Annotated in this window: 59 protein-coding genes (1 of these 59 cut by a window edge); 11 read left to right on the forward strand and 48 right to left on the reverse strand. The window is 62.0% G+C overall.

The features are described 5' to 3' along the window. Positions 1-26: 26 nt before the first annotated feature. From zwf to edd, 3 genes are all read left to right on the forward strand, one after another. The gene (zwf, locus tag H4I97_RS13950; RefSeq protein WP_182305256.1) at positions 27-1499 is read left to right on the forward strand and encodes a glucose-6-phosphate dehydrogenase; all 1473 of its coding nucleotides are present in this window, start codon (positions 27-29) and stop codon (positions 1497-1499) included. 5 nt (positions 1500-1504) lie between these two features. After that, positions 1505-2203 carry a 6-phosphogluconolactonase gene (gene pgl / locus H4I97_RS13955; protein WP_182305257.1) on the forward strand — a complete coding sequence of 233 codons (699 nt, stop codon included), beginning with the start codon at positions 1505-1507 and terminating at the stop codon, positions 2201-2203. A gap of 127 nt (positions 2204-2330) precedes the next feature. Next, positions 2331-4148, forward strand: coding sequence for a phosphogluconate dehydratase (gene edd / locus H4I97_RS13960; RefSeq protein WP_182305258.1), 1818 nt, complete (start codon positions 2331-2333; stop codon positions 4146-4148). Between the two features lie 78 nt (positions 4149-4226). Here edd and H4I97_RS13965 read toward each other — a convergent pair whose 3' ends face one another. Next, on the reverse strand, positions 4227-5432 hold the full coding sequence (locus tag H4I97_RS13965) for an MFS transporter (RefSeq protein ID WP_182305259.1): 1206 nt from the start codon (positions 5430-5432) through the stop codon (positions 4227-4229). Between the two features lie 85 nt (positions 5433-5517). On the opposite strand from H4I97_RS13965, the gene H4I97_RS13970 reads away from it, so the two are divergent. Next, positions 5518-6531 (forward strand): AraC family transcriptional regulator, encoded by a 1014-nt coding sequence (locus H4I97_RS13970; protein WP_182305260.1) that lies wholly within the window; start codon positions 5518-5520, stop codon positions 6529-6531. Between the two features lie 4 nt (positions 6532-6535). On the opposite strand, the gene H4I97_RS13975 is transcribed toward H4I97_RS13970, so the two are convergent. The 7 genes from H4I97_RS13975 to H4I97_RS14005 form a co-directional block, all read right to left on the reverse strand. After that, the gene (locus H4I97_RS13975) at positions 6536-7858 is read right to left on the reverse strand and encodes a DUF2778 domain-containing protein (protein WP_182305261.1); all 1323 of its coding nucleotides are present in this window, start codon (positions 7856-7858) and stop codon (positions 6536-6538) included. A gap of 270 nt (positions 7859-8128) precedes the next feature. Further along, a complete protein-coding gene (locus H4I97_RS13980) occupies positions 8129-8536 on the reverse strand; it encodes a hypothetical protein (RefSeq protein ID WP_182305262.1) in 408 nt (135 codons plus the stop codon). 132 nt (positions 8537-8668) lie between these two features. Beyond that, positions 8669-9760, reverse strand: a complete 1092-nt coding sequence (locus H4I97_RS13985; RefSeq protein ID WP_182305263.1) for an ABC transporter ATP-binding protein — start codon at positions 9758-9760, stop codon at positions 8669-8671. A gap of 18 nt (positions 9761-9778) precedes the next feature. Further along, positions 9779-11434, reverse strand: coding sequence for a beta-galactosidase BglA (gene bglA / locus H4I97_RS13990; protein ID WP_182305264.1), 1656 nt, complete (start codon positions 11432-11434; stop codon positions 9779-9781). Positions 11435-11473: 39 nt separating this feature from the next. Beyond that, the gene (locus tag H4I97_RS13995) at positions 11474-12637 is read right to left on the reverse strand and encodes a carbohydrate ABC transporter permease (protein WP_182305265.1); all 1164 of its coding nucleotides are present in this window, start codon (positions 12635-12637) and stop codon (positions 11474-11476) included. 15 nt (positions 12638-12652) lie between these two features. Continuing rightward, on the reverse strand, positions 12653-13894 hold the full coding sequence (locus tag H4I97_RS14000; protein ID WP_182305266.1) for a carbohydrate ABC transporter permease: 1242 nt from the start codon (positions 13892-13894) through the stop codon (positions 12653-12655). Positions 13895-13989: 95 nt separating this feature from the next. Next, entirely contained in the window at positions 13990-15342 is a 1353-nt protein-coding gene (locus H4I97_RS14005; RefSeq protein ID WP_182305267.1) for an ABC transporter substrate-binding protein, read from the reverse strand. Positions 15343-15641: 299 nt separating this feature from the next. Between H4I97_RS14005 and H4I97_RS14010 the strand changes: the two genes are divergently transcribed. Continuing rightward, positions 15642-16667, forward strand: a complete 1026-nt coding sequence (locus tag H4I97_RS14010) for a LacI family DNA-binding transcriptional regulator (protein WP_182305268.1) — start codon at positions 15642-15644, stop codon at positions 16665-16667. Between the two features lie 26 nt (positions 16668-16693). Here the strand turns inward: H4I97_RS14010 and folD are convergent, their stop codons facing one another. From folD to H4I97_RS14205, 39 genes are all read right to left on the reverse strand, one after another. Beyond that, positions 16694-17593 carry a bifunctional methylenetetrahydrofolate dehydrogenase/methenyltetrahydrofolate cyclohydrolase FolD gene (gene folD, locus H4I97_RS14015; protein ID WP_182305269.1) on the reverse strand — a complete coding sequence of 300 codons (900 nt, stop codon included), beginning with the start codon at positions 17591-17593 and terminating at the stop codon, positions 16694-16696. A gap of 140 nt (positions 17594-17733) precedes the next feature. Beyond that, positions 17734-18462, reverse strand: a complete 729-nt coding sequence (locus H4I97_RS14020) for a WecB/TagA/CpsF family glycosyltransferase (protein ID WP_244658655.1) — start codon at positions 18460-18462, stop codon at positions 17734-17736. Positions 18463-18791: 329 nt separating this feature from the next. Further along, positions 18792-19322, reverse strand: a complete 531-nt coding sequence (locus H4I97_RS14025; RefSeq protein WP_182305271.1) for a flagellar basal body-associated FliL family protein — start codon at positions 19320-19322, stop codon at positions 18792-18794. Then, positions 19322-19687, reverse strand: a complete 366-nt coding sequence (locus H4I97_RS14030; RefSeq protein WP_182305272.1) for a hypothetical protein — start codon at positions 19685-19687, stop codon at positions 19322-19324. Before H4I97_RS14030 ends, H4I97_RS14025 begins: the two co-directional genes overlap by 1 nt. A 22-nt stretch (positions 19688-19709) precedes the next feature. Continuing rightward, a complete protein-coding gene (locus H4I97_RS14035; protein ID WP_182305273.1) occupies positions 19710-20264 on the reverse strand; it encodes a rod-binding protein in 555 nt (184 codons plus the stop codon). A gap of 32 nt (positions 20265-20296) precedes the next feature. Further along, positions 20297-20707, reverse strand: coding sequence for a hypothetical protein (locus tag H4I97_RS14040; RefSeq protein WP_182305274.1), 411 nt, complete (start codon positions 20705-20707; stop codon positions 20297-20299). 9 nt (positions 20708-20716) lie between these two features. After that, the gene (gene fliR / locus H4I97_RS14045; RefSeq protein ID WP_182305275.1) at positions 20717-21466 is read right to left on the reverse strand and encodes a flagellar biosynthetic protein FliR; all 750 of its coding nucleotides are present in this window, start codon (positions 21464-21466) and stop codon (positions 20717-20719) included. Further along, a complete protein-coding gene (gene flhA / locus H4I97_RS14050) occupies positions 21463-23550 on the reverse strand; it encodes a flagellar biosynthesis protein FlhA (RefSeq protein ID WP_182305276.1) in 2088 nt (695 codons plus the stop codon). The genes fliR and flhA overlap by 4 nt, the downstream gene beginning before the upstream one ends. A gap of 118 nt (positions 23551-23668) precedes the next feature. Then, positions 23669-23935 (reverse strand): flagellar biosynthesis protein FliQ, encoded by a 267-nt coding sequence (gene fliQ / locus H4I97_RS14055; RefSeq protein WP_182305277.1) that lies wholly within the window; start codon positions 23933-23935, stop codon positions 23669-23671. A gap of 48 nt (positions 23936-23983) precedes the next feature. Then, complete coding sequence (flgD, locus tag H4I97_RS14060) at positions 23984-24460, reverse strand: flagellar hook assembly protein FlgD (protein ID WP_182305278.1); 477 nt, start codon at positions 24458-24460, stop codon at positions 23984-23986. Further along, the gene (gene flbT / locus H4I97_RS14065) at positions 24451-24900 is read right to left on the reverse strand and encodes a flagellar biosynthesis repressor FlbT (RefSeq protein ID WP_182305279.1); all 450 of its coding nucleotides are present in this window, start codon (positions 24898-24900) and stop codon (positions 24451-24453) included. The genes flgD and flbT overlap by 10 nt, the downstream gene beginning before the upstream one ends. Further along, positions 24897-25244: a flagellar biosynthesis regulator FlaF gene (gene flaF / locus H4I97_RS14070; protein ID WP_129333647.1), complete on the reverse strand. Its 348-nt coding sequence runs from the start codon at positions 25242-25244 to the stop codon at positions 24897-24899. Before flaF ends, flbT begins: the two co-directional genes overlap by 4 nt. Positions 25245-25281: 37 nt before the next feature. Continuing rightward, complete coding sequence (locus H4I97_RS14075; RefSeq protein WP_182305280.1) at positions 25282-26310, reverse strand: flagellar hook-associated family protein; 1029 nt, start codon at positions 26308-26310, stop codon at positions 25282-25284. 4 nt (positions 26311-26314) lie between these two features. Then, the gene (flgK, locus tag H4I97_RS14080; protein WP_182305281.1) at positions 26315-27769 is read right to left on the reverse strand and encodes a flagellar hook-associated protein FlgK; all 1455 of its coding nucleotides are present in this window, start codon (positions 27767-27769) and stop codon (positions 26315-26317) included. Positions 27770-27788: 19 nt separating this feature from the next. Next, positions 27789-28994, reverse strand: coding sequence for a flagellar hook protein FlgE (locus H4I97_RS14085; protein WP_182305282.1), 1206 nt, complete (start codon positions 28992-28994; stop codon positions 27789-27791). A gap of 129 nt (positions 28995-29123) precedes the next feature. Then, positions 29124-29795: a transcriptional activator Rem gene (gene rem, locus H4I97_RS14090; RefSeq protein WP_182305283.1), complete on the reverse strand. Its 672-nt coding sequence runs from the start codon at positions 29793-29795 to the stop codon at positions 29124-29126. 280 nt (positions 29796-30075) lie between these two features. Then, entirely contained in the window at positions 30076-30639 is a 564-nt protein-coding gene (locus H4I97_RS14095) for a transglycosylase SLT domain-containing protein (protein ID WP_378143245.1), read from the reverse strand. After that, positions 30581-32038, reverse strand: coding sequence for a flagellar hook-length control protein FliK (gene fliK / locus H4I97_RS14100; protein ID WP_182305284.1), 1458 nt, complete (start codon positions 32036-32038; stop codon positions 30581-30583). The genes H4I97_RS14095 and fliK overlap by 59 nt, the downstream gene beginning before the upstream one ends. Position 32039: 1 nt before the next feature. After that, positions 32040-33338: a chemotaxis protein MotC gene (gene motC, locus H4I97_RS14105; RefSeq protein WP_182305285.1), complete on the reverse strand. Its 1299-nt coding sequence runs from the start codon at positions 33336-33338 to the stop codon at positions 32040-32042. 4 nt (positions 33339-33342) lie between these two features. Beyond that, on the reverse strand, positions 33343-34572 hold the full coding sequence (locus tag H4I97_RS14110; protein ID WP_182305286.1) for a MotB family protein: 1230 nt from the start codon (positions 34570-34572) through the stop codon (positions 33343-33345). Next, positions 34569-35216 carry a GTPase gene (locus tag H4I97_RS14115; protein WP_182305287.1) on the reverse strand — a complete coding sequence of 216 codons (648 nt, stop codon included), beginning with the start codon at positions 35214-35216 and terminating at the stop codon, positions 34569-34571. The genes H4I97_RS14110 and H4I97_RS14115 overlap by 4 nt, the downstream gene beginning before the upstream one ends. A gap of 230 nt (positions 35217-35446) precedes the next feature. Continuing rightward, a complete protein-coding gene (locus tag H4I97_RS14120; RefSeq protein ID WP_182305288.1) occupies positions 35447-36412 on the reverse strand; it encodes a flagellin N-terminal helical domain-containing protein in 966 nt (321 codons plus the stop codon). Positions 36413-36683: 271 nt separating this feature from the next. Continuing rightward, positions 36684-37904, reverse strand: coding sequence for a flagellin N-terminal helical domain-containing protein (locus H4I97_RS14125; RefSeq protein WP_182305289.1), 1221 nt, complete (start codon positions 37902-37904; stop codon positions 36684-36686). Positions 37905-38230: 326 nt separating this feature from the next. After that, positions 38231-39451 (reverse strand): flagellin N-terminal helical domain-containing protein, encoded by a 1221-nt coding sequence (locus H4I97_RS14130; RefSeq protein ID WP_182305290.1) that lies wholly within the window; start codon positions 39449-39451, stop codon positions 38231-38233. A 245-nt stretch (positions 39452-39696) separates the two neighbouring features. Beyond that, positions 39697-40917: a flagellin N-terminal helical domain-containing protein gene (locus H4I97_RS14135; protein WP_182305291.1), complete on the reverse strand. Its 1221-nt coding sequence runs from the start codon at positions 40915-40917 to the stop codon at positions 39697-39699. 325 nt (positions 40918-41242) lie between these two features. Beyond that, complete coding sequence (gene fliP, locus H4I97_RS14140; RefSeq protein WP_182305292.1) at positions 41243-41980, reverse strand: flagellar type III secretion system pore protein FliP; 738 nt, start codon at positions 41978-41980, stop codon at positions 41243-41245. Further along, positions 41977-42438: a flagellar basal body-associated FliL family protein gene (locus H4I97_RS14145; protein ID WP_378143455.1), complete on the reverse strand. Its 462-nt coding sequence runs from the start codon at positions 42436-42438 to the stop codon at positions 41977-41979. Before H4I97_RS14145 ends, fliP begins: the two co-directional genes overlap by 4 nt. A gap of 89 nt (positions 42439-42527) precedes the next feature. After that, positions 42528-43241 carry a flagellar basal body L-ring protein FlgH gene (gene flgH / locus H4I97_RS14150; RefSeq protein WP_182305294.1) on the reverse strand — a complete coding sequence of 238 codons (714 nt, stop codon included), beginning with the start codon at positions 43239-43241 and terminating at the stop codon, positions 42528-42530. Continuing rightward, positions 43238-43783, reverse strand: a complete 546-nt coding sequence (locus H4I97_RS14155; RefSeq protein ID WP_182305295.1) for a MotE family protein — start codon at positions 43781-43783, stop codon at positions 43238-43240. The genes flgH and H4I97_RS14155 overlap by 4 nt, the downstream gene beginning before the upstream one ends. Beyond that, the gene (locus tag H4I97_RS14160; protein WP_182305296.1) at positions 43780-44904 is read right to left on the reverse strand and encodes a flagellar basal body P-ring protein FlgI; all 1125 of its coding nucleotides are present in this window, start codon (positions 44902-44904) and stop codon (positions 43780-43782) included. The genes H4I97_RS14155 and H4I97_RS14160 overlap by 4 nt, the downstream gene beginning before the upstream one ends. Then, entirely contained in the window at positions 44901-45386 is a 486-nt protein-coding gene (gene flgA / locus H4I97_RS14165; RefSeq protein WP_182305297.1) for a flagellar basal body P-ring formation chaperone FlgA, read from the reverse strand. The genes H4I97_RS14160 and flgA overlap by 4 nt, the downstream gene beginning before the upstream one ends. A gap of 17 nt (positions 45387-45403) precedes the next feature. Beyond that, the gene (flgG, locus tag H4I97_RS14170) at positions 45404-46192 is read right to left on the reverse strand and encodes a flagellar basal-body rod protein FlgG (protein WP_182305298.1); all 789 of its coding nucleotides are present in this window, start codon (positions 46190-46192) and stop codon (positions 45404-45406) included. 18 nt (positions 46193-46210) lie between these two features. After that, positions 46211-46552, reverse strand: a complete 342-nt coding sequence (gene fliE / locus H4I97_RS14175) for a flagellar hook-basal body complex protein FliE (RefSeq protein ID WP_182305299.1) — start codon at positions 46550-46552, stop codon at positions 46211-46213. After that, positions 46549-46968, reverse strand: coding sequence for a flagellar basal body rod protein FlgC (gene flgC, locus H4I97_RS14180; protein WP_129333626.1), 420 nt, complete (start codon positions 46966-46968; stop codon positions 46549-46551). The genes fliE and flgC overlap by 4 nt, the downstream gene beginning before the upstream one ends. Before the next feature lie 3 nt (positions 46969-46971). Then, entirely contained in the window at positions 46972-47358 is a 387-nt protein-coding gene (flgB, locus tag H4I97_RS14185) for a flagellar basal body rod protein FlgB (protein WP_182305300.1), read from the reverse strand. 74 nt (positions 47359-47432) lie between these two features. Beyond that, a complete protein-coding gene (locus tag H4I97_RS14190; RefSeq protein WP_182305301.1) occupies positions 47433-47993 on the reverse strand; it encodes a flagellar protein in 561 nt (186 codons plus the stop codon). Positions 47994-47995: 2 nt separating this feature from the next. Then, positions 47996-49396 (reverse strand): flagellar protein export ATPase FliI, encoded by a 1401-nt coding sequence (gene fliI / locus H4I97_RS14195; RefSeq protein ID WP_182305302.1) that lies wholly within the window; start codon positions 49394-49396, stop codon positions 47996-47998. A gap of 12 nt (positions 49397-49408) precedes the next feature. Continuing rightward, complete coding sequence (gene flgF / locus H4I97_RS14200; RefSeq protein WP_182305303.1) at positions 49409-50143, reverse strand: flagellar basal-body rod protein FlgF; 735 nt, start codon at positions 50141-50143, stop codon at positions 49409-49411. After that, entirely contained in the window at positions 50144-50923 is a 780-nt protein-coding gene (locus H4I97_RS14205; protein WP_182305304.1) for a DUF1217 domain-containing protein, read from the reverse strand. 179 nt (positions 50924-51102) lie between these two features. Here H4I97_RS14205 and motA point away from each other — a divergent pair, with 179 nt between their 5' ends. The 6 genes from motA to H4I97_RS14235 all read left to right on the forward strand — a co-directional run bounded on the left by motA (position 51103) and on the right by H4I97_RS14235 (position 56313). After that, complete coding sequence (gene motA, locus H4I97_RS14210; protein ID WP_182305305.1) at positions 51103-51978, forward strand: flagellar motor stator protein MotA; 876 nt, start codon at positions 51103-51105, stop codon at positions 51976-51978. Between the two features lie 2 nt (positions 51979-51980). Next, complete coding sequence (locus H4I97_RS14215; RefSeq protein ID WP_182305306.1) at positions 51981-52928, forward strand: FliM/FliN family flagellar motor switch protein; 948 nt, start codon at positions 51981-51983, stop codon at positions 52926-52928. Positions 52929-52985: 57 nt separating this feature from the next. After that, the gene (gene fliN / locus H4I97_RS14220) at positions 52986-53567 is read left to right on the forward strand and encodes a flagellar motor switch protein FliN (RefSeq protein WP_182305307.1); all 582 of its coding nucleotides are present in this window, start codon (positions 52986-52988) and stop codon (positions 53565-53567) included. 29 nt (positions 53568-53596) lie between these two features. Continuing rightward, positions 53597-54637, forward strand: coding sequence for a flagellar motor switch protein FliG (gene fliG, locus H4I97_RS14225; RefSeq protein ID WP_182305308.1), 1041 nt, complete (start codon positions 53597-53599; stop codon positions 54635-54637). 147 nt (positions 54638-54784) lie between these two features. After that, the gene (gene flhB, locus H4I97_RS14230; protein ID WP_182305309.1) at positions 54785-55867 is read left to right on the forward strand and encodes a flagellar biosynthesis protein FlhB; all 1083 of its coding nucleotides are present in this window, start codon (positions 54785-54787) and stop codon (positions 55865-55867) included. Between the two features lie 5 nt (positions 55868-55872). Next, positions 55873-56313, forward strand: a complete 441-nt coding sequence (locus H4I97_RS14235) for a hypothetical protein (RefSeq protein ID WP_182305310.1) — start codon at positions 55873-55875, stop codon at positions 56311-56313. Between the two features lie 29 nt (positions 56314-56342). Here the strand turns inward: H4I97_RS14235 and visR are convergent, their stop codons facing one another. Further along, positions 56343-56761 carry the 3' portion of a transcriptional regulator VisR gene (gene visR, locus H4I97_RS14240; protein WP_182305311.1) on the reverse strand. It continues 325 nt past the right edge of the window, so 419 of the gene's 744 nt are visible here — the last part of the coding sequence; its start codon lies off the right edge, out of view; the stop codon is at positions 56343-56345.

Consider the following 56761-nt stretch of genomic DNA (forward strand, 5'->3'; position numbering starts at 1 on the left):
ACGTTTCCGACTGAGAGATGCCGCGCATGAGCAGCCAGATTATCCCCGTTGAGCCCTTTGACTACGTCGTCTTCGGCGGCACCGGCGACCTTGCCGAACGCAAACTTCTGCCGGCACTCTATCACCGGCAGCTCGCCGGCCAATTGACCGAGCCGACCCGCATCATCGGCGCGTCGCGCACGCCGCTTTCGGACGACGACTACCGCAAGTTCGCCGAAAACGCGCTGAAGGAGCATCTCCGCCAGGGCGAATACGACGATGCCGAGGTCGCGAAGTTCTGTGCACGCATCTTCTACGTCCCGGTCGACGCGAAGTCGCCGGAGGGGTGGGACCGGCTGAAGACGCTGCTCGACGATGGCAAGGACATCGTGCGTGCCTTCTATCTCGCCGTCTCGCCTTCGATCTTCGGCGACATTGCCGACAAGATCCGCGATTTCGACCTCATCACCAAGTCCACCCGCATCGTCGTCGAGAAGCCGATTGGCCGCGACCTCGCCTCCGCGCAGGTGCTGAACGACACGATCGGCAAGGTCTTCAAGGAAGAACAGATCTTCCGCATCGACCACTATCTCGGCAAGGAGACGGTGCAGAACCTGATGGCGCTCCGGTTCGCCAACGCGCTTTACGAGCCGCTGTGGAATTCGGCTCATATCGACCACGTCCAGATCACTGTCGCCGAATCGGTCGGCCTCGAGGGCCGCGTCAGCTACTACGACAAGGCCGGCGCGCTGCGCGACATGGTGCAGAACCACATGCTGCAGCTTCTCTGCCTCGTCGCCATGGAAGCGCCGAACTCGATGGATGCGGAAGCCGTCCGCGACGAGAAGCTCAAGGTGCTCCGTTCGCTAAAACCGATCGACCCCTCGAACGTCGAGCGCCTGACGGTGCGTGGCCAGTACAAGGCCGGCGCCTCCGCCGGTGGTCCGGTCAAGGGCTATACCGAGGAACTCGAAGGCCCCTCCGACACGGAAACCTTCGTCGCCATCAAGGCCGAGATCGGCAACTGGCGCTGGGCGGGTGTTCCCTTCTACCTGCGCACCGGCAAGCGGCTCGCAACCCGTATGTCGGAAATCGTCATTACCTTCAAGCCGATCCCGCATTCGATCTTCGGTGATGCCGCCGGCCGCATCGAGGCGAACAAGCTCGTCATCCGCCTGCAGCCGGACGAAGGCGTCAAGCAGTGGCTGATGATCAAGGACCCGGGTCCGGGCGGCATGCGGCTCCGCCATGTGTCGCTCGACATGAGCTTCGCGCAGGCCTTCGACGTGCGCAATCCAGACGCCTACGAGCGCCTGCTGATGGATGTCATCCGTTCGAACCAGACGCTGTTCATGCGCCGCGACGAGGTTGAGGCCGCGTGGCGCTGGGTCGATCCGATCCTGACCGCCTGGGAAGAAACCGGGCAGAAGACACAGGGCTATACCGCCGGCACCTGGGGCCCGAGCCAGGCAATCGCGCTCATCGAGCGTGACGGCCGTACCTGGCACGAGATCGAGTAAGCGCCATGACGAGCAAGGAAAACACATTCGAAAACGGCGCAGCACTCGCGACAACGCTTGCCGCCACGGTCGCAGCCGCCCTTTCGGCGGCGGTTGCCGCGCGCGGCGAAGCCTCGATCGCCGTCTCCGGCGGATCGACGCCCAAGGCCTTCTTCGACGCCCTCTCGCGCGAGGCGCTCGATTGGGAGAAGGTCACGGTCACGCTCGTCGACGAGCGCTTCGTGCCCGCCGACAATCCGCGCTCCAACCATCTCCTGGTCGCGACCCATCTTTTGAAGAACGCCGCGGCAAAGGCCCGCTTCCTGCCGCTCTTCAGCGCGGCGGACTCGGCGGAAGAGGCAGCGGAACGTGCGACGGAAGCGGCGGCGGCACTCGCGCAGCCCTTCGACGTCGTCGTGCTCGGCATGGGCAATGACGGCCACACCGCCTCCTTCTTCCCCGGCGGCAACCATCTGGCGGAGGCGCTCGACCTTTCCCTGCCGCGGCGGGTGATGACGATGGAGGCCGAAGGTGCCGGCGAAACCCGCCTCACCTTCTCCTTCTCCGGCCTTCAGGATGCCCGGCTTCTGGTGCTTCATATCGAAGGCGCGGAGAAGAAGGCCGTGCTCGACAAGGCGCTCGCCGGCAAAGACGAGGCTGAAATGCCGGTCCGCGCGGTTCTCAATCGCGCCGCCTCGCCCGTCGAGATATACTGGGCGCCCTGACGCCCTTCTTGTCGCGTCCGCACCGCCGGCAGCCCGACTGCCGGCCGGGCCGGCGCCGAGATGAGCCCGAACGGGCGTGCGATCCTCCCTTCGCGGTCCGTTCACCCGAACAGACAGGATGATATCCATGACCGCCGACAAACGCATTGAAGCCATCACCAAGCGCATCGTCGAACGCTCTAAGGCGAGCCGCGAGCGCTATCTCGACCGCGTCCGCAGCCAGATCGCCAAGGGCGTGCATCGCTCCGTGCTCTCCTGCGGCAATCTCGCCCACGGCTTTGCGGCCTGCGCGCCGTCGGAGAAGGCGGATCTTGCCGGCGACGCCGTGCCCAATCTCGGGATCATCACCTCCTACAACGACATGCTCTCGGCGCATCAGCCGTTCGAGACCTTCCCCGCGATCATCCGCGAGGCGGCGCGCGAGGCCGGCGGCGTGGCGCAGGTGGCCGGCGGCGTTCCGGCCATGTGTGACGGCGTGACCCAGGGTCAGCCCGGCATGGAGCTCTCGCTCTTTTCCCGCGACCTGATCGCCATGGCCGCCGCCGTCGGCCTTTCGCACAACATGTTCGATGCGGCGGTCTATCTCGGCATTTGCGACAAGATCGTCCCCGGTCTGGCGATCGCAGCGCTGACCTTCGGTCACCTTCCGGCGGTCTTCATTCCGGCCGGACCGATGACCAGCGGCCTGCCGAACGACGAGAAGTCCCGCATCCGCCAGCTTTATGCCGAAGGCAAGGTCGGCCGTGCCGAACTGCTGGAAGCGGAATCGAAATCCTATCACGGTCCCGGCACCTGCACCTTCTACGGCACGGCGAACTCCAACCAGATGCTGATGGAGATCATGGGCCTGCACATGCCGGGCGCCTCCTTCGTCAACCCGAACACGCCGCTCCGCGAAGCGCTGACGCGTGAAGCCGCCAAGCGGGCGCTCGCCATCACCGCGCTCGGCAACGAGTTCACGCCGGTCGGCGAGATGATCGACGAACGCTCGATCGTCAACGGCGTCGTGGGGCTGCATGCGACCGGCGGCTCCACCAACCACACCATGCACCTCGTCGCGATGGCGCGCGCCGCAGGCATCGAACTGAGCTGGCAGGACATCTCCGATCTTTCCGACATCGTGCCGCTTCTCGCCCGGGTCTATCCGAACGGCCTCGCCGACGTGAACCATTTCCATGCCGCCGGCGGCATGGGCTTCCTCATCAAGGAGCTCCTGAAGGGCGGTCTCCTGCATGAGGATGTCCGCACCGTCTACGGCCACGGGCTTGCCGCCTACACGGTCGAACCGAGGCTTGCGGAAGACGGAACCGTTCAACGCGAGGCAGCTCCCGAAAAGAGCGCCGATCCGAAGGTGCTCGCCGCAATTGAGACGCCGTTCCAGCCGACCGGCGGGCTCAAGATGCTCACCGGCAATCTCGGCAAGTCGGTGATCAAGATCTCCGCGGTCAAGCCCGAGCGGCACGTGATCGTGGCGCCGGCGATCGTCTTCCACGACCAGCAGGAACTGCAGGACGCCTTCAAGGCGGGCAAGCTCGACCGCGACTTCGTCGCCGTCGTCCGGTTCCAGGGCCCGCGTGCGAACGGCATGCCGGAACTGCATCGCCTCACTCCTCCGCTCGGCGTGCTGCAGGACCGCGGCCACAAGGTGGCGCTCGTCACCGACGGCCGCATGTCCGGTGCGTCGGGCAAGGTGCCGGCGGCGATCCATGTGACGCCGGAGGCGAGCAACGGCGGGCCGATCGCCAGGATCCGCAACGGCGACATGATCCGTCTGGACGCTGTCGCTGGCACGCTCGAAGTGATGGTCGACGCGGCCGAGTTCGACGCCCGCCCGGCGGTCACCGTCGATCTCTCCGAGAACGAATTCGGTCTCGGACGCGAACTCTTCGCCACCTTCCGCCGCACCGCCGGCCCCGCCGACCAGGGCGCCAGCGTTCTTTACTGAGCGTCAACGCGACGCGCTGAACGCATGAGGAAGGGCGGGTCACACGGACCCGCCCTTCACCTTCTTCCAAACCTGATCTCAGACTGCCACAGGCACCGGCGCCCGTGAGCGTACTCCGACAAGGATACTGAAGGCGGCGAGGATCAGCACGATCCCGCTCATGGCGGTCGTCGCCATGCCACCGCCGAAGTCGAAGACCACGCCGCCCAATCCGGCGCCGAGGCCGATCGCGAAATTGATCGAGGCGACGAAGAGGCCCCCCGCACTTTCGGCCTCGTCCGGCACGGTGCGCGCAATCCAGCTCGACCAGGCCACCGGCACACCGCCGAAGAACAGACCCCAGAGCACGACCGCAAGAACGTCGAAGACCGGATTCGTACCGATCGCGACGATCGCCACCGCCAGCGTGCCCATGAGAAGCGGCGCCATGACCAGCGTCAGGCGCAGGCTCTTCTGCACGAGCCTGCCGGCCAGAAGCGTGCCGAGAAAATTGGCGACGCCGAAGCCGAGCAGAATCGTCGAGATAGAGGCGATCGAAAATCCGCTGCCGCTCTCCAGATAGGCGCGGAGATAGGTAAAGAAGACGAAGTGGCCGCCGAAGACGAGGAGCACGGCCAGCATGCCGAGACCGATACCCGGTCGGCGGAGCACCTCGACCAGTGTGCCGAGTTTTGCCGTACCGGTCGGACGCAGGCTCGGCAGGGTCAGCCACTGCGCCAGCAGGGCCGCGAGCCCCAGCGCGGCGGCGAGCAGGAAGACGTCGCGCCAGCCGATGAGGTCGCCGAGATAGCTACCCACCGGCGCCGCGAGCACGGTCGCGACCGACACCCCGCTCATGAGGATGGCGAGCGCCCTCGGCACGAGGACCGGCGGCACCAACCGCATCGTGACGGCGGTCGACATGGCCCAGAATCCGCCGAGCGCCACTCCGAGAAGCACACGGCCGAAGAGCAGCAACGGCAGGCCCGGCGCGAAGGCGACGAAGAGGTTGGAGGTGACCAGCAGCGCGGAAAAGAACATCAGCAGTTTGCGACGATCGGCACTGCGCGCGGCAGCGGTAATCAGCAGACTGGTGACGAAACCGAAGAGCGCGGTGGTCGTCACCGCCTGCCCGGCCGAACCCTCGCTGATCGCGAGATCTGCCGCGATGGGAGTGAGGAGGCTCGCCGGCAGGAATTCGGCGGTCACCAGGCTGAAAACACCGATCGTCATGGAAGCGACCGCCGACCAGGCCGGCACTTGCCGCCCGCCTGCACCGCGGTCGTGATTGGTCGTGGAAGTCATCGGTTTGTCCTTTCGCGATGGGAGGAGTTACACCGCAAGAAAGCTAGGCTGGACTCTCCGGACTTTCTATGTCACATAGTCCGCTATGCTTGATCGAAAGTCCGACAATTCAGCTCCGTCCGGCTTACTCGACACGGACCTCGTCAGCGAGCTGCTGCTCGGCATGCGGCTCGTGGGCGTCGACTACCGCCGCATCGAGCTCTCGCCACCATTTGCCTATGCCTTCGGCGACGGCGACAGTCGCGCCAAATTCCTGTTCGTGGCGCGTGGGTCGATCGCGTTGCGAGCGCCGAGCGGCGTGCTGCACGAAATGAAGGCCGGTGATGCGGCGCTTCTGCCGCGTGGCGGCCTTCACGTGATCGGTTCATCACCGGACGTTTCCCAACCCTGCACCGAGCTCGCCTCGCTACGGCGGGAGCCTCTCTGCTCGATGGTGAGCGACATCAGGGCTTGCGATGAAAGTGCCTGCAGCGAGAAGGAGCCCGTGCTGATCTTCTCCGCCTGCATGGATTTCGATCTCGGCGGCATGCACCCTCTCGTGGCGCTGATGCCCGAGGTCATGCGTGTGGGCACGATCATGGTGCGCTATCCGGAGATCCTGCCGATGCTCGAGGCGATGGCACGGGAAGTCAGCCAGGGCCGCGCCGGCTATGCGGGCATTCTCGCCCGCCTCGCAGATGTGGTCGCAGCCTCCATCGTCCGAGCATGGGTGGAATGCGGATGCGGCGACGCGACCGGCTGGATCGCCGCGCTGCGCGATCCGCGTCTCGGGCGCGTGCTGGTCGCACTCCATCGCGAGCCCGGTCGCGACTGGACGCTTGCGGAACTGGCGAAGCTCATGGGCGCATCACGCTCCGTCTTCGCCGAACGTTTCCTTGCGGTCACCGGCATGACGCCGGTGCGCTATCTCACCGAGCTGCGTATGCGGCTTGCCGCACAATGGATCAGCCGCGACCGCATGCCGATCGAAACCGCCGCCCATCGGCTGGGCTACGGTTCGCAGGCGGCCTTCTCACGGGCCTTCAAACGGGTGACCGGGCGTTCGCCCGGTGCGATCGCCGGCGAGGCGAGACAGGAGCGGACCCGCATCGCGGTGTAGTCCCTCAGAGCATCGCCATGTAGCGATTGAGGTCGGCCATCCTTGGTACGACGATCAGGGTCTTGACCTCGCCGCGCTTGAAGGCCTTCAGGAAGCGATTGTAGTCGTTGAAGACGACGCAGCCGGAGGAGTCGCCGCGCACCCTCAGGAGGTAGGTGTGGGTGAGAAAGCCGTCACGGCCGAACATCTTGGCGTCGCCGACCGGCGTCATACGGATCGCCTCGACCCCGTGAAAGCGGGACTCGCGCATGCGCAGGCTATAGACATTCGGCGGCGTAGAGCCACGGTTCTTCACGTGCACGTATTTCGGATTGTCGCGATAGGAACCGCGGCCGGAATGAGCCTCGAGCCTCTCGCCGTTCGGCATATGGACCACGCCGGCGGAGATGTCATAGACGGCAATACGGTTGCCACGGCCGGGGAGCTGCGCCTTGCGGCCGAAGATCGACGGGCGATCCTCGTCCTCCTCGATGATCGACTTCGAAGGCTTGGCATAGGTGAGGAGCGGCGACTTCGCCGGTTTGGTGTCTTGTTCGACTTCGGCCTTGGCGGCGGGCGCCGCGATCCGTGGGCGCGCAGCGGGCAGAGGCCCGTCTTCCGGCAAGCCATTGTCGATTTCCTCGCCGCCGGCAAGCACATCGCCGAAGGCATCCTCGACCAGCGCGCTATCGACCGTCTCGTGTGCCGAGGTGGGTGCGGCATAGGCGAGCGCGGTTGCCGTACCGTTTGCGGCAGGGATCGAGCCCGTGGTGAGTTCGTCATTGGTCGCGGCGGCGGAGGCCGTCATCTGCGCCTTGGCGAGTATTGCCTGCTCCTTTTCGAGCTCGGCCGCAAGCGCAAGTCTCGCCACCCGCTCACCGTCGGCGCGAGCGAGAGCCTTCTTCAGCACGGCCAGCGCCTGCTCGTCCGGGGATACGCCGACCCGCGACCAGTCGAGACGATCGGACTTGTCGACGGAGGCAAGGCTCATCGCATCGGGAAGGACGGCGAACTCGACATCATCGGTGCCAGCAACAGCGGCAGCGATCCGCATCTTCGCCGCCTCGATGGCGGCCGGAGGCGCCGGCGGACGGGAGGTCTTGGAAGGTGTGGCAGCGGCGAGCGCGGGATCGTGGAGCATGAGGGCGAGCCCCGCTCCGGTGCCGCGCCGATATCCGGCTTCATCGGAGCCGCCCATGGTGTGGACCGTCGCAATGACCGCCGTGGTCCAGAGCGTCGCCACCACACCGGCGCTCAGGAGTCCGGCGACGATGAGAGACTTGCGCGACAGGCCGCCGCTTCGAAGGGCACTGTTCTGATGGCGACGCAACTTACTCGACGACGACATACTCTTACTCGCTACCGGACACAAAACTCATCCGCCGCTCCTGCCCAGCAACTTTGCCGAATTGATGATCCGGTTGTGGCCAAAGGGGGGCAGCGCCTTTCGGACAAGCTAAACTATGAAGAAAGTTGGTAACCAAGAGGTTTACGCGCCGAGAAGAAGTGTGTCGCAGCTCAGAAACCGGGCTCGGGCGTGCCAAGCCCAGAAAGCGGAAGGCCGTGCACAGGCACGGCCTTCCAATTGTTTACGATCACATCGAAGCGACCTGGAACTTTACCAGGAACGTATGTCGAGCACCTTGTCTCGATGGGCCGGATGAGTCGAGAAGACGAAGATCCGGTCGAGCTCCTTCTCTGACAACAGACGGAGGAAACGGACCTCGATCGTATTGTTGACGAAGACCTTCATCAGGACACAGCCGATCTTTGAAATCCGCGCATCGGGGATATCGAGGTAAAACTGCTGCGGCAGCGTGTACTGAGTCAGCAGGCCGAGGATAGCGCTGCTTCGGGAAATCCGGATGACGTCGCAGCGCCGCGCCGCCATGTGCATGACGCCCTTTTCGGTATACTCGATGCGCGCGGCATTGCGGGTGTCTTCCATGCGGAACCGCCCTTCGCGGTCGTACATGAAGGATTCTTCCCGTTGCAGGTAATTCACGCCACCCGAAAAGCTTCCCATCTCGGTTCCCCTTCACATGTCTGAAGGAAAAATAGCTCTTCTAGGTTTAACAGAACGTGACGTGGCAAAGGCTCGGCGGTGGGTTCCGTCCCGGTTCTGCATCATGGCAAACGAGAGGTTAACGTCGCGTGGTCAACCCTTGTAGTAGCTGTGCCCGCTCTCGTCGAAGAGATGCAGTTTCGGCCGGTCTGCGGCGAACCGAAGCGTAGCGCCCTTCGTGATATCGACGACGCCGGGCAGCTTGACCGTGATCGGTTCATCCTCCACCGGACCATCGACGTAGAGCAGCGTGACTTCGCCGAGCGCCTCGACGAGACTCACCCTGCCCTCGAAAAGCTGGGCCTCGCCGTCCGCGACGCTGAGGTCCTCGGGCCTGACGCCGAAGCTCGCCTTCTTCCCCTTGTCGGCGGCCGGCGTCTCGATGTCGACCGAAACCATACTGCCGTCCTTGAGCGCGATCGTCGTCGTCTTGCCAGTTTCCACGATCGTTGCCGGCATGATGTTCATGGCCGGCGAGCCAATGAACCGCGCGACGAAGAGATTGGCCGGGTGCTCGTAAAGCTCGAGCGGCGCACCGACCTGCTCGATGCGGCCCGCCGACAACACGACGATGCGGTCGGCAAGCGTCATTGCCTCGACCTGGTCGTGGGTGACGTAGATCATCGTGGTATCCGGCATGCTCTCGTTGAGCTTGGCGATCTCGATGCGGGTCGCCACGCGCAGTGCCGCGTCGAGGTTCGAGAGCGGCTCGTCGAAGAGGAAGACCTTGGGATCGCGGCAGATCGCGCGGCCGATTGCGACACGCTGGCGCTGGCCGCCGGAGAGTGCCTTCGGCAGCCGGTCGAGATAAGGACCGAGTTGCAGGATATCGGCGGCAGACCGCACCCGCTTGTCGATCTCGTCGCGAGGCAGGCCCGCGATCCGCATGCCGAAGGCCATGTTGTCGTAGACCGTCATGTGGGGGTAGAGCGCATAGGACTGGAAGACCATTGCGATGCCCCGCTTCGATGGCGGGACGTCGTTTACGACCTCGCCGTCGATGACGAGTTCACCGGACGTCACCTCCTCGAGCCCGGCGATCATGCGCAACAAGGTCGACTTGCCGCATCCCGACGGACCGACGAAGACGATGAACTCGCCCTGCTCGATCTCCAGGTCGATGCCGTGCAGGACCTTGACCTGTCCGTAGTTCTTGCGGATATCCTTCAGTACGAGGCCTGCCATGAACTCCCCCTCTCTCGGTCAGCTGCGACGCGCGAAGAACGCGCCCCAAGCCGGAAGCTTGATATTGCCATCGATGACTTCGGCTGCGAAGCCGTGCCCTTCGAGCGCCGTCCAATCGCCGGACGGCAGCGGCAGTGCCGCCGCCTCCGGACTCATGTTGAACGCACAGAGGACGGTTTCGTCGCCGAAAATGCGGCTGTAGGCGAGCGCCGTCTCGCCGATCGTATGAAACTCGACCGCGCCCTTGACGAGTGCCGGGTGCCCGCGGCGGAACGCAAGGAAGCGGCGGTACTGCTCGAGCACGGAATCCTCCCGGCCCTCCTGCACGCTCACCGCATTCAGAACATGCTCGACGGGGATCGGCAGCCAGGTCCTGGCAGCGGTGGAGAAACCCGCCTGGGCCGCGAGATTGTCCCAGACCATCGGTGTGCGGCAGCCGTCACGGCCCTTGAATTCCGGCCAGAACTCGATGCCGTAAGGATCCTGCAGGTCCTCGAAGGCAATGTCGGCCTCGGTGAGTCCTAGTTCCTCGCCCTGATAGATGCAAACCGAACCGCGTTGGGTCATCAGGATGGCAGCCATCAACTTGGCGAACGCGGTGCGGTCGGCAACGTCGGCACCCCAACGGCTCACGTGACGCACGACGTCGTGGTTGGAAAAGGCCCAGCAAGCCCAACCTTCCGGCGCGGCAAGCGCGAAGGCTCTCTGGGTCTCGGCGATCACCTTCGGCGTCAGCGGCTCGGGCGCCAGGAACTCGAAGGCGTAGCACATCTGCATCTTGTCGTTGCCCGAGGTGTACTGGCCGACGATCTCCAGCCCGTACTGGCTGTCACCCACCTCGCCGACGGCGGCGATCGCAGGATACTCCTCGAGCAGCGCACGAAAACGCCTCAGGAATTCGAGGTTTTCCGGCTGGTTCTTGTCGTAGAGATGATCCTGGAAATTGTAAGGATTGACCGCCGGCGCGGTGGAGGCGTTGCGCCGCTCCGGGGCGAGCGGTGGATTGTCGCGCAGAAGCTTGTCGTGAAAATAGAAATTGATCGTGTCGAGGCGAAAGCCGTCGACGCCCCGCTGTAGCCAGAAACGGGTGGCATCGAGCACCGCGTCCTGGACCTGCGGGTTGTGCATGTTGAGGTCCGGCTGCGAAGTCAGGAAGTTGTGCATGTAATATTGCATGCGGGTCGGGTCCCACTGCCAGGCGGACCCGCCGAAGATCGACAGCCAATTGTTCGGAGGTGTGCCGTCCGGCTTCGGATCCGACCACACGTACCAGTCTGATCTCGCATTGATGCGACTGGAACGGCTTTCGACGAACCACGGATGCTTGTCGGACGTGTGCGAGATGACGAGGTCGATCATGACCCTGATGCCGAGGCGATGGGCCTCGGCGATCATCGCGTCGAAATCGGCCAGCGATCCGAACATCGGATCGACGTCGGTGTAGTTCGAGACGTCGTAGCCGAAATCCTTCATCGGCGAGGTGAAGAAGGGAGAGATCCAGATGGCGTCGGCACCGAGGGCTGCGATGTGCGGCAGGCGCGCGGTGATCCCCTTGAGGTCTCCGATCCCGTCGCCGTTCGAGTCCTGGTACGAGCGCGGATAGATCTGGTAGATCACCGCGCCGCGCCACCAGTCCTTGTCGGGCGAAAGCGTCGCCTCTGTCATTACGGTCATTTCTCTTCCTTCAGGATTGTACATTTCGTCCGCCGCCGCTCAGCCGCCCTTGACCGAGCCCGCAAGCAGACCGCGAACGAGATAGCGCTGCATCGCGAAGAAGACGGCCAGCGGCACAGCCATGGAAACGAAGGCGGCCGTCGCCAGGATTTCCCAGTTGCCGCCGCGGGTCCCGAGAAGCTCGACGATCTGGTTGGTCATCACGGTGGTCTCTCCGGTGGCATCGATCAGGAAAACCTTGGCCACCAGGAGATCGTTCCAGGTCCACAGGAACTGGAAGATTGCGAAGGATGCGAGCGCGGGAAATGAAAGCGGCAATATGATGCGCGTGAAGATCTGGAAATCGGTGGCGCCGTCCACTTTCGCGCATTCGATGATGTCGCGCGGCAGGCCGACCATGTAGTTGCGGAGCAGGTAGATCGCCAGCGGCAAGCCGAACCCGGTATGGGCGAGCCAGACGCCGAGATAGCCCTTGCCGATACCGATGGCGAGATGCAGCCGGAGGAGCGGGATCAGCGCGAGTTGCAGCGGAACGACGAGCAGCGCGACGACGGCGGCGATCAGCAGTGCGCGGCCCGGAAACTCCATCCAAGCGAGCGCATAGGCCGCGAAGGCGGCAATCAGGATCGGGATGATCGTGGCCGGTATCGTGACCGTCAGCGTGTTGAAGAAGGCATTGGCCATCGAGTCCGTCGTCGACCCGGAAAGCAGGACATGCCGATAGTTATCCAGCGTAAACTTCGGCGGCACGGTCGCGGTCACGAACAGGCGCGGACCACGGCTGCCGGTGAATTCGACGCTGCTCTCGACACGGTAGTCACCGTTAGCCTGAAGCGTGACGCGGCCGTTCTCGCCGAGATCGGCGGTTTCGCCCGGCACGTACTGGCTGATGGCGCGCGACGACGTTCCCCAAGCGGAAATGTTCATCTCGGCGGATGCTTTGTTGTCCGCGAGAATATTGCCAGAAAGGACGTAGAGGCTACCTTCCTGCTTCTGCGCGGAGGGTGCGGCGGTGCGCAAGACGAGGTTCTGCTCTTGGGGAAACAGGGAACTCCACCAGCCGCTGCTCGCGATCTGGTCCGCGGTGCGAAAGGACGAGATGAAAAGGCCCGCCGTCGGCAGCAACCAGAGCACGACGAGAACGAGAACCGAAATGTGGACCGCCCATACGAGGCCGGATTTCTTTCCTGCAACCGATGCCATTGTTCCAGCCCCCGCTCAGCGCATTTCTTTGCGCGCGTTGTAGACGTTCCAGACCAGGATCGGCAGCACCAGCAGCATGATGACGATGGCGCTCGCCGAGCCGACGCCCCAGTCATTGGCGCGGAACAGCTTGTCGTACATGTAATTGGCGAGAACCTGCGTCTGCCACTGGCCGTTGGTCATGGCATAGACGATGTCGAAGATCTTGAGGACGACGAGCGTGATCGTGGTCCAGACGACGACCACCGTACCCATGATCTGCGGCACCTTGATCTTGAAGAAGATCTCGAAATCATTGGCGCCGTCGATGACGGCGGCCTCAACCGTCTCTTCCGGTATCCCGCGGAGTGCGGCCGAGAGGATCACCATGGCGAATCCTGTCTGGATCCAGATGAGCACCACCATCAGGAAGAAGTTGTTCCAGAACGGAATGGTGAGCCAGGTCTGGGGCTGTCCATAGGGGAAGTCGTAGACAAAGAGCGAATAGACGGAGCGAAGCGAAAGATAGCAAAGCCAGGCGCCCGCGACGGTGATGGCGATGCGCACCGGCACGCCCCACCACGAGCTTCCGCCATGATAGCCCACGCCCCATACCAGCGGCCGAAGCGCCTGATAGATTCCGTAGATCACGAAGACTGCGAAGGCGAGCAGGATCAGCACCGGCAGAAGACGCAGCACGAGGAGGGATCCCCAGCCGCCGTCGAAAGAGAGCCAGATCGCATTGAGAATACCGATCTGTTCCTGTCCCGCAGGCCGCGTATCGTAGACCAGCTTGAAGATGACCGAAGCGCCGACGAAGGAAATCGCCATCGGCATGAAGATCAGCGACTTCGCCAGACTACCCCACGAAATGCGGTCGGTGAGTTGGGCGGCAAGCAGGCCAAAGGCGGTGGATGCCGCCGGCACCACGATCAGCCAGAGCATGTTGTTGCTGATTGCCTCCCAGAACTTGGGCTCGTTCGCCATCCGCTCGTAATTGGCGAACCCCACGAAGGCGCCGCCGGCGCTGCGATCGGTGAGCGAGAGCCACAAGGTCGCGAAGACGGGATAGGCGAGATAGAGGCCGAGCGCGAAGAGCGCGGGAAACAGGAAGAGCCACGGCCGGACCATGTTGGCCCGGTTGATGTTGCGCCCGGCCTTTGGGCCGGAGGCGGGGAACAGAACACGGTCGAGGAAAACGTTCGACAGGTAGAAATAGGAGACACAGCCACCGACACCGATGACGATCGTTATCAAAGCCTGCAATGCTGGATGCATGATGTCCTCCCCCGGCGCGTGCCATCCGGCTGTCCAGATCGTCCGGGACACTGATCCCCGGACGATCCGTCAGCGGCATTCTTGCGTGTACAAGCTTACTTGATGGCGTCCCACGACTTCTGGATGGACGCGGCGACGTCTTCGGCAGACTTGCCGCCGACGAAGTCGACCATACCGGTCCAGAAGCTGCCAGCACCCACGGCACCCGGCATCAGGTCGGATGCGTCGAAGCGGAACGTGGTCGCCTGCAGCAGGATATCATTCATCTTGCGGACGGTCGGATCGGTGAAGACTTCCGTATTGACCTTCTTGTACGGGGTCAGGAAGCCCTTTTGTGCCATCCAGATCTCGTGCGCGATCGGCGACTTCAGGAACTCGATGAAGGCGCGGGCGGCCTTGCTGTCCTTGGTGATGGTGAAGGTCGTGCCGGCACCGAGAACCGGATTACCCAGATCCTTGTCGGCGTAGGCCGGGAAGTAGAAGAAGTCGGCATCCTCGCCGACGACCGTGCCTTCGGGGAAGAAGGACGGGATGAAGGACGCCTGGCGGTGCATGTAGCACTGCGGCGGCGAAGAGAAGAGACCCTTCGGAGAATCGCGGAAATCGGTCGAGGCGACTGCGCTCGCACCGCCGGCCACGAACTTGTCGTTCTTGGCGAACCAGCCAAACTCGTTGATGGCGTTGACGACGACCGGGTCGTCGAACTTCATCTCGTTGGAAACCCACTTGTCGTAGTTTTCCGGCGTGGTGGTGCGCAGCATGAGATCCTCGACCCAGTCCGTCGCCGGCCAGCCCGTGGCCGCGCCCGAACCGAGACCGATGCACCACGGTGTGCCACCGTCGGCGACGATCTTTTCGGTCAGCGCCTTCAGGTCTTCCATTGTCTTCGGCACTTCATAGCCGGCATCCTGGAAATTCTCCGGCGAATACCAGACGAGGGACTTCAGGTCGGTCTTGAAGGGGAAGCCGTAGAAATGCTTCGCGCCGTCCTTGCTGGCATAAGTACCGAGATCGACCCACGACTGGCCGGCCGCATAGTTGTCCTTGAGCCAAGTAGCGTTGTCGTCGCCGAGATCGGTCAGAAAGCCGCGCTTTGCCATGTCGGATGCCAGGCCGGGCTGCGGAAAGATCGCGATGTTCGGGGCGGAGCCTGCCTCGAGGTCGACGACGATCTGCTGCTCGAAGCTGTCGGAACCGGTGTAACGCACGTCAGCACCGGTCGCCTCGGCGAAATAGGCAAGAACACTTTCGACGAGCTGCTGGTCCGGCCCGAGCCAGGGCCCGAAGATGGTGATCTGCTCGCCCTTGAGCTGCGTCTTCTTCAGCTCTTCATAACTTGCCCAGTTGAATTTGCTGTCTTCGCCGGGCTTGAACTTCAGCTCCGCAGCACCGGCGGTCACGGCGGTCAGGGCGAGTGCGGCGACGCCCAGCGTAAAGGCTCTCTTCATGTGATCTTACCTCCCATCACACATTCCGACGGTTGATCCGACGGGCCAAATTATCAATAAGCGGGTCATTCAAAGCGCTTTGGCTCCTCAGTCATTTCACCTTGCGGGAAAAAGAGTCAAGCGCTTTTCATCAGGCCGCGTCCAGACTGCACGTGATTTCGCAATCCCTCAAACAACCCGAGATTGCCCGTTTATTTTCTTGTTGTCAGCCCCCGACCTGCTGCTAAATAGGCCGAACGTTGCGGCGGACCGGCATCCTGTCCGGCCGACGCGACGGCGTCTGGGAGGAGTGGAGGACCGTGAACCTCAAGCAATTGTCGGAACTTCTCGGCCTGTCGCAGACGACGATCAGCCGGGCGATCAACGGCTATCCCGAGGTCAACGAGGAGACGCGAAAGCGCGTACTCAAGGCCGCAGCGGAAACCGGCTACCGGCCGAACCGGGCGGCGCAGCGGCTTGCGACCGGCAGAGCGGGCTCGATCGGCCTCGTGATGCCGACTGCCGCCGGACACGCCTCGGACGTACATTTCGGCGAATTCCTCGCCGGTATCGGCGAGGAAGCGCTGAAGCATGACTTCCACTTCGTCATCATGCCCGCCCATCCGCGCGAAGAAGAGCAGGCGATACGCTGGCTGGTGTCGAGCGGCAGTGTCGACGGGTATTACCTCGCGTACATGCGAGAACAGGATCCCCGCATTGCTATGGCGAAGTCGCTGCGCGTGCCCTTCCTGATCCACGGGCGCTCGCACGGGATCGAGGAGGATTATCCCTATCTCGACGTCGACAACGAGGGTGCGTTCCGGGACGCGACCGACCTCCTGCTCGACCTCGGCCACCGGCGGATCGCCCTTCTCAACGGCCCGCGGGATCTCGATTTCGCCATCCGCCGCAAAGTGGGGACGAAGGCGGCGTTGAAGGCACGCGGTCTGACACTTGACCCCGCTCTGACCCACCACACGGCGATGACCGACGAACAGGGCTTCCGGCAGATGTCGGCGCTGCTGCGCGAAGAGAACCCGCCGACCGCCGTGCTCTGCGCCAGTACCGTGCTGGCGCTCGGTGCGGTCCGGGCGATCAATCTCGCCGGCCTCCGGCTCGGGCACGATATCTCGCTCGTCGCCCACGACGACGTCCTGCCGCTTCTGAAGCCGGAAAACTTCACGGTACCGCTGACGACCACCCGTTCATCACTGAGGGCCGCCGGCATCCGCATCGCGGAGCGGCTGATCGCGCAGATCAAGCGGACAGACCCGCAGCCCGCGGAGCAGGAGCTCTGGAAGGCGGATCTCGTCATCCGGGCCTCCACCGGACCGGCGCCGCACTGAGCATCCGGCCCGCTCGAAGCCCAAAGTCAGAATTTCGGCGCCGGCTTGCCTTCCGCACGGTAGGCGGCGATCACCGTATTGGCCATCAGCATGGCGATCGTCATCGGCCCGACGCCCCCGGGAACCGGCGAGATGGCACCTGCAACCGGTGAGCATTCCGGGAAGGCGACATCGCCGACGAGGCGCGTCCTGCCCTCGCCCCGCTCCGGTGCGGCGATGCGGTTGATGCCGACGTCGATTACAGTTGCGCCCGGCTTCACCCAGTCGGCCTTGACCATCTCCGGCCGGCCCACCGCCGCCACAAGGATATCGGCGTTGCGGGCGAGCGCCGGCAGGTCACGGCTGCGCGAATGGCCGATGGTGACGGTCGCGTTGGCAGCGAGCAGGAGCTGGGCCATCGGCTTGCCGAAGAGGTTGGACCGGCCGATGACAAGCGCATTGAGGCCGGAAAGATCGCGGCCGTGGATCGAGCGGACAAGGATCATCGCACCGGCCGGCGTGCAGGAGACCAGCCCGGTTTCGCTGTCCCCGGTTGCAAGCTTGCCGGCATTGACGACGTGCAGGCCATCAACGTCCTTCTCCGGCAGGATCGACTGGATGACCTTTTCCGAATCGAGATGCTTGGGGAGCGGCAGCTGGACGAGCACACCATGCACGGAGGGGTCGGCGTTGAGTTCGGCGACCAGCGCCATCAGCGCCTCCTGCGTCGTTTCCTCGGGCAGCGTATGCTGAACCGAGGTGAAGCCGCATTCCTTCGCCATCCGGCTCTTGGAAGCCACGTAGGTCTGGCTCGCCGGGTCGGTGCCGACCAGAACGACCGCCAGTCCCGGGCGCCTGCCGGTCTCCTTTTCCAGATCCGTCGCCGCCTTCGTCACCGCTTCGATGACCGAAGCTGCCGCCTTCTTGCCGTCAATAACCGTCGTCACGCTCATCCCCTTCACGTTGGTTCACTGCCGGCAAAGCTAGCGTCCGGGAAGTAGCGCCGTTTGCCTGTGTCCGCCCTATGGTGTCAAAAAACGGCAATTGCAAGCGGAAACCGGGTGTCACACGGCGGCAAGTCCGCGCATCAGCGGGCGGCGGAGCCGGGCTCTTGCGGACCCCGGTTGACAATCTTGTGCCACGCGACCCTGAAGAGGAAGACGGGGATGCCGACAACATAGCGGTACCAGAGACGCTTCGGCTCGATCCAGAGCCGGTAGGCCCATTCGCACCGCAACCGCCGTACCCATTCCGGCGCACGCGGTACCCGCCCGGCGAGGAAGTCGAAGAGCGCACCGACCCCGATCACCACGCGCGCATGTTCCTCGGTGATATGGCGGCCGATCCACTTTTCCTGGAGCGGCGTTCCCATCGCAACGAGCAGGACGTCTATCTTTGCTGCGGCGAGCTTCTCCAGCACCGCGCCACTGTCGTCCTTGTCGAAGAAGCCGTCGGCGATCTCGATGATTTCATGCCAGGGACTGTGTTCGCGCAGCCGCGCCGCAGCCGTCGACAGGACGTCCGGGTGGCCGCCGATGAGGCCGATGCGCCGTTTCGCCGCCATGTAGGTGAGCAATGCAGGGACAAAGTCCGTTCCGTTCAGATTTGCCGCAAACGGCACGCCGTTAAAAGACTTCGAGGCGATATCCATGCCGATCCCGTCCGGCAGGATGAGACGTCCCTCGAGTACTTGCCGGTATTCGGGGTCGATGAAGGTGATGTTGGCGTTGTTCGCGTTGAGGAAGAATATCTGTGTCTGACCCGCCGATGAGGCCGCGACATCGCTCACATGGGCAAGCGCCTCCTGCCAGCTCATGTTGCTGACCGGGAATCCGAAAACCGGCCGATGGGGCGGGCGAGCTGTTTCGCTTGCAGCAGACATCATTTCAAATTCGCTTCGGCCCGACTGCGGGAGCGTCGTCGAAAACGTCGGCAAAGAGGCGCATCAGACGACCACATGGTATCAGTCTCTGGGAGAACATTCGGCATTCCTCTAGCAGCAGGATATCACCTGGCGCTTAAGGATATCACTCGAATGCGCAGCGACGCATTAATCGCGCATTGAATATACCGGGGGCAAGTCTTTCATCGGAGATCCGGATCTCCCGGCAGGATACGCCTCCGGGTAGAAGCCGCTCCTTGCGGTCAGTGGGAAGCCGGGTCCTCGACCTTCACACCCTCGACGATCTTGACGGACGGTGAGACGGGGCTCTTCGGTGCCTCGGCCGTGGCACGGACGTCTTCCTTTGACAGGTAGTCGAGTTGTTCGACCAGCACTTCCTCGACGAGGCCGTCGCCAAGCCGCTTGTTGATGTCGACCTTGATCGCCTCGCGGAATGCCACGAGGTCGAAAGCCTGCATGTTGGCGATATCGACCATCTTGTTGCCGACCAGCAGGGTGAACAACTCGTCGGTCATCAGCTCCGACATCGGCAAGTTGATGCCCTTGAGCTTCTCCTTGTCGACCATGAAGGAGATGCGTCCGAGGAAGTAGCCCTTGACGCCTCCGTCGGCGATCATCGGAACGGTGATCGACTCTCCGCGAACAAGCTCCGTCGGCGCCTTGGCGTCGGCTTGGGGTGCAGCAACGGGTGCCGTCGCCAGACGGACGGAGAAGAACACCGCCCCGAGCGTCACGATGCAGACCCACAATCCGGCGACGAGCAGCTTGACCATCAGTTTTCGCTGTACCGGAACTGTTCCTGAGAATAGGTGCCGTCGGCATCGGCGTCCCTGACGGCTCCCTTGAGTAGGTCAGCCACGGCGCGGACGGCGTGAAGATGGGCCTCGACGCGTTGTGCGTTCAGCTCGAGCTTCTTCTTCAGGCTGTGCATCTGCTCGATATAGCCGGCGGCCAGATCCCGCGGATCGGAATCCCGGCAGAGCATGGTGAGTTCGTAGAGACAACGGCTCTTGTGCGCATTCGACACCTTCAGGTCGAACTCCGGATCCTTGCCTATGCGCTGGTTCTCGTTGTCGATAATCATTTCAAGGCGGCCGAGAACCGTCTTGATGCGGTAGTCGCTAGAGGTGACTTCCATTTACAGCCCCAGATCTTGGTTGTTATGCGCTGTGTTTTTCGGTTTCCGAAACGCCGAGCGTGCGTCGCTCGAGATCGGTAACCATGCTGAGGGCGACACTGCGGTCCTTCTCGTCGACGGCGGCGTTGATTACGCCCTTCGAGCGGTGACGCGCGAGTTCCTGCGAATACATCTGGTCGGCGATGCCGATACCGCCGTTTTCGGAGAGCACGCCGCCGATCTGCTCGGCCATCATGCTCTTCCACATTTCACCGGCGTTGCCCTTGCCGTAAACGGCTTCCGCATCCGTCGGCAGCATGGACTTGACGAAGTTCTGCAGCACCACCGATTCGAAGTCGCGATAGACCTTCGGCGTTTCGTCGTGTGCGGTCTTCTGGACGTTGCCGAGGCCGGCCTTCGATGCAGCGCCGTCGAGGATATCGACAGCAGCCCCGAAACCGGCCCCCTTCTCCGCAAGGCTGGTCGCGGCGAAGGCCGCCCGATTCGCCTTCAGGCGCGCCTGAGCCGCCTGAACTTCCAACGGGTCGGCCGCCTGGACCACGTCCAGGACGAGATCGCTCGGAGGTGAGATTGCCACGTGATCGTCCTCATTGCTTGTTCGCGGGACTATCACTCCTGAAGCTTGCTGGAGGCTGGCGTCGCGTAACGCATGTCCACCATGTCGTAAATGGCGTTGTCTTCGGCCTCGCGGTCCTCGTCCAGCCGGGCCTCCTGTCTGTTCTCTTCCAGACGGTCCCCCTTCACGCGTTCCCTGACGACCTTCGCCTCCTGTGCCTGCTGGATGCCGGCAAGCTGCTTTTCCATGTTCGCCAGACGGTCGAAACGTTCGGCATAGCTCTGTGCGAAGAGACGATGGACCGGGTCGAGCGAGCCGATGGCATCCATCACCGTGTGCATAGAGGCGGAGACTTCGTCCCGCTGCCTCGCCGTATTGGAAAGGTCGCTCTCGGCCATACGTTCCATGTGCCGCTGGACGGAGACGAGACGGGCAAGCTTTTCCGATTTCTTTTTCGGTCCCATGCCCCGTTCCTAACCCAGGAATATGACGGCGAACTGGGATGCGAACTGGCTGACCAGCGCGGCGATCGCGAAATAGAGAAGGAAGAGGCCGCCGATGATGAGATAAGGCAGTGAAATGAAGTAGATCGGAATCTGCGGGGCGAGTTTGTTGATCAGACCGACGGAGAAGTTGAACATCAGTCCGAAGATGATGAAGGGGCTCGCGAGCCGCAGCATCAAGTAGAATGTCGCGCTGAGGGTATCCGTCAGCGAGATCAGCATCTTCTGGGCATCCGGGAAGACGCCGAGCGGCATCAGCCCGTAGGAATCGACGAGCGCGCGCAGCACGGTGTGATGGAAATCCATCACGAAGAGCAGCATCAGGCCGGCGAAGCTGATCATGTTGGTGAGCTGATTTTCGCTCGTATCCTCGAGGATGTCCGCGCCGCCCGGCGCGTTGAACCCGATCGACATCGAGATTGCCGACCCGGCGAATTGCAGTCCGAGAACGAAGAGACGCGGGATCATTCCATACATCGCTCCGATGAGTGCTTCGCCGGCAACGATGCCGATGTAGCCGTAGCCGGCGGACTGCACCTTCGGATAGATGACATCCCAGAGAACCGGAAGCACGGCGAGCGAGACTGCGAAGGCGATGAAAAGCCGGATCTGGGGAGCGACCCGCGCCGACGAAAAGCCGGGGAGAACCATCAGACACGTCCCGATCCGGCAGAAGGCCGCAAACAGGGCCAGCACCGTCCCCTCGGGGTCGGTTATCATGAGATGGAGCCCAGGATCTTGATTTCGATGCCCTTGGCCAGTTCAACATGCGAGAGAACCGGCAAGGTCGCGAAGAGCCGTTCAATGATCATGCGGACATAGGAGCGCGTTTCCGGAGACGTGACAAGCACGAAGGGCATGCCGCGGTCCATGAATTCACGGATTACTTTGCTCGCCTGCTCGCTGAATTCCTCCAGACTGCGCGGATCGATGTCGAACTCAACGATCTCGCCCTTGGCGTCGCGCTTCAGCGCCTGATGGAAAATCAGGTCCCATTTGCTGCCGAGGCGCAGCACCCTGAGCACGCCGTTGTCAGCGAGATCGCCGCAGAGCTGCTGTGCCATGCGTACCCGGACGTGTTCGACGATCTGTTCGGTCTTGCGGACGTGGGGTGCAAGTTCCGCCACCGCTTCCAGAATGAGGTGCAGGTTTCTTATCGATACACGCTCGGCAAGCAGGAGCTTCAGCACCGCCTGCAGTCCCGAATAGGACATGTGCGAGGAACAGATTTCGTCGGCGAGCTTCTTGTATTCCGGATCAAGCCGGTCGATCAGGATCTTGACGTCCTTGTAGGAGAGAAGCTGCGGCAGGTTGTTGCGGATGACCTCGCTCAGATGCGTCAGCACCACGGAAACATTGTCGATCGGGTGGAAGCCTTCGCGCTTCAGATCCTCGGCAAACGCTTCCAGGACGGAGACCGCCGGCATTCCGAAAGCCGGTTCCCGGATATCGTCACCGGGGACCTTCGGCTTGCGCCCGGAACCGGTGATGACGAGCACCTCGCCCACCCGAAGCTGGTTGGAAGCGACGGTCGTGCCGTGGATGCGGATCTGATAGGCCTTTTCGGGAATCGCGATATCGTCGGTGACCTTGATCTCCGGAACAACGAAACCGTACTGGCTCGCGAACTTGCGGCGCATCTTGCCGACGCGGAAAGCGAGTTCCTGGTGGGCGCCGAGCAATCGGGTCGAGACGAGCTTACCGAGCGCCAGCTCGATCTCCGCGGTTTTCAGCACCGACTTGACCGAGTCCTTCTCGGCTTCCTTGGTCTGGATGACCTTCTTCTCCTCCTGCTCGCGCTTCGCCTTGTTCTCCGCTTCGATCTGCCGCGGAATGAACCAGCTGCCGAAGGCCATGATGCCGCCGAGGGCGAGGAAGGGCACCAACGGCAGGCCGGGGATGATCGACAGCAGCACCATCAGGGCGGCCGCGACCGACAAGGCGCGGGGATAACCGCTGAGCTGGTTGACAACGGCCTGGTCGGTCGAGCCCGGCGTGCCGCCGCGCGATACCAGAAGGCCGGCGGCCAGCGAGACAATGAGCGCCGGCACCTGCGACACGATACCGTCGCCGACCGACAATTTCACGAAAACGTCCGCCGCTTCACCGATTTGCATGCCGTGGCGGAAATAGCCGATGATGATACCACCGAAGATGTTGATCGCGGTGATGATGAGCCCGGCGATGGCATCACCGCGGACGAACTTGGATGCACCGTCCATGGCGCCGAAGAACGAGCTTTCCTGCTCGAGTTCGTGACGGCGACGCTGGGCTTCCTTTTCGTCGATGATGCCCGCCGAGAGGTCGGCATCGATCGACATTTGCTTGCCGGGAATGGCATCAAGAGTAAAGCGGGCGCCGACTTCCGCGATGCGGGTCGCACCCTTGGTGATGACGATGAAGTTCACCGTCACCAGAATCATGAAGACGATGAGACCGATGACGAAGTCACCCGACATCACGAGGCTGGAGAAGCCGGCGATGACACCGCCTGCGGCCGTGTGCCCTTCATTGCCATGGGAAAGGATCACGCGCGTCGTCGCGATGTTGAGCGACAGCCTGATCATCGTCGAAATCAGCAGAATGGTCGGGAAGGACGAGAAATCGAGCGGCCGCTGTATCCACAACGAGACCATGAGGATGAGAACGGAAAAGGCGATCGAGAAGGCGAGGCCCATGTCGATCAGGAATGGCGGAATCGGCAGGAACAGGATGCAGAGGATGACCACGATGCCGAGGGCGAATCCGACGTCACGACCGTTCGGACTGACCTTTGGAAGGGGGACTGCAGTGGGTTGTGCCATAACTCGTTCCGTCTCTTCATGAGAAGGTGGCCGAAAACTGGACGCAGTCGGCCGTATTCACCTGAAGACTTAGGAAACGAAGCTTGCGCGAGGGTGACAGACGGAACGAAGGGTGGACCTAGAAACCCGACTGCACCCGCGAAAAGACAAGGTTGGAAAAGAGAGCGATCTGCCCGCCGACGAAGGGGGCGCTGATGCCGATCACGATGAGGATGGTGACGATCTTCGGAACGAAGGTGAGCGTCATTTCCTGAACCTGGGTGAGCGCCTGGATCAGGGCGATCGTCACGCCGACGACCATGGCCGCGAGCACGGCCGGACCGGATGCCACGAGCACCGTCCATACCGCAGCCTGCATGATGTCCAGGGCGTCGGCCTCGTTCATCGAGCGGAAATCCCTCTTTTCGGCACGGGAATCACATCCCGCATGTCATTACGCAGAGGTATCAGTACCGCTGCCCGACGTCGAGGGCTTGCCGACCGTCACACCGACCGTGATGGGGATTTCCTTCCCGTCCGTGGTAGTCGCAACCATCGTATCGGCATAGACGCGCACCGACTCGATGATGCCGGTATTCTTGCCGTCAGCGCTGGTGATCGTCTGGCCGATGTAGTTCGAGGCGGCGCTCAGCGCGTCGCCGGTGATCAGCGTTTCGAGTTTGGCATTGGTCTGGATCGTCTGCTCGACCTGAGAAAACGTCGCGAGCTGCGCGATCTGTTCCGTGGCGTCCATCGGATCGGTCGGATCCTGGTTCTGCATCTGCGCGATCAGCAGCTTCAGGAAAGAGTTGTAGTCGAGAGACGCCGAGGCCGCGGCATCCGATGCCGACTTGTCGTTGGCCGCCGCAGTCTTGGTGGTCGACGCGGCATTGTTCGTACCCGTCGCAGCATTCACCGCGTTTACCGCCATGGTGCGATCTCCTTGCGAATCTGCTCCACCGTCGCCGGTGTGATCTCCTGGCTGTTGAGGATGCGATCCTCGATCGGATAGAGGCCGCGGATCGCCTTCAGGGCGTCAAAGGCGCGGCCGGAGGTGACCATGCCGTCGATGCGCTTCAGTTCCGCCAGAACCTCCTCGTTCTGGAAACAGGCAAGCAGCATGGTGATCGACTTGCGGAACATGGTCATCGACTGTTCGCGACCTTCCGGATTGATCAGCATCATCTGTGCGATGAAATAGAGCTGCCGAAGCGGGGTCGTCGCGTCTTCCGGCTGCAGGACGTGGTTTTCGAGCAGGAAGGTGACGTCGTTGAGGAACTCCAGCGCGACCTTGCGGTCGACACGCAGCACTGCGCCGTTGATGAAGATGCGTTCCCCGGATTTGAGAGAGATGCGCAGTGTACTTTTCATTTCAGTCCATCCCTGATGATGGTTGTCACGTCTATTATGCTCTGAAAGTTGTTGGACTCACGCTTCCTGATCCGATCGCATTCCTTCAAGATCCAGATGGCGATGGAAATCAGATTGGCGCGCAGCTCCGCCCCGAGTTCGTTCTCGGGCTGCTTCAAATCCTCGATGAGACGGATCCAGACTCGACGCGTATAGAAGAGCGCCTCGATGGCATTACGGGAGTACTCCCCGTCGTCGCGCGCCTTTTCGAGCAGTTCGATCGAGCGCGACAGCGCCTGCCGTTCACGGTCCTTGGCGTTCGCGACGTCATCTTCCATGATCTCGGCATATGTGAACTGATACATTCAACTGTCCTTCATAGTCATGGCTTCCCTTTGATCATCAAAGGTAGTTCACGAGACTCAACTGCTGGATCTTGGCCGTGAGGGTGTAGGATGCTTCGGCGAGCGACAGGAGATTGTTGACCCGCGTCGAGGCTTCATACGCATCAACCTCCACCCGGTCGGCTTTCGTCGTGTCGAGAATATTGATCTGAATCTGCAGCGAAGTGTTGGCTTTCTTCACCCGGCTCTGGGAAAGACCGAGCTGGGTGCGTTGCTCGTTCAGCCCTGCAGTTGCCTTGCTGACGTAGGCGATCGCCTTGTCGGTGACGACCGAGCGCACGCTTTCGTCCAGATCCTGACCGAGCAATTCCTTGGCAACTACCGCAGCAAGTGCAAAGTAGCGCATGCCGTTTTCGTTGGCGCTGGTCGATGTTTCCACGACTTCGCTCTGGCTGATGCGGCTCGTCATCACCCCGTCGGCGGCGTTCGACCAGTCCGTCGTCCAGTTCGCCCCGGTGTACATCGGCTCGATGACGTTGGTGATGAAATCGTCCATTTCGGTGGCCGTTTTCGGTGTCGACCACGGATAGGCGGCATAGGCCGCATCGAAGGAGGCCTTCGCCGCGGAGGTCGCATCGTACTCGGCAAGCGGCTGGACGTCGGTGTTGACGCCGGAAAACAGGTACTCGCCGCTGAATGAGGTGTTGGCCAGATTGGTGAAGTTGGACAGCACGTTCGAAACCGTGTTGACGGCCACCGTAATCGTCGTCGTCGTGCCGGACTGGCCGAGCGCGATCAAGGCGTCCTGCATTTCCTGCGCGGAGGTCGCCATCTGATTGAGAGCCTCCTGCGAGGCCTCCAGACGCTGCGTGACGATCGCATTGGTGTCGATCATCGACTGCAACCGTATGCCGTCGCGAGTCAGATCGAGAACTCTCGACGTTTCGCTACCGATCGAAGCTCCGACGTCGGCATACATGCCTGTCGTAACCTCTTGCTGCGCCTTGATGAGTTCGGCCTGCGCCTGCCGGATGGTCAGGCGCATCGAGGTCTGGATGGAGAGATTCGAAACGTTGCTCGTCGACATCGATTTACCTCGCCATGTCCAGAACGGCCTGCATCATGGAGTCGATGGTCGACACCAGCTTGGCAGAGGCCTTGTAGGATTGCTCGACATCCAGGAGCAACGACAGTTCCTCGTCGAGGCTGACGCCGGTCTTGGAGGAATAGACCTGGAATGCTCTCTCGTAGAGAGCGGTCTTGTTGTCGGTCGCCGTCGTGGCGTTTGCCCGAAGTTCCTCGAGCCAGCCGATGGAGTTGGTCGAGAAGGTCAGGAGCCCGGACGAAGTGTCGATCCCGGCAGCCGGATCGAAAGGCCGCGAAGTACTGAGATTTTCCACATAGGTGAGCAGCAGGTCGGAATAGCCGCTGCCGCCGGTGGGATTCTTGGCGTAAGCGGCACCGTTGATGCCACCGTCGCGCAGCAGGGTGGGATCGCCGCCGGCCGAGGTAATGAGCGCGCTGTTGACCTTGATGGATGCGGCAAGGCCGGGTTCCACCGTGCCGGATGGCGGTACCGTGCCGGCTGACCAGGTGAAAAGGCCGGGCAACGGATTGGCCCCACCGGCGTCGGTTTCCTGGAAAGCCTCGATCAGGCCTCGTGCAACTTCGTCGAGCTGGTTCTGGAAGGTCGGCGCGATATCGTCGCGCAATTGCAGAAGTGCAGCGAGCGAGCCTTCCGCACTGGTATTGCCGCCGACTCCTGCTTCCACAGCCACGCCGTCGATGTAGACGGCATTGCCGTTGACCGTCGCCGAATAGGTATAGTTGCGGCTGAAGGAGACCGAACGCGGGATCGTCTCGAAGAGGGTCGTGCCGTCGGCCGTATAGAGCGCGACGTCGTTGTTTTCCCTCATGACGACTGCGACGCCGACAATGCCTGATATTTCCTTCAGGATCGTCTCGCGCTTGTCGAGCGCGTTGCTCGGATCGTTGCCGGTCGCGGTCGCCTGGACGACCGTGTCGTTGGCGGTCTTGAAGTCGGCAAGCAGGCGGTTGAGCTCGGTCACCTGCGACTCGATTTCCGCATCGGCATCCGCCCGCAGGTTCTGAACGGTCTGCGACACGCGGTTGAGCGAGTCTGCGACATCCCCGGCGTCCGACACCGCGGTCTGGGCAAGAGCGAGCTGCCCCGGCGACGCTGCATAGGCCTGGAGACTGCTCTGCAGCGTCGACATGTAAGTCGACGGAGCCAGCTCGTATTCATTGCCGCCGAGGCTCGACTTCAGCGTCTCCAGGCCATCGAGAAGCGTGCTTTGCGCCTTCGACTGCGAGTTGGCGCTGACCGTCTGGAGCAGCAACGCAAGCTGCTGGTTCCGCTGGGTGACGACAGTAGAGGCACCGAAGATCGTGTTGGTTACGACCGCCGAACGACGCACATAATTTTCGTTGCCGTCATTGGCAATGTTCGTCGAAATGACGGAGGACTGATCCCCCATATTCCGGAACGCTGCCTTAGTTGTGTTGATTGCAGACGTGAGCGACATTGGCTAGCCGAACCTTACATTATCTCTTCAGGTTGACGAGGACGTCCATCAACTCGGAGCCGGTTTGGAACACCTTGGAGTTGGCCGTGTAGTTGCGCTGCGATTCGATCATCGCAGTGAGCTCTTCGGCGACATCGACGTTGGAGTCCTCGAGCGCACCCGAGAGGATCGTGCCGAACCCGGCAGAACCCGCGTAACCCATGACGATCACGCCGGAGTCATTGCTCTGGGAATAGAGATTGCCGGCGATGGGCGTCAGATTGTCCGGGCTCTGCACCGTTGCAAGCGCGACGCGGTAACGAGGCGTAAGATCGCCGTTGTCGTAGACCACCGAGACCACGCCCTTGTCGTCGATCTCGTAGCCGACCACTTCACTCGCCGCGTTGCCGTTGATCTTCGCACCCGTTTCGACCGAGAAGGCGGCAGCAAGCTGCGTGGAACCGGAGATATCGATCGCGATCGCGCCCATGTTGGCACCGTCGACGGCAAACGCCGCAGTGGTCAGCGAGGTCGGCGAGGTGAGCTTTCCATTCGCATCGAAATTGAGCGTGGTCGAAGGAATGACCGTGGTCGCCGGCGGACCTGCATAGCTTGCCTCGACCGTCCAGGTGTTTGCCGCGGTCTTGGTGTAGGTGAATTCGAGCAGGCGGCTGTTGCCCTGGCTGTCGTAAGCCACCAGTGACGTGGCCTTGCTGTAGCCCGCGGCTTCGCCGGACGGCAGGTTGACATTGAGCTGACCGGCGGTGGAAGCCGTAGCCGAGATCGAAGCCGAGGAAAGGTTGACGGGCGTCAGGCCTTCGAAACCGTTGACGACGATCGTCGGATCCGAGGTCGAGGAATACTCGTAGCCCATCAGGGTGTAGCCGGCGGCATTGCGCAGCGTGCCGTCATCCATCGTCTCGAAGGAGCCGGCGCGGGTCAGGTATTCGACACCGTCTCCGCCGCTTACGATGAAGAAGCCGTTGCCGTTGACCGCCAGGTCGGTCGCCGAGGTCGTGTAGCTGAAAGTACCCTGATCCGAGATCGAGTAGCGGATATCGGTCTCGACACCACCCGAATTGTAGGCACCACCGGTCGCCGGCAGGATCATGGAGGAGAACTGGACCGAGGCCTTCTTGTAGCCAACGGTGCTCGAGTTCGCGATGTTTTCCGCCACCGTTCCGAGACGGTTGGCCTGGGCATTCATTCCGGACACGCCGGTTCGCATGGTACCGTAAAGGCTCATGAAACTTCCTCGTTTCTATCGTCTTTGGGAGAGTAGGAGACGGGCCTTGCGTGAAGCTGTCTGGAATGCCCGGCCGATTGACCGGCAGTGGGGGAGGCCAACCGGGATATCGGAAGCCCGGTCGGTCGCTCAGCTCCAGTCTATGCAGTAACCAAGGAAACGCTTCGAATCGACCGGATCGAAGCCGAGCTTCTTGCGCAGCTTCTTGCGCAGCTTGCTGATGTGGCTTTCGACGACGTTCTCTTCGACTTCCTCGTCGAAGATGCCGTAGATCGCATTGAAGATCTGCGACTTCGAGACCCGGCGTCCGCGATTGAGGACGAGGTATTCGAGAATACGCCGCTCGCGCCGCGGCAACGGGAAGACTTCCCCTTCGATTTCCGGATCACGGCCGTCGTTGAAGACACGGATCGGACCGATCTCGGTATAGTTGCTGATTGCACGCAACCGGCGGCGGATGGCCGCCGCACGCGCGAGAATCTCCCTCGGATGTACGGGCTTGCGCACGACGTCGTCGACGCCGCAATCAAACAGCGCAAGAGTCGCTTCGAGCGATGGCTGGTCGCTCACCGCGATGACCGGAGCCTGGGTGCGATCACGGATCGCTCGCGGCAGATCCATGGTCTGCTCCCCCTGCCCCAGAAGGAAGGCTTCCACGGCCGCGATGTCCCCGTCCGCTGCCGTATTCACCCATTCGCCGAATTCCGCCGGGTCGAACCCGGTCGATGGAATTCCTTCACGCCCGAAAAGGGAGGTGTATCCCTCCTTCACGAGCTCACGCTCATCAACCACTACGATCATTCGTCCGCCTCCGAATCAGTGTGGATACTTCGATGGACTATGGGTACGAATCGGAGGAATCAGCGACAACTGCTTAATGTTAACGATAGATATTAATAGTTGATTAAGGTTTGGGTGCTGATTTGAGCTATATCTAGTAGGTGCCCGCGCAGAGAGGCACTAATCTCTCGTGGATAATTTCAGCAAGAGTTAACAAGGCTCTTGCCGGACATAATTCGTCCAAATCCGGCCACATTGCGGACAAAACCGACAACCGAAACAGAAATACAACTTTTAATTGCTAAGCGCCACAGAAATTCCGCGCGTTCGGAGTCCATTTTCCGTAGCCGGTCGCGACCAGATTGGCGATGACACGGCAGACGTAACGCTTCTGTGCAGGGTCGTTATCGGGGCCGGCATGGTAACGTGCGACCGCCATCGTCCACGTATCGTGCCGTCCGTGCAGACGCAACAGAAACCGTGCGGCGTAATCGACATTCTGTCCCGGATCGAACATCGCCTCGATCGAGGGGAAGTTCTCTAGATGAAAGTGCTGATTGATCTGCATGCAGCCGACGTCGATGAGCTTGGCACCCTGCCGTCGCGCCTCCATGAACGCATTGATCGCGTCGCTGCGGCTGTCGAAGAACAGCGCTTTGCCCTCGACGTTCAAGGCGTAGGGTTGCAATGAACCACGACGCCCCGTCTCCGTCAGACCGACAGAGTAGAGGATACCTTCCGGGATGGCGTAGCGAGCCGCAGCCTGCTGAATTTCGCGTTCACAGGCACCGGAAGAAGCACGGCTCTCAGAGGTAGACGTGATCAGGACGAGCGCCGCCAGAGACGGTACCGCCACCGTTGCCAGCCGTCTCAGCCACGCTCGCATCATTGCCAATCCTTCCGCTGCTGTCGTCTTCACCGCGCGAATTGCCGAACATATCCTGGCGTGGGCCTCCGCCGGCGCCCTGGCCGGCGCCCTGCTGTGCCTGCTGGCCTCCCTGCTGCCACTGGCCGGCCCCTTGGCCGCCGTCGCCGCCGGCTCGTTCGGCCGCGGGCGCCATACTCACGTGAACATGATCGACCGTCAGTCCCTGCGCCCTCAGCGCCTTCAGGATGTCGCTCTGGTCGTCGTTGAGCTGCCTTAGGGCGGCGTGCGTCTCCACGGTAAGGTGGACCGTCAGCTCATCTCCCCTGAGGCGCAGATTTGCCGTCACACTTCCGAGCTCAATCGGCGTCATCTGGATCTTCAGCGTGTGGACGACCTTCCCACCACCAGAGGCGGTCGCTGTGTCCGAGATCTCCGTCATGGGCTGCATCGCCCGCGACCATTCGCCGTCACCGGCGACTGCCGCAGCAATGTTGGTCGAGTTCGCGGTCGAGACGGGGGCGAGATAACGGCGGGCATCGAGGACGGCAATCGTCTGTGTGCCCTCCCCCGGTGCCGTGCCGGTCTCGTAGCGGGCCGCATCGCCGCTCTCGTTCATCCGCATCGTGAGCGGCTGCCCCTTTCCATCGAGACGCGCAAAACGGAAGGTGCGGTCCGTGCCGGAGGAGAGAGCATCGGTGCCGTCCGGCGCCTGTCCACCGGTAGACGTGTCACCGGCAACCTGATCCGGCGTAGCGAGCCTCGGGTCGACGGCAGGGCCGGTCGTGTCCCGTCCTTTCACGGAACGATCCAGTCGTCCCTTGCTGGAATCCGGATGCTGCAGACCCGGTTGAACTTCCGTCGGGACTCCTTTGAGCAAGGAGAGCGTCTCACCGAGGTCGGCGGTCAGGGCATCACCGGTGCTCTCAGCCTGTTGATCGTCTTCTGCCGCCGCATCCGCGCGTTCGACCAGACACCGCAAACCGCGAGCGACCGGCTTGTCCGTTTCCGCGCCACGGCGCGTTGTCATCTCTCCTCGTCCCGGCAGCGCCTCCTGCAGTGCCCTGGCCATGGCGGGCGCATGCGCGGCAAAGCCGGCTGGGGAATTCCTGCCGCCCCGGTCCCGTGCCTTCGCCGGGGGTTGCTCCTCCCTCTCCGCCTGGACTTCGTCATCGGGGGCGTGTGCGTCGCTGTCCGTGCGAAGCCGGCTCCTCGCCGAAAGCTCAACGGTCGGCGCCGAACGCTCGTCATCGACGGCGCTCTTGCCACCTCGCCGCTCGGCACCGTCCAGCACCTCCGAAAAACCGCCGGCGCCCGATCGAGATGACGCAGCGGTACTGCCCGTTCTTGCTGCGGCATCGGCAGAGGGAAGCGTTCCTGTAACTCCGATATCGATCATCTTACTGCGCCTCTTCTTGTAGCAGGCTGTCAATTTCGCGAAGTTTGGAATGCCCGGACGAGACGAAATCCTGCAACTGGGGATCCATGGCGATCTCGCCAGGCGTCGTCCCGGAGGGCGCGGCGTCCTCGGCGACAGTCTCGGTTGGAGGTATGCCTCCCGGAAACTGCAGAGGCTCTGGCTGCGCCTGCGTGGCCGCCGCTTCGACGGTCGTTACCGCCGTATCGGCAGGCCGCGGGGAAGAGCCCTCCTGAACGGGCTGGGTCAATATCTCGCGTGCAACCGCCTCGGCGGCTGCGCGCAGCGCTTGATCTGCCGGCGACAGGTCCTTCTCGGGGATGCTGGCGAGGGCATCGACAGCCGAGACGATGTCTGATGTCGGAACGTCGGCAAGACCTCCGTAGAGGCGGGCCAGCGTATCTGCACCTTCCGCCGTGCCGGAAAGCGCCTTCGCGCGCTCTGCGGCAAGGCCTGCCAGCTGGTTCTTGCCGCGAACGGCCGCAGCCCTGGCGATCCTCAGATAGATCTCGCGGGCACGGTCCTTGTCCATGTATCCAAGTATCGCGCTCACGTCTTCCGCATTGAGAGCTTCGTACCGCTCGACGACGAGTCGAACGAAGAGATCCGCAAACTGGCTCGCATAGGGCGAATGGAGAAACCGACGCGCATATCGGTTCGAGTAGGCTGTGGCCTTGGCAACATCGCCCGTCTCGACGGCGATGGCGACCGAGCGGCGAAGCGCTGCCTCTTCCACGATCGTGCCCGGCGCCGTCAGACGCGCCCAGTCATAGAATTTCAGCGCGCCCTTGGGATTGGTGCTGATCGTCACGTTGCCGGCGACGAGGGCAAGATAGGGACCGATCTTGCTGTCCTTGTACTCCGAAACCAACCCGCCGAGGGACTTGGCGATCAGCGTACCCTTGCCGGCAAGGTACTTGCGGAGCGCATCGGTGACGCGGTTGTCGAAATTGCCGTCGACATCGCGCGCGACGAGATATTCCAGAGTCTGGGGATTGCCGCCGCTCATTGCATAGATCAACGCCGCATCGACATTGTCGGTACTCTCGAAGACGGATGCATCCGCATGCCGCAGGCGCTTGTCGATCGTCTCCAGCATGAAGCGCTGCATCTCGCCGGCGGAGTGGTCTCCGAGCACGACGGAATCCTGCACGAACTGCAACGAGCGCAGCATCTTGTAGGGCGCGATCGTCTCCAGGTCCTCCGAACGCACCTGTCCCGGGACACAGAGCCCCAGGACGGTGAGTGCAGAGCAAAAGAGAGAGCGCCTCAGGCCTGCCATCTGACTATCCCTGATCCGCTTGAACCAGAATCTCGATGCGACGGTTGGCATCGGCGAGCGGATCGTCCGGCACCTGAAGGCGTCGGTCGGCGAACCCCGACACCTGCTGGACCCGTCCTTCCGGCAGGCCACCGCGCAGCAGCATGTAGTAGGCGCTGTGGGCGCGGGCCATCGAGAGCCGCCAGTTGTCGTTATCCGTTCCCTTGAACTGGCGACCGTCGGTGTGGCCGCGAATGACGATCGAGCCCGGCCGCTGCTGCAGAAGCTTGCCGATCTTCTCCATGGCGACGACCATCTCCTTGCGCGGGACGGCGGAGCCGACGTTAAACATCGGGGTGTCGAGCTGATCCGAGATGGTCACAAGCAAGCCACCTTCTGACGGCTTGACGACGAGCCCCTCCGCAAGCTTTCCGCTTGCGCCACCGATGGCCTTCTCGATCTGGTCCCTGAGCTCGGTCGCAGCCTTCTCCGTGGCTGCGCCGGCATTCGCGTCAGCGGCCTTGCTCTCGCCTTCGGCGGGCTTGGTCTCCGTCGGCGCGGTCTCGGGCCGTGTCTCTTTGGGGTCGAGAGCGGCAATCTGTTCCGTGGCGGGGTCTCTCGGTGTTTCGGCGGCCTGAGCATTATCCGCCGGCGCCGACTGGTTCGCCTGCTTGGCCGCCTGGACCTGCTGGCTCCAGAAATCCGGGTCAAAGGGATCGCGGTAGGCTTCGCCACCGGAAGCGCCAGTGGACGGCCCGGAATCGCTCGCTCCGCCCTCGCCCTTGGCGCTGACATTCGCCTGCTGTCCGACTTCCTGGGCTATCTCGGCGAGCACAGAATAGGGATTTTCGAAGAAATCCGCCTCGGAATAATTCTGCTGGTCGCCCGCTGTCGCTGTCTGGTCCTCACCGGTCGCGGCCGCGGCACCCACGGTGTTCTGCTGATCCTCGACCTGGGAGCGCTCCTTCTTCTTCTCCCCGTCTGCCTGATCCACGGGCTTCTTTACGCCCTTCTCGGTCGGCTTCTCGTCGGCAAGCTTGATTGGATTAAAATAGCTCGCGACGGATGCCTTGGTCTCCTCGTTGGCGGCGTTGACGAGCCACATGACGAGAAAGAACGCCATCATCGCGGTCATGAAGTCGGCATAAGCGATCTTCCATGCACCGCCATGGTGGCCGTCGTGATCCCCGCCGCCGTGGCGTTTGATGATCACGATCTCATTCTTGCCGTGGTGATGATTTTCGCTGTCGCTCATCCCAGCACTTTCTTCAGGCTGGCCGTCCAGGCCGATATACGCGTAACCAGCGCGGTGCCGTCGACATCCGCAGTGAGGTCGAGATCATCCGCCTCGACGTGGTGCAGCACATGCGCATTGTCCCCGAGCGCCTCCTTCAGCATCTCGAACAGGGCAGCCGGACCGCTGACAGAAATCGCGCCGGCCTCGCCGGAGAGGATCGCAGTCGACAGCTGTTCGGCGAGGTCCTGTACGGCACTCGCCACCACCTGATCGGAAAGGAAGGGAGCGACCGCCGCCGCCGCCTGCTCGCTGACCGCGAGAGCAATCTCGCCGGCCGCGCGATGCAGGCCGTCGGCGAGCGCTCTGGCGGTCTCCGATTCGAATTTCAGCCGCATGGCGTCCATGGCGCGGGCATGTTCGTCCAAGAGCCCCTGACGCTCTGCTTCGAACGTCTCGCGCAACTCCCGCTCCGCGGCCTCGTGGCCTTCGACGTAGGCCGCGCGACGTTCGGCGTCGAGATCGATCGGCTCTGGTTCCGGCGCGATGGCAAAATCGAGGTCGAAGGCCGTTTCCTGTTCCGGAAAAGCCATTCCCTTCGAACCCGACGCACCGGTGGCGGGCTGTGAGAAGTCCTTGAGATAGCGGGCAAGCGGTAGACTCATGCGCAACACGCTCCGCCGAACAAAGACTGACTGCGTTTCATCCTGACTTCCACCGCGGTTTCCGCTGCCGGGCCGCCGACCAATCCCTTGCAGGCAGAGGCTCCCGGAGTTTGACGTATTCGCTTCGACGCTAAGCGTCCAAACTTGTGCGAGGATGAATGGCCCGAGGTCCTGCCGCGCGCCCGGGCTCCACGTCCGACCGCGACGCGTTCAGCGAGAGCGAAGCGCGCTTACTTGAAGAGGGTCAGAATGTTCTGTGCGTTGGTGTTGGCGATCGACAGCGCCTGAATGCCGAGCTGCTGCTGCGTCTGGAGCGCCTTCAGCCTCGTCGATTCCTCGTTCATGTCGGCATCGACGAGTCGGCCCACGCCCTTGTCGATCACGTCCATGAGGTTGGAGACGAACTGGTCCTGCATGTCGATGCGCTTGGTGATCGCGCCGAGGGTGGAGGCGGAATTCGTCAGCTGCTCGAGCAGGTCCGAGACGACGCTGATCATGTCGTCCATGACGGCATCCGTGGTGGTGCCGTCGATCTTGATTTCCGTGCCGGTGGCTGGCGTCGTCGAGCCGACATCGAGGAGAAAATAGTTGCGCGGGGTCGTGGTCGGGCTCGCCATCAGCGCATCGGCATCGATATCCTTGGTGAGGATGCCTCGTCCGGCATCGACGGTGTCGATCAGCACCGACTGGGTGGTGTCGAAATCGAGCGTCGTCACCTGAACGGTTCCGTCCGTCGCACGAACGAAGGAGGAGACGACCTGCTTGGTGCCAAGTGCCGCGGAATTCGTGTTGTAGAGCCAGTTCTGGCCGGAGAAGGATGCGGACTGGGTGGTGGAGACGAGCTGGTTCTTGAGCTCCGTCATCTCCGCATTGATCTTCGCCTTGTCGACGCCAGGCTCCCTTGCCGCGACCAGCTTCGCCTTGATTTCGCTGAGCACGTGGATGACGTTGTCGAGCGCCGTATAGGCGGTGTCCACGGTTGCTGCACCGAGCCCCAGCGCGTCCGAAACCGTCGAGAGCGAGGAATTGTCCGACCGCATCGTCGTGGCAATGGACCAGTAGGCCGCATTGTCGGCAGCCGTCTCCACGCGGTAACCCGAGGACACGCGCCGCTGGGTCGTCTCCATGTTGTCGTCGATTGAGCGGAGAGTCTGAAGTGCCGCCATGGCGGCAGCATTGGTCAGAATACTGGTCATAAGGGTGCCCTGTTCGCATCATGGGACATCCGGCGCCAAGCCGGCGGCGACAGGCGGGCATCATGCTGGCGGCTCCTGACCCGGAGCCACTCCGTCACCTGTTAACAAATCGTTAACAGGATCACTTAACAAAGACTTAACATGAATAGCAAGGGTTGTAGAGCCGAAGGACCGCGAAAACGAAAAGGCGGCAAGCCTCGCGCAAGGTAGCAACGCAAAAGGCCGCGCCCCGAGGGGCGCGGCCGGTCTGTTCGACCAATCCTTTCCGCGATCAGCGGAAGAGGGTCAGGATGTTCTGCGACGAAGAGTTGGCGATCGACAGCGACTGGACGGCGAGCTGCTGCTGGGTCTGCAGTGCCTTCAGGCGGGTCGATTCTTCGTTCAGGTCGGCGTCGACGAGACGGCCGACACCCTTGTCGATGGAGTCCGTCAGGCTGGCGACGAATTCCTGCTGCATGTCGATCCGCATGCCGATCGAGCCGAGCTGGGCGGCAGCGCTGGTCATGGACTTCAGAGCAGTGTCGACCATCGACAAGAGGCCGGCGAGCTCTGTCTTCGTGGTGGTGTTGGTGATCGTGAAGCTGTCAACCGACATGGCCGTTGAACCGGCGGTGTCGGCAACGTTGATCTGCCATTCGAAGCCGCTCGCGTCGGTCGCGAAGACTTCCTGGGTGGAGTTGACGGCCGCATTCTGTTCGGTCGCGGCGACCCAGGTATCCGAGCCAATCATGACGTAACCGATGCCGGCGCCGGAACCGTCACCGGGCACCGTCCAAGCGATGCTGCCGCCGGCGTCGAAGGCGCCACCGGCACCCGTGACGGCTGCACTGACCTGCGCCGTCGTGTAGGAATTCAAGTTGTACGAGGCGGTCACACCGCCATTGTTGACGTTGACGACAACGCCGTCGCCGGCAATGTTGGTGGTCTGGTCGAGCAGACCGGTGTTGCCGTTGGTGTCGAACAGGACATTCGAAGCGGTCAGCGTATAGTCGACCTTCTTGACCGACACGGCGCCCGAGGAGTCGCGGACGAAGGACGCGACGACACTCTTGTTGATATCAGCGGGGAGACCGCCGGTCAGCTTGGCCTGCAGCCAGTTCTCGCCCGAGAAGGAAGCCGCTTCAGCAATCGAGGTCAGCTGATCCTGGAGCTGGGTGATTTCTTCCTGGATCTTGGTCTTGTCGACGCCGTCTTCAGTGGCGGCGGTCAGCTTGGCCTTGATTTCCTTGACGACCTCGATCGCGGAGTTCATGCCTGAATAGGCCGTGTCGACCTTGGCAGCGCCGAGACCGAGAGCGTCTTCGACAGCCGACAGGGCCATGTTGTCGGAACGCATGGTGGTCGCGATAGACCAGTAGGCGGCGTTGTCGGAAGCAGAGCCGACGCGCAGGCCCGAAGACACTGCCGCCTGGGTCTGCTCGAGCCCGGACTCGATGGAGCGAAGGGTCGAGAGCGCGGCCATCGCCGCGACGTTGGTAAGAATGCTGGTCATTTAGTTTGTGCCCCTTGGCGACTGAAAAATTGACAGGGACATTCCGGAAATCCACCGGGAACGGATCTTCTGCATCATGCATATCGACATCGCAGCAGCTGCGGTCGACCTCCCGTTCGATGCTTCAAGACTAAGCTGACGTAGTTAACGGGAAGTGAAATAGGCATAAAAAAACGAGAAAAATACTTACGATACTTTGTAATACTTACTTAACCGAAGTTACCGTTTTCTTAATAGGCGCCAAATGCAAAAAGCCGCGCTCGTTTGAGCGCGGCTTTTCATCATGAATTGTCCGAGGCGGCACGCGCCGCCTGGCCGGGATAGTTTTACTTGAAGAGGGTCAGAATGTTCTGCGAAGCGGTGTTGGCGATCGACAGCGACTGGACGGCGAGCTGCTGCTGGGTCTGCAGTGCCTTCAGGCGAGTCGATTCCTCGTTCATGTCGGCATCGACGAGACGGCCGACGCCCTTGTCGATGGAGTCCGTCAGGCTGGCGACGAATTCCTGCTGCATGTCGATCCGCATGCCGATCGAACCGAGCTGGGCGGCAGCGCTGGTCATGGTTTCAAGCGCAGAGTCGACCATCGAAAGCAGACCCGCGATCTCGGTGCTCGTCGTGGTATTGTCGATCGTGAAGGTATCGACCGACATTGCCGTGGATGTAGCGCCCGCCGTGGTATCGATCTGCCACTCGAAGCCAGAAGCGTCGGTCGCGAAGACTTCCTGCGTGGAGTTGACGGCCGCGTTCTGTTCCGTGGCGGCAACCCAGGTGTCGTTTGCCACCTTGACGAAGCCGACGCCGGCGCCGGCGCCGTCGCCAGCAATCGTCCAGGCAATGTTGCCGCCCGCGTCGAAGGCGCCGCCAGCACCCGTGACAGCCGCGCTGACCTGAGCCGTCGTGTACTTGACGACGTTGTAAGAACCGGTAACGCCGGCGATGTTCACGTTGACGACGACGCCGTCGCCGGCAATGTTGGTGGTCTGGTCGAGGATACCGGTGTTGCCGTTCGTGTCGAAGAGCACGTTCGTGCTGTCCAGCGTGTAGTCGACCTTCTTGACCGACACAGCGCCTGAGGAGTCGCGGACGAACGACGCGACGACGCTCTTGTTGATGTCGGACGGCAGAGCGCCGGTGAGCTTGGCCTGCAGCCAGTTCTCACCCGAGAAGGACGCGGCCTCGGCAATGCTGCGCAACTGGTCCTGAAGCTGGGTGATTTCTTCCTGGATCTTGGTCTTGTCAACGCCGTCTTCGCTGGCGGCAGTGAGCTTGGCCTTGATGTCCTTGACGACTTCGATGGCCGAGTTCATGCCGGAATAGGCTGTGTCGATCTTGGCGGCGCCGAGGCCGAGAGCATCCTGAACCGCCGAAAGGGCCATGTTGTCGGAACGCATGGTGGTCGCGATCGACCAGTAAGCCGCGTTGTCCGATGCGCCGCCGACACGAAGACCCGAGGAGACACGCGCCTGGGTCTGCTGCATGTCGGAGTCGATGGAGCGGAGGGTCTGGAGTGCGGCCATTGCCGCAACGTTGGTAAGAATGCTGGTCATTGAGAAAGTTGCCCCTTGGTTGGCGGTGTATGAAAAGGGACATTCCGGTCGCGCCGGGAACGACGGTCAGCATCATGCCTGCTAACAGGTTATTAGGAAGTGTTAACCCGTCGTTGCGATGCTTCCATCTAGCTTAAACATGGTTAACAACTGCTAAACGCAAGTTGACAAAAAACATGCCGCGCCCGGGGACGCGGCATGCTCGAAGTTTCAGGACTGCCGGGAAACCCCGGTCATCCGGCCGATCAGCGGAACAGCGACAGAACGTTCTGCGACGAAGAGTTGGCGATCGACAGCGACTGGATGGCGAGCTGCTGCTGGGTCTGCAGTGCCTTCAGGCGGGTCGATTCCTCGTTCAGGTCAGCATCGACGAGACGGCCGATACCCTTGTCGATCGAATCAGTCAGGTTGGAGATGAACTCTTCCTGGATGCCGATTCGCGAGTTCAGCGAGCCGAGCTGGGAGGCGGCGCTGGTCATCGACTTCAGAGCGGTGTCGACCATCGACAGCAGGCCCGAAAGCTGGGTCGCGGTCGTGGTGTTGTCGATCGTGAAGTCCGAGACAGACATGGCCGTCGACGTGGCAGTGTCGGCCGTGTTGATCTGCCACTCGTTGCCACCGGCGTCGGTCGCGAAGACTTCCTGCGTCGCGTTGGCGCCGGAGTTCTGCTCCGTCGCGGCAACCCAAGTGTCGTCGGCGATCTTGACGTAACCGACACCTGCGCCGGCGCCGTCGGAGGCCACAGTCCATGCGATGCTGCCGCCGGCATCGAAGCCGCCGCTTGCAGCAGTCACGGCTGCGCTAACCTGCGCCGTCGTGTAGGACTTCAGGTTGTGCGAAGTGGTCACACCGCCGTCGTTGACGTTGACGACAACGCCATCACCGTTGACGTTGGTGGTCTGGTCGAGAATGCCGGTGTTGCCGTTGGTGTCGAACAGAACGTTCGAAGCCGTCAGCGTATAGTCGACCTTCTTGACCGATACCGCGCCCGCAGCGTCACGAACGAAGGAAGCGACGATGCTCTTGTCGGTGTCGGAAGCAAGGCCGCCAGTCAGCTTGGCCTGCAGCCAGTTCTCGCCCGAGAAGGAAGCCGCTTCGGCAATCGAGCCCAGCTGGTCCTGGAGCTGCGAGATTTCTTCCTGGATCTTGGTCTTGTCGACGCCGTCTTCGGTGGCGGCAGTCAGCTTGGCCTTGATTTCCTTGACGACGTCGATCGCGGCGTTCATGCCGGAATAGGCCGTGTCGACCTTGGCAGCGCCGAGACCGAGGGCATCCTGGACGGCCGACAGAGAGGCGTTGTCGGAACGCATGGTGGTCGCGATAGACCAGTAAGCGGCGTTATCCGAAGCACCGCCGACACGAAGACCCGAAGAAATGCGCGACTGGGTGTCGTCCAGGCTGGCGGAGATGGAACGGAGGGTGGACAGTGCAGCCATTGCGCTGCCGTTGGTAAGAATACTGCTCATTGAGGTGTCCCCTTGGAAACTAGATACATTGGAGGGACATGCCGGATTACCTACCGGCAGAGGCGGACGACGTCATGTCAATTAATTTTCGTTTGAATTAATCCGTCTCTGGAGCAGCATCAAACAGCACGGATTTTAACGTCGCCTGAACCCGACTGGTTAAGAAACCGTTATACGGCACTTTTCCGGTACCTGGCGGGATATTTCTCGCAAGTCACTGAAATTTCGTTATATTTTCTTCGAATTGGACCTGACGGCGGCACTCACGGGTTAACCATGATCGCCGCGCGGCGGAAACAGTGCATGCCGCGCGGGGCAAGAACGCTCAGGAAAACGACCGAACGAGGCTGCCCACCAGGAGATTCCAGCCGTCGATCAGAACGAAGAAGAGAATCTTGAACGGCAGGGAGATCGACGTCGGCGGTAGCATCATCATGCCCATCGCCATCGTGATGGTGGCGACGATCATGTCGATAACGAGGAACGGCAGCACGATCAGGAAACCGATCTCGAAGCCGCGGCGGATCTCCGACAGCATGAAGGCGGGAACAAGGACGCGGTAATCCACCTTGTCATCGGTGATCGCCGTCTGGCCGCGCTCGTTGGCGATGTCGATGAAGAGCTTCAGGTCCTTGTCGCGCGTGTTCGCAGCCATGAATGTACGAAAAGGCTCGGCGATGCGTTGAACGGCTACGGCCTCGGTCACCTGATTGTCGAGAAGCGGCTGGACCCCATCGCGCCACGAGCGGTCCATCGTCGGCGCCATGACGTAAAACGTCATGAACAAAGCCATGCTCGTCAGGATCATGTTCGACGGCGTGGTCGCAAGTCCCATTCCGGAACGCAGGATCGAGAAGGCGATCACGAAGCGGGGAAAGCTGGTGACCATGATCAGGATACCCGGGGCGACGGAAAGAACAGTCAGCAATCCGAAGGTACGAATGATCCACGCCGCGACCGAACCGTCGATCGGCGCGTTCAGCAGATTTGTCGGAAGCTGCTGGGCGTGCGCAAGTTCCGGCACCGTCATCATGACGGCAAGCAAGAAGAGGAATCGAATCATTCGATCACAAAGGTCCTGAACATCACCTTCGATACCCGCCCTTCCGAGCGCAGGTCAACACGCTCCGCGATGTCATCCCGCAGATACTGAAAACCCCGCGGACCTTCCACCTGCTGCAGCGAGACCGTGCGCACATAGGCGAGGATGTCCTGATGGATCTGTTCGGCGAGCGCCGCGTCGGGCGCTCCCTTGAACATCAGCGCGACTTCGAGGCGGATCCAGCTCTCGGAGGGATAGGCGAGGTTGGTGGTAATCGGCTCGAGCTGGACGACACCGTTCGCCTCCGTCGCGATGCGGGCGAGGCCCTCCTCGGCCTTGCCTCCGTGGGCGCCCGCCTTCACCTGCTCCACCGCCTTTTCGGCTTCCTGCGCGGCCTTGATGTTCGGGGCGATCATGGTGCCGACCAGCCAGCCGCCGCCGCCGCCGCCCACAGTCAGCGCCGCAACCGCTGCAATCATCAGCACGAGCGGCGACTTCTTCTTCGCTCCGGTTTCTTCCGCTTCTTCCATTGTCTCCGCGTCCGCTTCAGTTCCCCGCCTCGCCAAAGTCAGATCGGCGAGAACAGATCGACCACCTGTTGACCGACCGGCGGCTGCTGCACTTCGGTCAGCCGGCCACGTCCGCCATAGGAAATCCGGGCCTCGGCGATCCGGTCGTAGGAAATGGTGTTGTCCGCATCGACATCCTGCGGCCGGACGATACCGGCGACGTTGAGGATGCGGATCTCGTGATTGACGCGTACCTCCTGCGATCCGCTGACCAGCAGGTTTCCGTTTTCGAGGATCCCGGTGACGACGGCGGCAACGAGGAGCGTCAGCTTCTCCGACCGTGCGGTCGAGCCCTTGCCTGCGGTGCTGGTATCGGAACCTGAGGAGAGATCACCGGTGGTGACCGGCGGCGTCCAGCCGAACAGATCGGCCTGGGTCGCCCACTTCATTCCGCTCGAGTTCGTGCGACTGCGATCCGTCTCGTTCTTGAACGACGCCCGGTCGTTGATCTGGATATTCACCGTCAGGATGTCGCCGACGTTGATCGCACGTGAATCCTTGAAAAGCGCCGCCTGCGAATCGCTCCAGAGCGAATAGCCGCTGGCGACCTGACGCGGCTGCTTGGGATAGAGCGCCATCTGCGGCGTCTGGCTGTAGCGCAGGCCACTGCCGATCGGGCTCATCGACGGCGCGTTCCCGATCTCTTTCAAGGTCTGGCTCTGGCAACCAGCCAGGAACAAGACAGCCAGAACGGCGGAAAAACGCTTCGTCATGAGGGGTCCCTCGATGTGGTAGGATCGGCGGCGCTCGACATCACCCCTGCGACGATGGCCGCCTTCTCGGCGGTCATCTCGCTGAGGATCTGGCTCGACTGACGCGCTGGCAGCTTCATGACGATCGCGGCGGCCAGAACCGGGTCGATCTTCTCGAGCTGGGGAGCTGCCGCGTCCGCCTTCATGTTCTTGTAGATCTCGATCAGATTGACCTCGGCCTGCTTCATGAAATCGTTTCGGCGCTTCAGCCAATCCTCGTACTCAGCCTTGCGCTGTTCGAGGATGCCGATGCGCTGGTCGACCTCCGCCTGCAGCTTTTCGAGCTCCTGCTTCTGCAGCAGATAGCGCTGATCGCGCGCCGGATCGGCGATGCTGGTGCAGAACTGCTGGATCTCCTGCTGCGTCGCCCCGCCTGCCGGCGGCGAGAGCGCCGCGACGTCTTCGGCACGGGCAACGCCACTCGGCGCTACCATCAGGAATGCGGCCAGCACGACAGTTCCGGCAAGGGAGAAGCGGCTCTTGTGATCGACGTTATCCATCATTGCAGGACGAGCTCCGCCTGAAGGGCGCCGGCCGACTTGATCCCCTGGAGGATCGCAATGATGCCGTCGGGCTTGACGCCGATATTGTTCAATCCGCTGACGAGTGTCCGCAGGTCCGGACCGTCGACGATGGCAATCGGGCCTCCGTCCTTCTGGGCCAGGATATCCGTCTGCGGCTGCACCGCCGTCTGGCCACGCGAGAACGGCAGCGGCTGGACGATCTGCGGCGTTTCCGTAACCTGGACGGTGAGCGTGCCGTAGCTTACGGCGACCTTCGAGACACGGACCTCGGCACCGATCACGATCGTGCCGGTCCGCTCATTGATGACGACCTTGGCCGGCGAATCCGTTTCGACAACGAGATTCTCGATCTCCGCCATCAATCGCGCGAGATCGGCCTGACGCGGCTTCTGCACGACGACCTCCTGAGAGTCACGCGCTTCGGCGATCGGACCGCCGTAGCGCGATCCCGCATAGGCATTCACCGTCTCGGAAATGCGAATCGCTGTCGTGAAGTCGGGGTTCCTCAGCTGCAGGACGAGATTGACTGAATCCTTGAACTTGGACGGCAACTCGCGTTCGATGATCGCACCATTCGGCACGCGGCCGGAGGTGGTGACACCTTCGGTGACACTTGCCGCCTGCCCCTGCGCGTTGAAGCCCGAGACGATGACCGAACCTTGTGAGACGGCGTAGATCTGGCCATCGGCACCGGTAAGCGAAGTCATCACGAGCGTGCCGCCCCGCAGCGAAGACGCGTCGCCGAGCGAGCTTACCGTCGCGTCGATCCGGCTGCCGGGGCTTGCGAAGGGCGGGAGCGTGGCCGTCACCATGACTGCCGCGATGTTCTTGGCGTTCGACTGACCGCCCTGGGTCGAGATACCCAGGTTCTGCAGCATGGCCCGCAGTGACTGTTCGGTGAACGGCGAGGATCGCAGGCTGTCACCCGTCCCCTGCAACCCGACCACGAGACCGTAGCCGATCAGCTGGTTGTCACGTCCCGACTGCAGGGAGGCGATGTCCTTAATGCGCGAGGCGGTCGCCGCATCGGCGCCGGTGACACAGGCCAAGCCGAGAAACAAGCTGAACAGGGCCAGCGCACCTTTCCGTAGCAAATTCATTTCGCCATCACCTGTACCGTACCATCGGCCATCACCGTACCGCTGACGATCGCACCGGAATCGATGTTGCGAACCTTGATGACGTCGCCGATGCCGGCATCCGTCAGCGGCGTTCCGGAGGCCGAAATCACCATGTTTCCAAGCGCGAAGGTCAACCGGACATTGCTGCCCCGCTTGATCGCGTAGGCCTCGCGCAGACCCGACAAGGGGATTGTCCGGCCCTGCAACAGGGTTCGCTTGGTGACCATCCCGATCACCTGGTCGATCGAGCTCGCGTACCCTCCGGCGAGGTTGGGATTCGTGACTTTCACTTCCTCGACCTGGGAAGCGGAAATCGTCTCGCCGGGATAGATGGTCTGCATCGGCACCACCGCATAGCCGTCCTTCGCCGTGGCCGGCGAGATCGGGCCGAACACTAAGGATGCGACAAACGCCGACTGCGCCATCGCCTTTGCGTATCTGGTGATCCGGCGAAACCTCATGTTTGCCCGCCTCCCGCCTACTTCAGGTTCTTGCTGACGATCTGTGCCATTTCGTCCGCGGTCTGGATGACCTTCGAATTCATCTCGTAAGCGCGCTGGGCGGAGATCATGTCGGTGATCTCCCTGACCGAATCAACGTTGGACGATTCGAGATAGCCCTGCTTGAGATAGGCGAAGCCCGGATCTTCGGGCGCACCGACAATCGGTTCGCCAGAGGCCGCGGTCTGTGCAAAGAGGTTGTCGCCGAGCGGCTTGAGGCCCGCTTCGTTCACGAAGTTGGCGATCGTGAGCTGCCCGAGTTCGGTAAAGTCGTTGCTGTTGCCTATGCGGGCAGAAACCATACCGGTGCGGCTGATGACGACTTCGCTTGCGTTTTCCGGAACCGTGATCGCAGGCGAGACGGCATACCCGTCGATGGTCACCAATTGGCCGTCGGCATTGGTATTGAAGGCGCCCGAACGACTGTACAGGATCGTGCCGTCGGGCGATTCGATCTGGAACCAGCCGCGGCCGACCAGAGCAACGTCCAGTTCGTTCGAGGTCTGCGCGAGCTCGCCCTGCGTATGAATATTGCGAACCGCAGCCGTCTGAACGCCGAGGCCGATATTGGCGCCCTCCGGCACGATGGCCTGGTTGGCGCGGTTGGCGACGCCCTGGGTGCGCTCCGTCTGGTACAACAGATCGGCGAACTCCGCGCGCGCACGCTTGTAGCCGGTCGTATTGATGTTGGCGATGTTGTTGGCGATGACCTCGAGATTGGTCTGCTGTGCATCCATGCCGGTGGCCGCGATGGCGAGCGCTCTCATGTGTCCGTCCTTGGTCCGCTAGATCTGCATCTTGGTGATTTCGAGATAGGCCGTGACGATCTTGTCGCGCAGCGCGATCGCAGTCTGCAGCGACTGTTCTGCGGCCAGCACGGCATCGACGACCTCGCGGGTGTTGGCCGTACCCTTGATGCCCTCGAAGGAGGTCACTTCCGCCTGCTTGAGATTATTGACTGCATCGGAAGCCAGGCTCCCCAGCACGCCGGCAAAACTCTGTCCTGTGGCCGCACCCGGGGTGACGCCCTCCGCCTGCCCAGTGGAGGTCGTAACGGACTCGCCCGGGAAAAAGCCAAGCCCGGAGGAACGGGAAAGGGAAGTTACGTCTTCAGTCTTCTCAATCATTGCGAAGCTTTCAGGAGGTTGATGGTCGAGGAGATCAGGTCGCGCGTCTGCTTGACCGTCTGCAGGTTCGCCTCGTAGGTGCGGTTGGCCTCGCGCATGTCGGCCATTTCAATCAGGACGTTGACGTTCGGCATCTTGACGTAGCCGCGCTCGTCTGCGGCCGGATTGCCGGGATCGAATTCCTCGATGAAATCCGAATCGTCCTCTCCAAGTCTCTTCACAGCCACGAGATCGGCACCGCTCACCTTGTCGAGCTCGGCCCCAAAGGTAACCGTCTTGCGCCGGTAAGGCTCCGCACCGGGTGTATCCCCGGTCGAGCGCGCATTGGCGATGTTTTCGGAGACGACACGCAGACGAGTGGACTGGGCTTCCAGTCCACTGCCGGCGATCTTGAGGGCGGCTGACAGCGGATCCATGGCTTACCTCTTTACGGTCATCAGCATCATGCGATGAAAGGACGTTACGAGAGCCGTGTTGAGCTGATGCTGGCGGCCGATTTCGCCCGCCTTGCTGAGCTCGTCCGCAAGCGCGACACTGTTGCCGGATTCGAGGACGCCGATCTCCTGATTGAGGTCGGCTTCGCGGACTTCCACATCGTCGCCATACGCACTCGCGGCGAGATGGGCGGGATGGGTCCTCGCCATGCGCGGCACCGTCTCGTCGAGCACAGCACTGAAGGGCGTAACTTCCCTGGCGCGATACTCGGGGGTGTTGGCATTGGCGATGTTGCTGGCCACGACCTCCTGCCGAATGGAAAGCCATTCGGCTTGCCTGGATGCCAAAGCGAACAACTGGATAGGCTGCATAGGCTTCACTCCGTCATTTACTGGATGTGAACCTACGCACGTAATCTTGCGTGGGACTTACGGGTAGACGAACGTCAATCGGGCTCGTAGACGGCACCCGTAGAGCTGACGATCACCCACTTGCCATCACGTTGTTCCAGCGTCGCGACACGGCTGTTGTCGGGGAGAATCGAGCCGACGCGCACGATGTACATGCCGGAATTGTCCTCGATGAGGGCGCGGCCGTTCGCGACATGCAGAAGGCGGAAACCGCTCTTGCCCGGGAACGGCTGCTGCTCCTTCAGCTCCTTGCCAGCGGCGTTTTCCTTGCCGATCTTGGAAACCGTCGCGGTCACCAGCGGATCGGTCTTCGGCCAGGTAATCTTCGGTCCGCCGTCATCCTTGTCCACCATCGCGAGCGGCGAGACGCTGAAGACGTTGCGGCCGGGCGTTTCCGGCAGGTCACGAGTATGGTCCATCTCCGCAACGCGAATACCGAATTTCTCTTCGTTGAAGAAGACGTACCAGGGGAAGAGCGCCGCCGCACAGGCGAGTGCGACCCCGGTGACGGCGAGAACCCGGTCCGTCGTCGATATGGACCGTGAGGCTTGTGGCTTCGGCGGTTCCGTCCGTTCGTCGTTAGCGATTTCGATCACGACTATCCCCTCAATTTTCCGGCGGCGGCCGGCATCGGCTGGGTCGCGGCCTGCTTCAACGCATTGGCGAGATCGGCATAGGCGTCGATCGCCGGCTTGTCCCCGGGAGTTTGCTTCAGCACCTCGTAGATCACCGGCACCTGCTTGATCGCCATATCGAGATCGGGATCGGTGCCTGCGCGGTATCCGCCGATGAGGCGAAGATCACGTGTCTCCTCGAACCGGTGGATGAGCGTCTTCAGACGGGAGACCAGCTTCTCCTGGTCATCGCTCCAGGCCTTGCGCGCAAGACGCGAGATCGAGGCGAGCGGGTTGATCGGCGGATAGCGCCCCTCCTCCGCCAGGGAACGGTCGAGGACGATGTGGCCGTCGAGAATACCGCGCGTGGAATCCGCGATCGGATCGTTGTGATTGTCGCCGTCGACGAGGATCGAAATGATGGCGGTGATCGTGCCGGAACCTTCGGTGCCGGGGCCTGCTCTTTCGAGAAGGCGCGGCAGTTCGGTGAAGACCGAGGCGGGATAGCCGCGCGCCACGGGCGGTTCTCCGGCAGCCATCGCCACCTCGCGGATCGCGTGAGCGAAACGGGTGACGCTGTCGACGATGAAGAGGACGTTCTCACCGCGGTCACGGAAATGCTCGGCGATCGTCATGGCGGCGAGAGGCGCCATCTTGCGCAGCATCGGGCTTTCGTCGCTGGTGGCAACGACCGCAACCGACTTCTTCATGTTCGGACCGAGCGTATCCTCGATGAACTCTCGGACCTCGCGGCCACGTTCACCGACAAGCGCGATCACCACCTTGTCGAAGGCATCGGCCCGCGCAAGCATCGACAGAAGCGTCGACTTGCCGACACCCGAGCCAGCGAAGATGCCGAGGCGTTGGCCGAAGCACAAAGGAGAGAAAATGTCGATCGCCCGGACGCCCGTGAGGAAACCCTGCTCCACCCGACGGCGCGCCATGGACGGCGGCGCGCTGTTGGAGACCGGACGGCGCAGCAGGCCGGGGGTGAGCGGCCCGCGACCGTCGATCGGCTCGCCGAGCGCATTGATCGTGCGTCCGCACCAGCTGTCGTCGGGGGCGATCCGGAAGGCGCCCTTGCGAATGACGAGATCGTGGATGCCGATCGGTTCGCCCGGCTCGATCGGACACACATAGGCGACATCGGGCTCCACCCGGACCACCTCGCCGAGATGGATCCCGGTCGGGCTGCGGTGGGCGACGAATTCCCCGAGCCTCACGTGCCGCGAAAGTCCCGCTACCGTGTAATGACCGGCGGCGATCGTGCGCACACGGCCACCGTGGGTCACCGAGAACGCGGGATCTGCATAGCGTGCCGCCAAGCCCGCGAGCTGGGTCAGCTTGCCGGAAAGGACGAATTCGGCGGAGGCGAAATCAGACATCGTTCAGCGACCTCAGCTCGATCCGCCGAGCGTCTTGATCGCGTCGTTCAGCGAGCTCTCGCTGTCACGCATCAGCGAACTGACGCTCTCGAACGCACGGTTGACCTGGATGAGCTGGGTGATTTCGCTGATACCGTTGACGTTGGAATTCTCGAGATAGCCCTGCACCACGGAAATCTGGCTGTTGTCGATCACCGGTTGCGGCTGATCGACCGTCGTTATGCCGCTGTTCTCGTAGCGCACGAACCCCTTGGTAATGTCGGCGGAAAAGACGCCGAGGACCGCGACCTGGCGGCCATCCTGGAGAATTTTGCCGTCCTGCCCGACCGTCGGCGGACCGCCGGCACGATTGAGCTGGATCGGTGCGCCGCCGGCATCGAGAACCGGATAACCGCGTGAGGATACGAGTTCCCCCGTCTCCTTGATGGTAAACCGCCCGTCGCGGGTCAGGACCTGCCCTGCCGGCGTATCGATTGCAAACCAGGCATCGCCCTTGATCGCGAAGTCCAGCTCGTTGCCTGTGTGCTGTAATTCTCCCGCGCGGGTCGACAGGTAATCGTTACCCTGCGAGACGAAGGCAATCTTGGCATTGAGATCGTTATGGGTCCTGCTGAGGACCTCGTCGAATTTGACCTCGGTGCCCCGAAAGCCGACCGTGTTCACATTGGCGATGTTGTCGGCGATGGTCGTCAGGCGCCGTTCGAGAGCGACCTGCGACGACAGGGCAACGTAGAGTCCCGATTGCACTTAGCTGCCTCCGAGCTTGAGGGAATTGATGGAGATGAGGAGATCCGGCGAGATGCCGTATCCTGAAGAGGAACCGAAGACCGCAAGCGGATCGTAGTTTTCCGACGGGTGCTGCAATTCCCACATTGCGGTGAACCGCTCGAGGAAAAGGCCCGTCTTCTCCGGGTCCTGGAAATCCTTGACGTCGATCATGCGTCCGATGGTGGCGGCCTGCTTATCGACGTCGGAGGCGGCAAATTCATCCGGCAAGCCGAGAGCCGTGCGGACCACCTGCGAGAGTGCATCGTCGGCGAGAATATCCATCGCCGAGCTGATGTTCGGCGCAGTGCGCTCGAAATAGAGAGCGAGCCGCACACCGGTATTGTCGGCGCCGGCCTGTTCTTCGAGTGTCTGGCGCATGTACTTGTCGACGACGCCTTGCTGAGCCCTGGTGAACGCGGTTGCAGCCGCGCCCTGCTCGGCGAAGTTCAGCGATTTGACGAGTTCCGAATAGCGGCTGTCGGCAAGCCGGTTGGCGAAGGCTTCCTTGTCGGCGATACCTTCGGTCAAGACCTTGCGGACAAATGCCTTTGCGTAGGCCATGTCTTCAAGGCCGTGCGCCTTCAGAGCATAGTTATAAAGGCGGGTATCGGCCATGAAGTCGTCGATGGACTTAACGTCGCCGATCTTCGAAAGATAGTACTCCGTCTCCCTGGAGACGTCGGGGGCCTTCGCCACGCGTTCAAGGGAGCCCGTAAGGTCACGGGTGATCAGCTGGTAGCTCGCATAAGTCGTCGTCACGGTCTTTTCCGCCTCTTGTGGACAATCGGGTCAGGCGTCCGTTATCACCCTTCTTGCGGCAAAAGGCTTGCGCGAAGCTTTCTCTAGGTTCACAAACCGTGAAGCCCGCGGCATTCAGCCTCACGCAAGGCAAGGCCCGTATCGCTAGTCCGGAAAATAACTGTCACCGCGGGCGCGACATGAGCATCATAATCGGACTTGTAATCAGTTTGGGCTGTATCCTCGGCGGCTACATGGCCATGGGCGGGCATGTCGACGTCCTCATACAACCCTTCGAGCTCATGATCATCGGCGGCGCGGGTCTCGGCGGCTTTATCATGGCCAATCCCATCAAGGTGGTGAAGGACTCCGGAAAAGCCGTCGCCGAAGTTCTCAAGAACGCAGTTCCGAAGGAAAGAGACTACCTCGACGTGCTCGGGGTCCTCTATTCGCTGATGCGCGATCTGAGAACCAAGTCCCGCAACGAGATCGAAGCCCACATCGACAACCCTGACGAATCAACGATCTTCCAGCAGGCGCCTTCCGTCCTGAAGAACAAGGACCTTACCGCCTTTGTGTGCGATTACGTCCGCCTCATCATCATCGGGAACGCCCGCTCCCATGAGATCGAAGCGCTGATGGACGAGGAAATCAATACGATCCTCACCGACAAGATGAAGCCCTACAACTCCATCTCGGTCATGGGCGACAGCTTCCCCGCCATCGGTATCGTCGCGGCGGTTCTCGGCGTCATCAAGGCCATGGGCAAGATCAATGAATCGCCGGAAGTTCTCGGCGGCCTGATCGGCGCCGCTCTCGTCGGCACCATGCTCGGGATCATTCTCTCCTACTGCGTCTGCGGCCCTCTGGCTGCACAGATCAAGTCGGTGCGCACCAAGCAGCATCGCCTCTACATCATCGTCAAGCAGACGCTGCTCGCATACATGAACGGTTCGGTGCCCCAGGTCGCACTCGAATATGGCCGCAAGACCATCTCCTCGCATGAGCGTCCGTCCATCGATGCGGTCGAGCAGGAAATGATGAATCCCGGCGGCGAGAACAAGGCAGCGGCATAACGATGACGATGACCGAGAACAAACCGCAGTCGGCGATGGACAAGGCCCTGCTCGCACGCCTCACCGGGGCCTTGGGCGACAGGAAAACCGTCGAGAAACTCTGCAGCGATTTCGGCCACCTGTTTACCGAGTTCCTGCCGGACGTCTTCCAGAGCGAAACCGGCTTGCAGGTCGAGGTCCATTACAACGGTCACGAGGCCGGCCTGATGAGCGAACTCGTCGCCGAACTCGGCGACAACGTCGCGCTCGCGGACGGATCGCTGCGCAACTGGAGCCCCAATTTCGTCATCGGCTGCGGCAACGCCTTCATCGTCACGCTGATGGAGAACCTTCTGGGCGCGCTTCCCGAGACGATCGAGGAGCCGATTCAGCGTCCTCTTTCCCGCATCGAGCTCGACCTTTCCGTCATGGTGATCAGCAAGATCGCCAGCGTTCTGCGTTCGGGCATCGATGTGCCCGGCTCCTTCGAGCCGCAACTCGAACGCCCGCACAACGCCGAAGACCGTCCGAAGCTGGAGGAAGACCACGTCGACGAGTACGGCGCGGTGGTAAAGATGGGCGTCGAGATCGGTCCCGTCGCCTCCGAATTCTACGTCGTGATCCCGCAGAAGGCCCTGCTGAAGACCGTGGTCACGGTGCCGAAGTCCAAAAATCAGGCGGGTCAGAGCCGCAAGGAATGGGCCGAGCAGATGGCAGAGCAGGTTCGCCGCTCTCAGGTAAAACTGCAGGCACGGATCTTGCTGCAGCCACTGACGCTCGACACGATCTCCCGCCTGGCGGCGGGCGACGTGATCGCCTTCCACGACCGGGGCGACGTCACGGTCGACGTCAGTGCCAACGGCAAGAATCTCTATCGCTGCGAATTCGGGCGGGCGGGCGAACACTACACGGTACGCGTCAAGGACAACGTCAGCAGCGAAGACGAAATCCTGAGGCATCTCATCGGCTAGCACATCAACGCTTCACCAAGGCAGGCTGAGGCAAGTTTCGACAGGAATTATGACTGCATGGCTACTAAGAAAACATCCGTACCCGATGAAGACGCACTGTCCATGGTGACATCCGACGCCGCCTTCGACCAGGCCGTCGACGACCTGCGCGGCGTCCTGAAAAGCGATTCGGAAGGCACGCTTCCCGATTTCGGCAGTGACTTTTCCGCGTCGCCCTCGGAAACGCCCGATCTCTCCGCATTCGGAGGGGATTTCGGCGACTTTCCTGAGACCACTCCGGCCGCGGTAAGCGACTTCGGCGCCGATACCTTCGGCGGCGATAGCTTCGGCGGCGGGTTCGACGATGCGCCGGTGACGGAACAGCCGCAGCCCGGCAGTGCCCTGACGGCAAACCTCAACCTCATCATGGATATCCCCATCGATGTCGAGGTCATCCTGGGCTCAAGCAAGATGCCGGTGGCCGGTCTCATGAATCTCGAGGAAGGGGCGATCATCACCCTGGACAAGAAGATCGGTGAACCGGTTGACATCACGGTGAACGGCCGGCGGATTGCGCGCGGCGAAATCACCGTGCTCGAAAACGACGACACCCGCTTCGGCGTCAAGCTGATCGAAGTAATGGGTAGCAAGACGACCTGACCCATGACGGGCCAGAGAGGAAAAAGACCATGATGGACTTTGACGACTTCGGCAGCAACCTACCTGGAACACCCCTTTCCCAGGCGGACAAGGCTGCGGCCGTCCTGCTGGCGATGGGCAAGGGCGTCGCCGGCAAATTGCTGAAGTACTTCACCCAGGCCGAGCTCCAGACCATCATCGCTTCCGCGCAGACGCTGCGCTCCATTCCGCCGGATGAACTCAACCTGCTGGTCAACGAGTTCGAGGACCTTTTCACCGAAGGTGCCGGCCTGATGGACAACGCGAAGGCCATCGAGAGCATTCTCGAGGAGGGACTGACGCCCGAAGAAGTGGACGGCCTGCTCGGGCGGCGCACGGCGTTCCAGACCTACGAGGAATCGATCTGGGACCAGCTGCAGGATGCCGATCCCGATTTCATCGCCAAGTTCCTGATGCGGGAACATCCACAGACGGTCGCCTACATCCTGTCGATGCTGCCGTCCTCCTTCGGCGCCAAGGTGCTCCTGAAGTTGCCGGAGAGCCGTCGCGCCGACGTCATGAACCGCACCGTCAACCTGAAGAACGTCAGCCAGAAGGCCGCGCAGATAATCGAGAACCGCGTGCACGAATTGATCACCGAGATCGAGGCGGAACGCAATTCGGTGGGTTCGACGAAGGTCGCGGACCTGATGAACGAACTGGACAAGCCGCAGGTCGACACGCTGCTGAACTCGCTGGAAACGATCAGCAAGTCGGCGGTGGAGAAGGTACGGCCGAAGATCTTCCTCTTCGAGGACCTGCTCGCCATGCCGCAGCGCAGTCGCGTGCTGCTTCTCAACGATGTCTCCGGAGACGTGCTCACCATGGCGCTGCGCGGCGCTTCGATGGAAATCCGCGAATGCGTGCTTTCCGCGATCAGTCCGCGTCAACGCCGCATGATCGAATCCGACTTGGCGACCGGCACCACCGGCATCAATCCGCGGGAAATCGCAATCGCCCGGCGTGCGGTGGCACAGGAAGCCATCCGGCTCGCCAATTCCGGCCAGATCCAGCTCAAGGAAGCGGAAGGCGATGCGCCACAGGCCGCCTGATGCGGCCTTGCTGTTGAAAAGCCTGGCTGTCCGCCCCGGCCCGATTGAACGGGACCGGGCGGGCGGCTAGCGTCGTCTATCCCGATCAACGAGCATCCGGCGAGCCGACGCCGCCTCGGCGGGCGATGACGAACAAGGACACCGGGCTTGTCTGACGAACAGGACAAAGACAGCAAAACAGAAGCCCCGACCGAGAAGAAGCGGCGGGACGCCGCAGAAAAAGGCAATGTGCCTTCCTCACGCGAGATTCCGATCTTCGCGTCGGCGCTCGCCTTCTATCTCTATTCCGTTTTCTTCCTGCCGCAGGCAATGGGACGACTCGGGGAGACGCTGCGGGATCTTTTCGAGCAGCCGGATCAGTGGCGTGTCTTCACGTCAACAGATGTTGTCTCGCTCTTTGTTCATCTCGGCTGGGAGGCCGGCGCCCTGCTTTTCCCCGCCATGGCTCTCTTCATGGTCTTCGGCATCACGTCGAACGTCATTCAAAACATGCCCTCCTTCGTGCTCGAACGTATTCGTCCGCAGATGTCGCGGATCTCGCCGGCGAAGGGATGGGAGCGCCTGTTCAGCCTGCGCGGCTTCGTCGAATTCGGGAAATCCGTCTTCAAGATCGTCATCGTCTCGGCGATCATGGTCGTGGCGCTGCGCTCCGAGTATTTCGGCGCGCTCGATGCGATGTTTTCCGATCCGCAGGTGATTCTGGTCAAGTTCGCGGCGATCCTCAAGAAGATGATGATCGTGATCGTGTTTGCCACGGCGATCCTCGCGATCAGCGACTATGCCTGGACGCGTTATCACTGGTTCACCCAGCTCAAGATGACCAAGCAGGAGGTCAAGGACGAACTGAAGCAGTCCCAGGGTGACCCGATCGTGAAATCGCGGCAGCGCTCGATCGCGCGCGACCGCGCGCGCCGCCGCATGATCGCCAATGTGCCGCGCGCGACGCTCGTGATCACCAACCCGACTCACTATGCGGTCGCGCTGCGATATGTGCGCGAGGAGAACGACGCTCCCGTCGTCGTCGCCAAGGGCCAGGACCTCGTCGCCCTCAAGATCCGCGAGATCGCCCAGACAAATGGCATCCCCATTTTTGAGGACCCGCCGCTTGCTCGCTCCATGTTTGCGCAAGTCTCGATCGATAGTGTCATTCCGTCGATATTCTACAAGGCCGTCGCGGAGCTCGTTCACCGGGTCTACGCCGCAAAGGCCAGGAAACAGCGGGTACGCTAATCGCGATGAAGAAATGCCCCTACACCAGCCAGCGTGAACAAATCGTCGCAGAAGCGATCAGCCCCGTTGCATCGGAACTTCGGCTGCTCGACGCTGCCGACCTGATTTCACTGCTGCGCTTCGAGCTCTATGGCAACATCTCCGACCTGGTTTCCTCGGCGGCCGAACTCTATTTCCATCCCGGAACGGTCAATTTCGGCGCCGGCGGGGAATATCGGCTGGAATGGGGCGGACCGCCGGAAGTGGTCCTCGACCTCGAGATCAAGCCGCGCGACGTTACCGTGTACGCGCAATTGACCTTGACGCACGACCGTGCCGGCCTGGAGATTTCCCACATCGCTTTCCACAATCCGCTGGGAAGCCCGGAGGAGAACACGCGCCAGCTGCGCGAGAGCCTGCAGGCGGCTCGTTTCAGCAACACCGGTGTCTCGCCGCTCTACACCTGAGCGGTCGTGACGCAAACCAGCCAGAGCTGCTACGTGATATAGCCCAGGCGAATCGCCTTAGCGATCGCCTGGATGCGGTTGACAGAATCGAGCTTGATGGTCGCGGACCCAAGATAAGCGTTGACGGTGTGTACGGAGAGACGGAGCGCATCGGCAATCTCTTCGCTGATGCGGCCGTCGCCGGCGAGTTGCAGACAGGCGATCTCCCGCTCGCTGAGTGTCTCGGCAGGCTGCGTGCGCCGCTCGTCCAGCGACAGAAGCTCGGTCATGATCTTGCAGGTGCGGGAATGGACGTCGATGATCCGCTCCCCCGCAATATCGACGCCTCCGGCAATCGCGAAAAGAACATACCCGTTGCCCGAGGCGCCGAGCCGCACAGGAAAGGCGATTCCCGAATAGGGCAGCGTGCGTGGCTGCAGCTGCTCCACGAAGACCGAAAAGTCCGACG

It is taken from the genome of Ciceribacter thiooxidans (genome assembly GCF_014126615.1).
GTDB lineage: Bacteria > Pseudomonadota > Alphaproteobacteria > Rhizobiales > Rhizobiaceae > Allorhizobium > Allorhizobium thiooxidans.

Coding starts and splice junctions, on each gene's coding strand:
- H4I97_RS14160 (WP_182305296.1), bottom strand. CDS start 44,904: ATGAATTTGCTACGGAAAGGTGCGCTGGCCCTGTTCAGCTTGTTTCTC.
- flgH (WP_182305294.1), bottom strand. CDS start 43,241: ATGACGAAGCGTTTTTCCGCCGTTCTGGCTGTCTTGTTCCTGGCTGGT.
- H4I97_RS14135 (WP_182305291.1), bottom strand. CDS start 40,917: ATGAGCAGTATTCTTACCAACGGCAGCGCAATGGCTGCACTGTCCACC.
- H4I97_RS14155 (WP_182305295.1), bottom strand. CDS start 43,783: ATGATGGATAACGTCGATCACAAGAGCCGCTTCTCCCTTGCCGGAACT.
- pgl (WP_182305257.1), top strand. CDS start 1,505: ATGACGAGCAAGGAAAACACATTCGAAAACGGCGCAGCACTCGCGACA.
- fliP (WP_182305292.1), bottom strand. CDS start 41,980: ATGATTCGATTCCTCTTCTTGCTTGCCGTCATGATGACGGTGCCGGAA.
- fliE (WP_182305299.1), bottom strand. CDS start 46,552: ATGATTGAGAAGACTGAAGACGTAACTTCCCTTTCCCGTTCCTCCGGG.
- flgB (WP_182305300.1), bottom strand. CDS start 47,358: ATGCAGCCTATCCAGTTGTTCGCTTTGGCATCCAGGCAAGCCGAATGG.
- motA (WP_182305305.1), top strand. CDS start 51,103: ATGAGCATCATAATCGGACTTGTAATCAGTTTGGGCTGTATCCTCGGC.
- zwf (WP_182305256.1), top strand. CDS start 27: ATGAGCAGCCAGATTATCCCCGTTGAGCCCTTTGACTACGTCGTCTTC.
- flgD (WP_182305278.1), bottom strand. CDS start 24,460: ATGGCGGTAAACGCGGTGAATGCTGCGACGGGTACGAACAATGCCGCG.
- H4I97_RS14025 (WP_182305271.1), bottom strand. CDS start 19,322: ATGGTCAAGCTGCTCGTCGCCGGATTGTGGGTCTGCATCGTGACGCTC.
- flgA (WP_182305297.1), bottom strand. CDS start 45,386: ATGAGGTTTCGCCGGATCACCAGATACGCAAAGGCGATGGCGCAGTCG.
- edd (WP_182305258.1), top strand. CDS start 2,331: ATGACCGCCGACAAACGCATTGAAGCCATCACCAAGCGCATCGTCGAA.
- flbT (WP_182305279.1), bottom strand. CDS start 24,900: ATGAAAAGTACACTGCGCATCTCTCTCAAATCCGGGGAACGCATCTTC.
- H4I97_RS13970 (WP_182305260.1), top strand. CDS start 5,518: ATGCTTGATCGAAAGTCCGACAATTCAGCTCCGTCCGGCTTACTCGAC.
- H4I97_RS14145 (WP_378143455.1), bottom strand. CDS start 42,438: ATGATTGCAGCGGTTGCGGCGCTGACTGTGGGCGGCGGCGGCGGCGGC.
- H4I97_RS14120 (WP_182305288.1), bottom strand. CDS start 36,412: ATGACCAGTATTCTGACCAATGCTGCCGCCATGGCGGCACTTCAGACT.
- fliI (WP_182305302.1), bottom strand. CDS start 49,396: ATGTCTGATTTCGCCTCCGCCGAATTCGTCCTTTCCGGCAAGCTGACC.
- H4I97_RS14040 (WP_182305274.1), bottom strand. CDS start 20,707: ATGGGACCGAAAAAGAAATCGGAAAAGCTTGCCCGTCTCGTCTCCGTC.
- H4I97_RS14000 (WP_182305266.1), bottom strand. CDS start 13,894: ATGCATCCAGCATTGCAGGCTTTGATAACGATCGTCATCGGTGTCGGT.
- fliN (WP_182305307.1), top strand. CDS start 52,986: ATGGCTACTAAGAAAACATCCGTACCCGATGAAGACGCACTGTCCATG.
- H4I97_RS14085 (WP_182305282.1), bottom strand. CDS start 28,994: ATGAGCCTTTACGGTACCATGCGAACCGGCGTGTCCGGAATGAATGCC.
- bglA (WP_182305264.1), bottom strand. CDS start 11,434: ATGACCGTAATGACAGAGGCGACGCTTTCGCCCGACAAGGACTGGTGG.
- rem (WP_182305283.1), bottom strand. CDS start 29,795: ATGATCGTAGTGGTTGATGAGCGTGAGCTCGTGAAGGAGGGATACACC.
- flgK (WP_182305281.1), bottom strand. CDS start 27,769: ATGTCGCTCACGTCTGCAATCAACACAACTAAGGCAGCGTTCCGGAAT.
- flhA (WP_182305276.1), bottom strand. CDS start 23,550: ATGGCACAACCCACTGCAGTCCCCCTTCCAAAGGTCAGTCCGAACGGT.
- fliK (WP_182305284.1), bottom strand. CDS start 32,038: ATGATCGATATCGGAGTTACAGGAACGCTTCCCTCTGCCGATGCCGCA.
- H4I97_RS13975 (WP_182305261.1), bottom strand. CDS start 7,858: ATGTCGTCGTCGAGTAAGTTGCGTCGCCATCAGAACAGTGCCCTTCGA.
- fliG (WP_182305308.1), top strand. CDS start 53,597: ATGATGGACTTTGACGACTTCGGCAGCAACCTACCTGGAACACCCCTT.
- H4I97_RS14020 (WP_244658655.1), bottom strand. CDS start 18,462: ATGAGCTGGCAGGAGGCGCTTGCCCATGTGAGCGATGTCGCGGCCTCA.
- motC (WP_182305285.1), bottom strand. CDS start 33,338: ATGGCAGGCCTGAGGCGCTCTCTCTTTTGCTCTGCACTCACCGTCCTG.
- H4I97_RS14130 (WP_182305290.1), bottom strand. CDS start 39,451: ATGACCAGCATTCTTACCAACGTTGCGGCAATGGCCGCACTCCAGACC.
- H4I97_RS13965 (WP_182305259.1), bottom strand. CDS start 5,432: ATGACTTCCACGACCAATCACGACCGCGGTGCAGGCGGGCGGCAAGTG.
- H4I97_RS14125 (WP_182305289.1), bottom strand. CDS start 37,904: ATGACCAGCATTCTTACCAACGTCGCGGCGATGGCCGCGCTCTCGACC.
- H4I97_RS14215 (WP_182305306.1), top strand. CDS start 51,981: ATGACGATGACCGAGAACAAACCGCAGTCGGCGATGGACAAGGCCCTG.
- H4I97_RS14235 (WP_182305310.1), top strand. CDS start 55,873: ATGAAGAAATGCCCCTACACCAGCCAGCGTGAACAAATCGTCGCAGAA.
- H4I97_RS14115 (WP_182305287.1), bottom strand. CDS start 35,216: ATGAGTCTACCGCTTGCCCGCTATCTCAAGGACTTCTCACAGCCCGCC.
- H4I97_RS13980 (WP_182305262.1), bottom strand. CDS start 8,536: ATGGGAAGCTTTTCGGGTGGCGTGAATTACCTGCAACGGGAAGAATCC.
- H4I97_RS14075 (WP_182305280.1), bottom strand. CDS start 26,310: ATGTCGACGAGCAACGTTTCGAATCTCTCCATCCAGACCTCGATGCGC.
- fliR (WP_182305275.1), bottom strand. CDS start 21,466: ATGATAACCGACCCCGAGGGGACGGTGCTGGCCCTGTTTGCGGCCTTC.
- flgC (WP_129333626.1), bottom strand. CDS start 46,968: ATGGATCCGCTGTCAGCCGCCCTCAAGATCGCCGGCAGTGGACTGGAA.
- flaF (WP_129333647.1), bottom strand. CDS start 25,244: ATGTATCAGTTCACATATGCCGAGATCATGGAAGATGACGTCGCGAAC.
- H4I97_RS14110 (WP_182305286.1), bottom strand. CDS start 34,572: ATGAGCGACAGCGAAAATCATCACCACGGCAAGAATGAGATCGTGATC.
- H4I97_RS13995 (WP_182305265.1), bottom strand. CDS start 12,637: ATGGCATCGGTTGCAGGAAAGAAATCCGGCCTCGTATGGGCGGTCCAC.
- H4I97_RS14005 (WP_182305267.1), bottom strand. CDS start 15,342: ATGAAGAGAGCCTTTACGCTGGGCGTCGCCGCACTCGCCCTGACCGCC.
- H4I97_RS14030 (WP_182305272.1), bottom strand. CDS start 19,687: ATGGAAGTCACCTCTAGCGACTACCGCATCAAGACGGTTCTCGGCCGC.
- H4I97_RS13985 (WP_182305263.1), bottom strand. CDS start 9,760: ATGGCAGGCCTCGTACTGAAGGATATCCGCAAGAACTACGGACAGGTC.
- flgG (WP_182305298.1), bottom strand. CDS start 46,192: ATGAGAGCGCTCGCCATCGCGGCCACCGGCATGGATGCACAGCAGACC.
- fliQ (WP_182305277.1), bottom strand. CDS start 23,935: ATGAACGAGGCCGACGCCCTGGACATCATGCAGGCTGCGGTATGGACG.